At 51.1% G+C, this 57671-nt stretch carries 42 protein-coding genes, 7 tRNA genes and 1 pseudogene (2 of these 50 only partly in view); 36 read left to right on the forward strand and 14 right to left on the reverse strand.

The annotated features are described in order from the left end of the window. The 3 genes from C8275_RS06140 to C8275_RS06150 all read left to right on the forward strand — a co-directional run. Nucleotides 1-267, forward strand: the 3' portion of a protein-coding gene (locus C8275_RS06140) for a Fur family transcriptional regulator (RefSeq protein ID WP_022385134.1). Its footprint begins 210 nt before the window's first position; 267 of the gene's 477 nt are visible here — the last part of the coding sequence; its start codon lies off the left edge, out of view; the stop codon is at nt 265-267. Nucleotides 268-296: 29 nt separating this feature from the next. Further along, a complete protein-coding gene (locus C8275_RS06145) occupies nt 297-1571 on the forward strand; it encodes an adenylosuccinate synthase (RefSeq protein ID WP_106484497.1) in 1275 nt (424 codons plus the stop codon). Nucleotides 1572-1820: 249 nt separating this feature from the next. Then, the gene (locus C8275_RS06150) at nt 1821-2504 is read left to right on the forward strand and encodes a zinc metallopeptidase (RefSeq protein WP_106484498.1); all 684 of its coding nucleotides are present in this window, start codon (nt 1821-1823) and stop codon (nt 2502-2504) included. Between the two features lie 88 nt (nt 2505-2592). Here C8275_RS06150 and C8275_RS06155 read toward each other — a convergent pair whose 3' ends face one another. Next, on the reverse strand, nt 2593-4566 hold the full coding sequence (locus C8275_RS06155) for a biosynthetic peptidoglycan transglycosylase (RefSeq protein WP_106484499.1): 1974 nt from the start codon (nt 4564-4566) through the stop codon (nt 2593-2595). Between the two features lie 113 nt (nt 4567-4679). Here C8275_RS06155 and C8275_RS06160 point away from each other — a divergent pair, with 113 nt between their 5' ends. Beyond that, entirely contained in the window at nt 4680-5216 is a 537-nt protein-coding gene (locus C8275_RS06160; RefSeq protein ID WP_106484500.1) for an HD domain-containing protein, read from the forward strand. An 89-nt stretch (nt 5217-5305) separates the two neighbouring features. Continuing rightward, nucleotides 5306-8065, forward strand: coding sequence for a putative LPS assembly protein LptD (locus C8275_RS06165; protein WP_106484501.1), 2760 nt, complete (start codon nt 5306-5308; stop codon nt 8063-8065). 127 nt (nt 8066-8192) lie between these two features. Here the strand turns inward: C8275_RS06165 and ung are convergent, their stop codons facing one another. Together ung and asnA are read right to left on the reverse strand one after the other, a co-directional pair. Then, nucleotides 8193-8855, reverse strand: a complete 663-nt coding sequence (gene ung, locus C8275_RS06170; RefSeq protein WP_106484502.1) for a uracil-DNA glycosylase — start codon at nt 8853-8855, stop codon at nt 8193-8195. Between the two features lie 115 nt (nt 8856-8970). Continuing rightward, nucleotides 8971-10008: an aspartate--ammonia ligase gene (asnA, locus tag C8275_RS06175; protein ID WP_106484503.1), complete on the reverse strand. Its 1038-nt coding sequence runs from the start codon at nt 10006-10008 to the stop codon at nt 8971-8973. A gap of 220 nt (nt 10009-10228) precedes the next feature. On the opposite strand from asnA, the gene C8275_RS06180 reads away from it, so the two are divergent. After that, nucleotides 10229-10300: transfer RNA gene (locus C8275_RS06180), tRNA-Arg, on the forward strand. Between the two features lie 848 nt (nt 10301-11148). Here the strand turns inward: C8275_RS06180 and dinB are convergent. Then, the gene (gene dinB, locus C8275_RS06185; protein ID WP_106484504.1) at nt 11149-12225 is read right to left on the reverse strand and encodes a DNA polymerase IV; all 1077 of its coding nucleotides are present in this window, start codon (nt 12223-12225) and stop codon (nt 11149-11151) included. 210 nt (nt 12226-12435) lie between these two features. Here dinB and C8275_RS06190 point away from each other — a divergent pair, with 210 nt between their 5' ends. Continuing rightward, nucleotides 12436-18069, forward strand: a complete 5634-nt coding sequence (locus C8275_RS06190; protein WP_106484505.1) for an alpha-2-macroglobulin family protein — start codon at nt 12436-12438, stop codon at nt 18067-18069. Nucleotides 18070-18156: 87 nt separating this feature from the next. On the opposite strand, the gene C8275_RS06195 is transcribed toward C8275_RS06190, so the two are convergent. Further along, a complete protein-coding gene (locus tag C8275_RS06195; RefSeq protein ID WP_022383343.1) occupies nt 18157-18756 on the reverse strand; it encodes a MarC family protein in 600 nt (199 codons plus the stop codon). 161 nt (nt 18757-18917) lie between these two features. On the opposite strand from C8275_RS06195, the gene C8275_RS06200 reads away from it, so the two are divergent. The 6 genes from C8275_RS06200 to C8275_RS06225 are packed head-to-tail and all read left to right on the forward strand — an operon-like array spanning nt 18918 to nt 24877. After that, on the forward strand, nt 18918-19610 hold the full coding sequence (locus tag C8275_RS06200) for a Crp/Fnr family transcriptional regulator (RefSeq protein WP_106484506.1): 693 nt from the start codon (nt 18918-18920) through the stop codon (nt 19608-19610). A gap of 36 nt (nt 19611-19646) precedes the next feature. Continuing rightward, the gene (locus C8275_RS06205; RefSeq protein WP_106484507.1) at nt 19647-21710 is read left to right on the forward strand and encodes a M3 family metallopeptidase; all 2064 of its coding nucleotides are present in this window, start codon (nt 19647-19649) and stop codon (nt 21708-21710) included. A gap of 41 nt (nt 21711-21751) precedes the next feature. Then, on the forward strand, nt 21752-22204 hold the full coding sequence (locus C8275_RS06210; RefSeq protein ID WP_106484508.1) for a DUF4847 family protein: 453 nt from the start codon (nt 21752-21754) through the stop codon (nt 22202-22204). A 30-nt stretch (nt 22205-22234) separates the two neighbouring features. Further along, nucleotides 22235-22669 carry a dCMP deaminase family protein gene (locus tag C8275_RS06215; protein WP_022383347.1) on the forward strand — a complete coding sequence of 145 codons (435 nt, stop codon included), beginning with the start codon at nt 22235-22237 and terminating at the stop codon, nt 22667-22669. Nucleotides 22670-22679: 10 nt separating this feature from the next. After that, nucleotides 22680-24329 carry a S41 family peptidase gene (locus tag C8275_RS06220; RefSeq protein WP_106484509.1) on the forward strand — a complete coding sequence of 550 codons (1650 nt, stop codon included), beginning with the start codon at nt 22680-22682 and terminating at the stop codon, nt 24327-24329. Beyond that, nucleotides 24326-24877 (forward strand): 5-formyltetrahydrofolate cyclo-ligase, encoded by a 552-nt coding sequence (locus tag C8275_RS06225; RefSeq protein WP_106484510.1) that lies wholly within the window; start codon nt 24326-24328, stop codon nt 24875-24877. Before C8275_RS06220 ends, C8275_RS06225 begins: the two co-directional genes overlap by 4 nt. Nucleotides 24878-24897: 20 nt before the next feature. Here C8275_RS06225 and C8275_RS06230 read toward each other — a convergent pair whose 3' ends face one another. Beyond that, nucleotides 24898-25188, reverse strand: coding sequence for a DUF721 domain-containing protein (locus tag C8275_RS06230; protein ID WP_106484511.1), 291 nt, complete (start codon nt 25186-25188; stop codon nt 24898-24900). Then, a complete protein-coding gene (locus C8275_RS06235) occupies nt 25185-26306 on the reverse strand; it encodes a DNA replication/repair protein RecF (protein WP_106484512.1) in 1122 nt (373 codons plus the stop codon). Before C8275_RS06235 ends, C8275_RS06230 begins: the two co-directional genes overlap by 4 nt. An 820-nt stretch (nt 26307-27126) precedes the next feature. Between C8275_RS06235 and C8275_RS06240 the strand changes: the two genes are divergently transcribed. From C8275_RS06240 to C8275_RS06320, 17 genes and pseudogenes are all read left to right on the forward strand, one after another. Beyond that, nucleotides 27127-27801 (forward strand): tol-pal system YbgF family protein, encoded by a 675-nt coding sequence (locus C8275_RS06240; protein ID WP_022383352.1) that lies wholly within the window; start codon nt 27127-27129, stop codon nt 27799-27801. Nucleotides 27802-28019: 218 nt separating this feature from the next. Beyond that, nucleotides 28020-28514, forward strand: coding sequence for a 6,7-dimethyl-8-ribityllumazine synthase (gene ribH, locus C8275_RS06245; RefSeq protein ID WP_022383354.1), 495 nt, complete (start codon nt 28020-28022; stop codon nt 28512-28514). A 51-nt stretch (nt 28515-28565) separates the two neighbouring features. Continuing rightward, nucleotides 28566-28648, forward strand: a tRNA-Tyr gene (locus C8275_RS06250). A gap of 8 nt (nt 28649-28656) precedes the next feature. Beyond that, nucleotides 28657-28729 (forward strand) — tRNA-Gly (locus tag C8275_RS06255). Nucleotides 28730-28913: 184 nt separating this feature from the next. Beyond that, entirely contained in the window at nt 28914-29657 is a 744-nt protein-coding gene (locus tag C8275_RS06260) for a hypothetical protein (protein WP_106484513.1), read from the forward strand. A 163-nt stretch (nt 29658-29820) separates the two neighbouring features. Continuing rightward, the gene (locus tag C8275_RS06265; protein ID WP_106484514.1) at nt 29821-30900 is read left to right on the forward strand and encodes a DNA methyltransferase; all 1080 of its coding nucleotides are present in this window, start codon (nt 29821-29823) and stop codon (nt 30898-30900) included. A 465-nt stretch (nt 30901-31365) separates the two neighbouring features. Continuing rightward, nucleotides 31366-32001, forward strand: a complete 636-nt coding sequence (locus tag C8275_RS06270; RefSeq protein WP_022383303.1) for a hypothetical protein — start codon at nt 31366-31368, stop codon at nt 31999-32001. A 67-nt stretch (nt 32002-32068) separates the two neighbouring features. Further along, nucleotides 32069-32566, forward strand: coding sequence for a sigma-70 family RNA polymerase sigma factor (locus C8275_RS06275; RefSeq protein WP_022383304.1), 498 nt, complete (start codon nt 32069-32071; stop codon nt 32564-32566). A gap of 74 nt (nt 32567-32640) precedes the next feature. Beyond that, nucleotides 32641-33801: a FecR family protein gene (locus C8275_RS06280; RefSeq protein WP_106484516.1), complete on the forward strand. Its 1161-nt coding sequence runs from the start codon at nt 32641-32643 to the stop codon at nt 33799-33801. A gap of 46 nt (nt 33802-33847) precedes the next feature. Beyond that, entirely contained in the window at nt 33848-34171 is a 324-nt protein-coding gene (locus tag C8275_RS06285; RefSeq protein ID WP_022383306.1) for a YbjQ family protein, read from the forward strand. A 199-nt stretch (nt 34172-34370) separates the two neighbouring features. After that, complete coding sequence (locus C8275_RS06290) at nt 34371-34691, forward strand: hypothetical protein (protein ID WP_106484517.1); 321 nt, start codon at nt 34371-34373, stop codon at nt 34689-34691. A 151-nt stretch (nt 34692-34842) separates the two neighbouring features. Next, nucleotides 34843-38169 (forward strand): annotated as a pseudogene (locus C8275_RS06295) (SusC/RagA family TonB-linked outer membrane protein). Between the two features lie 29 nt (nt 38170-38198). Beyond that, the gene (locus tag C8275_RS06300) at nt 38199-39761 is read left to right on the forward strand and encodes a RagB/SusD family nutrient uptake outer membrane protein (RefSeq protein WP_234395716.1); all 1563 of its coding nucleotides are present in this window, start codon (nt 38199-38201) and stop codon (nt 39759-39761) included. A gap of 29 nt (nt 39762-39790) precedes the next feature. Beyond that, on the forward strand, nt 39791-40762 hold the full coding sequence (locus C8275_RS06305; protein WP_106484518.1) for a putative zinc-binding metallopeptidase: 972 nt from the start codon (nt 39791-39793) through the stop codon (nt 40760-40762). A 2-nt stretch (nt 40763-40764) separates the two neighbouring features. Further along, nucleotides 40765-42201: a DUF4302 domain-containing protein gene (locus C8275_RS06310; RefSeq protein WP_106484519.1), complete on the forward strand. Its 1437-nt coding sequence runs from the start codon at nt 40765-40767 to the stop codon at nt 42199-42201. Nucleotides 42202-42230: 29 nt separating this feature from the next. Beyond that, entirely contained in the window at nt 42231-43265 is a 1035-nt protein-coding gene (locus tag C8275_RS06315) for a BACON domain-containing protein (protein ID WP_106484520.1), read from the forward strand. 309 nt (nt 43266-43574) lie between these two features. Next, complete coding sequence (locus C8275_RS06320) at nt 43575-45224, forward strand: rhamnogalacturonan acetylesterase (RefSeq protein WP_199881877.1); 1650 nt, start codon at nt 43575-43577, stop codon at nt 45222-45224. 23 nt (nt 45225-45247) lie between these two features. On the opposite strand, the gene C8275_RS06325 is transcribed toward C8275_RS06320, so the two are convergent. Then, nucleotides 45248-46111 (reverse strand): AraC family transcriptional regulator, encoded by an 864-nt coding sequence (locus C8275_RS06325; protein ID WP_106484521.1) that lies wholly within the window; start codon nt 46109-46111, stop codon nt 45248-45250. A 273-nt stretch (nt 46112-46384) separates the two neighbouring features. Between C8275_RS06325 and C8275_RS06330 the strand changes: the two genes are divergently transcribed. From C8275_RS06330 to C8275_RS06345, 4 genes are all read left to right on the forward strand, one after another. Continuing rightward, nucleotides 46385-48034 (forward strand): alpha-L-fucosidase, encoded by a 1650-nt coding sequence (locus tag C8275_RS06330; protein ID WP_106484522.1) that lies wholly within the window; start codon nt 46385-46387, stop codon nt 48032-48034. 145 nt (nt 48035-48179) lie between these two features. Next, a complete protein-coding gene (locus tag C8275_RS06335; RefSeq protein ID WP_234395717.1) occupies nt 48180-51224 on the forward strand; it encodes a TonB-dependent receptor in 3045 nt (1014 codons plus the stop codon). A gap of 17 nt (nt 51225-51241) precedes the next feature. Then, nucleotides 51242-52933, forward strand: a complete 1692-nt coding sequence (locus C8275_RS06340; protein WP_106484524.1) for a RagB/SusD family nutrient uptake outer membrane protein — start codon at nt 51242-51244, stop codon at nt 52931-52933. A 95-nt stretch (nt 52934-53028) separates the two neighbouring features. Further along, a complete protein-coding gene (locus C8275_RS06345; protein WP_106484525.1) occupies nt 53029-53415 on the forward strand; it encodes an L-rhamnose mutarotase in 387 nt (128 codons plus the stop codon). Nucleotides 53416-53534: 119 nt separating this feature from the next. Here the strand turns inward: C8275_RS06345 and C8275_RS06350 are convergent, their stop codons facing one another. Beyond that, on the reverse strand, nt 53535-54206 hold the full coding sequence (locus C8275_RS06350) for a MarC family protein (RefSeq protein ID WP_106484526.1): 672 nt from the start codon (nt 54204-54206) through the stop codon (nt 53535-53537). Nucleotides 54207-54440: 234 nt separating this feature from the next. Here C8275_RS06350 and C8275_RS06355 point away from each other — a divergent pair. Continuing rightward, nucleotides 54441-54516, forward strand: a tRNA-Lys gene (locus tag C8275_RS06355). 206 nt (nt 54517-54722) lie between these two features. After that, nucleotides 54723-55940, forward strand: a complete 1218-nt coding sequence (locus C8275_RS06360; RefSeq protein ID WP_106484527.1) for an ATP-binding protein — start codon at nt 54723-54725, stop codon at nt 55938-55940. Nucleotides 55941-55968: 28 nt separating this feature from the next. Here C8275_RS06360 and C8275_RS06365 read toward each other — a convergent pair whose 3' ends face one another. The 5 genes from C8275_RS06365 to C8275_RS06385 all read right to left on the reverse strand — a co-directional run. Beyond that, on the reverse strand, nt 55969-56961 hold the full coding sequence (locus C8275_RS06365; protein ID WP_199881879.1) for a transposase: 993 nt from the start codon (nt 56959-56961) through the stop codon (nt 55969-55971). Continuing rightward, entirely contained in the window at nt 56927-57313 is a 387-nt protein-coding gene (locus C8275_RS06370; RefSeq protein ID WP_106484096.1) for a hypothetical protein, read from the reverse strand. Before C8275_RS06370 ends, C8275_RS06365 begins: the two co-directional genes overlap by 35 nt. A 145-nt stretch (nt 57314-57458) precedes the next feature. Next, a tRNA-Trp gene (locus C8275_RS06375) sits at nt 57459-57531 on the reverse strand. Between the two features lie 31 nt (nt 57532-57562). Next, nucleotides 57563-57634 (reverse strand) — tRNA-Thr (locus C8275_RS06380). Nucleotides 57635-57643: 9 nt separating this feature from the next. After that, nucleotides 57644-57671: transfer RNA gene (locus tag C8275_RS06385), tRNA-Gly, on the reverse strand (it continues 45 nt past the right edge of the window).

Here is a 57671-nt window from a genome sequence, read left to right on the forward strand (position 1 = left end):
CTCGACGCCAAGCTGCTCATCAAACATGCTTTCGGCAACACCGCCCAATACGAGAAGTCGTTCAATATCGAGACCCACCACCACCTTATTTGTACCACTTGCGGACGAGTGTCTGAATTCCAGGACGAGGACCTGCAGACCCACATTGCACAGATGGACCTGAAGAAGTTCCAGATGTCGCACTATTCGCTCTATATTTACGGGACATGCGGACGGTGTGCGGCTGCGGCGCGACGGAGGAAAAAACAAACCCCGGACAAGAAATGACACAACATACTATAAAAAACAAAAAGATCATGAAAGTAGACGTCTTGCTAGGACTCCAATGGGGAGACGAAGGCAAAGGTAAAGTTGTCGACGTGCTGACCCCGAACTATGACGTAGTAGCTCGTTTCCAAGGCGGACCGAATGCCGGTCATACGCTTGAGTTTGAAGGACAGAAATATGTGCTCCGCTCCATTCCCTCCGGAATCTTCCAGGGTGACAAGGTGAACATCATCGGCAACGGTGTAGTGCTCGACCCGGCCCTCTTCAAGGCGGAAGCCGAGGCGCTCGAAGCGTCGGGACACGACCTGAAGGAACGCCTTCACATTTCAAAGAAAGCCCATCTCATATTGCCTACCCACCGCATTCTCGATGCTGCCTATGAGGCTGCCAAGGGAGCTGCCAAGGTGGGAACCACCGGAAAGGGTATCGGACCGACCTACACCGACAAGGTGAGCCGGAACGGATTGCGCGTGGGGGACATCCTGCATGATTTCGAGAAGAAGTATGCAGCAGCCAAGGCACGTCACGAACAGATTCTCAAGAGCCTGAACTATGAGTACGACATCACCCAGCTGGAAAAGGAATGGATGGAAGGTATCGAATACCTGAAGCGTTTCCACCTGGTGGACAGCGAGCATGAAATCAACAACCTCTTGAAAGACGGGAAGTCAGTGCTTTGTGAAGGAGCACAGGGAACGATGCTCGATGTGGACTTCGGTTCCTATCCTTTCGTGACTTCCTCCAATACGGTGTGTGCAGGCGCCTGCACGGGTCTCGGTGTGGCTCCGAACAAAATCGGCGAAGTCTTCGGCATCATGAAGGCCTATTGTACCCGTGTGGGTAGCGGTCCGTTCCCTACGGAGCTGTTTGACGAGACGGGAAAGACCATCCGTGCCATCGGCCACGAATATGGCGCCGTGACCGGACGTGAACGTCGTTGCGGCTGGATTGACCTGGTTGCCCTGAAGTATGCCATTATGGTCAACGGGGTGACCCAGCTCATCATGATGAAGAGCGATGTGCTCGACGGATTCGACACCGTGAAGGCATGCGTGTCCTACAAGGTGAACGGCGAAGAAATCGATTACTTCCCCTATGACATCAACGAGGGTATCGAGCCGGTTTATGTGGAGATGCCGGGATGGAAGACCGACATGACGAAGATGACCAGTGAAGACGAGTTCCCCGAGGAATTCAATGCCTACATGTCGTTCCTGGAGTCGGAACTGGAGACACCCATCAAGATTGTCTCCGTGGGTCCTGACCGCGAACAGACCATCGTACGTTATACGGAAAAAGACTGAACCGCCCACGATGGAGGGTAGCAACCGGGTGCTTGCTGACACCGGCTGTGCCCCGTCGGTGCGGATACCAAGAAACGAAGACACGGAGGAAACAGGGGAAGCCCGGGTTTCATCCGTGTCTTTTACTTTTTTTACTAAAACATTCCCAAAAAGCCTCTGTATAAATGGCAGTTCCTGCCTGAATTCCTATCTTTGGCACATCGTTTGCTTTTCCTTAAACAGATTAATCATTAAACACATAGAAACATTATGATTGGATATTGGATATTGTTTGGTGCCATTGCCGTCATCAGCTACCTGGTGCAGGCAAATTTGAAGAACAAGTTTGAACGCTACTCGAAGATTCCCACCGAGAACGGAATGACCGGGCGCGAGATTGCCCTGAAGATGCTTCACGACAACGGCATCTATGACGTGCAGGTGACTCATACGCCAGGCATGTTGACCGACCACTACAATCCGATGAACAAGACGGTCAACCTCAGTGAAGGCGTCTATGCCAGCAACAGTGTGGCTGCCGCTGCGGTGGCTGCCCATGAATGCGGACACGCCGTGCAGCATGCCCGTGCCTATGCTCCGTTGCGGCTGCGTTCGGCATTGGTACCCATCGTGCAGTTTTCGTCAGGCATCGTACCTTGGATTCTGCTCATCGGCATGCTCACCCTTCAGGTGTTTAAGGGACTGATGTTGTTGGGCATCATCCTGTTTGCCATGACGACGCTGTTCAGCTTTGTTACCCTTCCGGTGGAGATTGACGCCAGCCGACGTGCCTTGGCATGGCTCAACAGTGCCGGCATCACGACTGTCCGCACCCACGACAAGGCTACGGATGCATTGCGGTCTGCCGCTTATACCTACGTCATTGCCGCACTCAGCTCGCTTGCCACATTACTTTATTACGTGATGATTTACCTGGGCGGACGTCGCGAATAAGTCCTCCCTGATACAGACTTTGATACAGGAAGCTGTTTTGAATCCTTGCCTGTTTGCGTCCCGGAGTCGGATGCAGGAGGAAGGGGATTCAAAACGGCTTTTTTATTTCCGGTTCCGTCAGAGAGACCGAATCGCGTGCAATGATGTCCTTGGCAGGACCGGTCACCTGGATGACGGGACGGATCTGTTCGGCTTCAGCTTCCGTGATAAGTCCCTTTTTGGCCAATCGGTCGGCAATGAGGTGGTAGTAGCCGGAGAGACTCTCACGCAGGTTGCCTTCCGCATCAAACGAACTGCGGAAGTGCTTGGGCTTGGGGACGATGGATGCCAGGAAGATGGCTTCTTCCGTACTGAGTTCGGAGGGACGCTTGTTGAAGTAGAAGTGTGAAGCCTCGGCGGCTCCGTAGACCAGCGGTCCCCATTCGATGATGTTCATGTAGACTTCATACATACGCTCCTTCGAGGTCAGTCCCTGGTTTTCGATGAGCCACACGATGAGTGCTTCCTCCAGCTTGCGGGTGATGTTCTTCTGACGGTTGAGAAACACATTCTTCACCAGTTGCATGCTGATGGTGCTGCCTCCTCGGGCGAACTTCCGCTTCTTCAAGTCCTCGATGAGCGCCTCGCGCAGGGCATCGATCAGGAAGCCGCGGTGGTAGAAGAAGGCCCCGTCTTCACTCTGCATCACTGCCATTTGCAGCAAGGGGGAGATTTGGCTGAGGGGTATGAAGTGCTCCCACGACGGACCGATGGGGAAGGTGCGGACGGGACGCCCGTTCTCGTAAGCCGTGTATTCGAACTCGCCGTTCATCTTGCTCAGGTTGGCGTTGCCGTAACGGACGATGCGGAAATTCTTCTTTTGCAGCTCCGACTCCAGCTTCAGGCTGTCAAGGCAGGCAAAGTCGACGTCGAGCAATCCGTGGTACGCCAGTTCGCCTTCCGTCTGGATGCCGTCGAGGGTGTCAAAGAGTCCTTTGGGCAGGGAGCCGAAGAGGTCCTGCGAGGGGAACCACGGACGGTTGACCGATGCCCGGACATGCCACCGTTCCAGGGGCGAGAGCCGTGTGTCGGACCGATGGGTGAGGCAGAGGTAGGGATGGAACGTCAGCCGGTTGAAACGCACGGTGCTGGTGCTGTCCAGCTCGATGTCCTGCGGACGGAAGTTCAGGCGGCAGTCCAGTGTGCCGCGGTCGAGGCGAACGGTATCAGGCGACAGTGCCGGATGGAACACCTGCAGTCCGGCGACGTGTGTCCGTCCGTTGAGTTGCGTGAGGCTGCTTCCGCCACTTGTCTCCGTCAGTCGGCAGGTCAGGGTGTCGAGCCGGATGTCTGCCCCAATGCGGCGTTGCAGGTAGGGCAGTCGCAGAGGCTGGCGTCCGTCAGCTGACAGACAGACGTCGATGTTGCGTTCCGAGGGGGACAGCTGTCCGCTCAAGGTCCATTGCTGGGTGGGGAGGGAGTCTTCCGTGATGGAGAGGTGAGTCCGGAAGCGGTTGTTCTCGATGAGCAGTTCGGGCAGACGGAGGGTGACACCGTGGGTGTTGTGCCGTTCGCGGATGCAGACGTTGCTGATGCGTCCGTTGTCGGGCACCCGTCCGTAGAGCCAGCTCAGGAGTGTGTGCATGCGGGTGGCATAGTTGGCTGTCCGGTCGGACGATTCCTGTGTGCCGCTGTCGGTTCCACGGAAGAGGAAGTCATAGTTGGCGGTGGAGTCGTTCTTCAACAGGTTGGCGGACAGTCCGTCCAGGGTGACTGTCTTGACCCATATCTCTCCTTGGATGAGTTTCCACAAGCTGAGTTTCAGGTCGAGCTGTTGCAGGGTGAGCAGGGTGTCTCGTCCGTCAGGGACGACCGTCAAGCCACGGAGACAGACCGTGTTGAGCCCTTCGAGACCCAGCGATTGGTAGCCGACGTGCAGACCGTAGTGCTGTTCCAGAGCAGAGATGTGCTGTCCTGCCATACGTCGGAGGAAGGAATCCTTGGCGGCAAAGAGCACACCGACGCCAATCACGATTGCCGCTCCGGCTATCCCGGCAGCAATCTTCCAATGTCGTTGAAGCATGTTTGTTTCTATACGTTTTGCGGCTGCAAAAGTAGTCTAAAGCAAGGACTTGGACGAATGATTGGGAGGGAAATCGAATATTTTGCCTACCTTTGCGCAAACAACGAACATCTATGAATGCATTAGCCCTCATCGACAAATACTATCCCGTTGAAAACGAGTTGAAACACATCCTGTTGGTGCATAGCCGTTCGGTGGCAGACAAGGCGTTGCAGGTGGCGGACCGCCATCCCGAGCTTCTGTTGGACCGCCAATTCCTGGAAGAAGCCTCCCTGCTTCATGACATCGGTATTTTCCTGACGCATGCCCCCGGTATCTGTTGCCTGGGTGACAAGCCCTACATCTGCCACGGTTCGTTGGGAGCGGACCTGGTGCGTGCCGAGGGGTTCCCCCGCCATGCTTTGGTATGCGAACGCCATACCGGAACCGGACTCTCGCTGGAGCAGATTGTGCGCGAACAGTTGCCCGTTCCCCATCGCGACATGCTCCCCGTCAGTCTGGAGGAGCAGGTCATCTGCTTTGCCGATAAATTCTTCTCAAAGACCCATTTGGACCGGGAGAAAAGCGTAGAAAAAGTCTTACGTAGCCTGGCTCCTTTCGGGGAGGAAGGAGTGGAGCGTTTCAAGGAGTGGTGCGAGCGCTTTCTTTAACACCTAAAAATCAATAAAATTAGAAGCTCTCATTTCTTACCATTGGTGGATAATATGTAATTTTGCCGACCAACTGTAATAAGGGATTGATGAAATCGTTAAGAAACTGTTTATATATACCTCTTCTGTTTATCATGATGCTGTCGCTCATTCCGCAGAGTACGGATGCGCAGCGTCGGCGTTCCAAGGGAAATCCGACTTTCGACTCGCTGGTCACAGACTCCCTGTCGCTGCCGAAAGATTCGCTGTTGCTCGACTCGCTGGCTGTTGATACACTGAAGACAGATACCACTGCCAAGAAGAAGGATGCCCTCGAAGCGCCTGTCACTTTCTCTTCGACAGACTCCACGGTCATGACAGCCGTCGACGGCTTTGCCCGCATGTATGGCAATGCGAAAATCAATTACCAGACCATCGAGCTGACTGCCGCCGTCGTGGCGATGAACATGGACAGCAGCATTGTCCACGCCAACGGAGTGAAGGACACCACGGGAACCATCCAGGGCAAACCGGTGTTCAAGGACGGCGAGACTCCTTATGAGTCGGAGAAGATGAGCTACAACTTCAAGTCGAAGCGCGGTTTCATCAACAACATCACCACCGAACAGGGGGAAGGATACATCACCAGCGAGAGTGCCAAGAAGGGCAACGACGAGGAGTACTACATGGAGCACGGACGCTACACCACGTGCGACGACCACGAGCATCCGCACTTCTACCTGGCATTGAGCCGTGCGAAAGTCCGTCCGAAGAAGAATGTCGTGTTCGGACCAGCTTGGCTGGTGCTGGCGGACGTTCCCCTTCCGCTTGCCATCCCCTTCGGTTTCTTCCCGTTCAGCAGCAGCTATTCGTCAGGCTTCCTCATGCCGAGTTACGGTGACGAGTCTACCCGTGGTTTCTACCTGCGTGACGGTGGTTACTATTTTGCCATCAACGACAACATTGACCTGCGTCTCACCGGAGGTATCTATACCAAAGGTTCCTGGGAGGCGAATGCAGCGTCAACCTATAACAAGCGCTATCGCTATTCCGGTAACTTCAGCTTCAACTATCAGGACATCAAGACGGGTGACAAGGGAATGCCCGACTACACGGAGACACGGAGCTTCCGCCTGCAATGGACGCACCGCCAGGATGCGAAGGCAAACCCGAACTCCAACTTCTCGGCGAGCATCAACTATTCGTCGACCAGCTATGACCGGAACAACCTCAACAGCCTCTATGACCCCAGCCTGTATGCACAGAGCACCAAGACTTCGAGTGTGAGCTATTCGCGCACGTTCCCCGACATTGGTCTGACGCTGTCGAGCACCTTCAACGTTTCGCAGAGTACGCGAGACTCCACCGTGTCGCTGACCTTGCCCGACCTGAACATCAACCTCAACCGTATCTTCCCCTTCAAGCGGAAGAAGGCGGCAGGCTCGGAACGTTGGTATGAGAAAATCTCCATCCAGTATACAGGACAGATCAGCAACACCATCACGGCGAAGGAAGACTACATCCTGAAGTCAAACCTCGCACGTGACTGGCGCAACGGATGGCAGCACCGCATCCCCATCCAGGCGACTTTCTCCCTGTTCAACTACATCAACATCACTCCGTCGTTCAACTATACCGAGCGGTGGTACCTGTCGAAAATCAAGCGTTCGTGGGACCCGCAGACGCAGACGGTGGTGCGCGACACCATCAACGGCTTCAACCGTGTCTACAACTACGACTTCAGTATCTCGGCAAACACGAAGCTCTACGGTTTCTACAAGCCGTCGCCTAAAATCTTCGGAGACAAGATTGAGATGATCCGCCACGTCTTCACGCCGAGTGTCAGCTACAGCATGTCGCCGGACTTCAGTAAGTCGCGCTACGGCTTCTATGATACCTATACTTATACGGACGAGAACGGTGAGGTTTACACCCAGAAATACTCCTATTATGAAGGTATGCTCTACGGAACGGCTCCGCAAGGCAAGACGGGCAACATCAACTTCTCGTTGTCAAACAACCTGGAGATGAAGGTAAAGTCGGACAAGGACTCTACGGGTGTGAAGAAAATCAGCCTGATTGATGAGTTTCGCGTCGGCATGTCCTACAACCTCGCCGCTAAGGAAAAGCCATGGAGCGACATGGACATCAGCCTGCGTCTGAAGCTGTCGAAGAGCAAGACCTTCAACCTCTCTGCCAGCTTTGCTACTTATGCCTACGAGTTCAACGACCGCGGCCAGGTGGTGGAGGGCAACCGTACGGAGTGGTCCTACGGACGTTTCGGACGCTTCTCGGGCATGAGCCAGAACTTCTCATATACTTTTGACAACAACACGTGGAAGAAGTGGTTCGGTAAGGACGATGAGGACACGAAGACCAATGAAGATACGGAGAATGAGGACGATGAAGAGTTCACCGACCTGGAGGAACGCGAGGAACAGCGCAACAAGAAGAAGACGAAAGTGAGTGCCGAGGTGGACGATGACGGCTACCTGAAGTTCAGCATGCCCTGGTCGCTCACGGTCTCCTATGGTATCACGATGAGTGAGGACCGCTCAAAGCCCATCAATGTGAAGACGATGCGCTATCCCTACCGTTTCACGCAGAACCTGAACTTCTCGGGTAACCTCAAGCTGTCCGAAGGATGGAACGTGAACTTCTCCAGCGGTTACGACTTTGAGGCGAAAGAAATATCCATGTCGACCGTCAACATCACCCGCGACCTTCACTGCTTCAGCATGAGCTGTGGTCTGGTGTTCGGACGTTACCAGTCCTACAACTTCACCATCAGTGCCAATGCCAGCATGCTGAAGGATGCCCTGAAGTGGGACAAGCGAAGCAGCTACAGCAGCAACGTCGAGTGGTACTAGACCTGTTGACGGATTCCTGGAAAAAAACGAGTTGACAAGGATTGGAAAGGCATGACATCCGTTCAGGTGCCTTCCTCCTTGTCAACTCGTTTTTTTTGTCTGTTTTTCTCGTCCGCTGTCAGAACCGCTACCAGTCGATAGGGGTTTGTCCGTGTGCCCGGAGGTAGTCGTTGGTCAGGCTGAAGTGATGGTTGCCGAAGAAACCGTTGTGTGCCGACAGGGGAGAGGGATGTGCCGAGGTCAGTACCAGGTGACGGGAGCGGTCAATGAAAGCTCCCTTTTTCTGAGCGTATGCACCCCAGAGGATGAACACAAGGTGTTCCCGTTCGTTGTTGAGGGCACGGATTGCTGCGTCGGTAAATTCTTCCCAGCCACGGCGTTGGTGGGAGCCGGCTGCATGGGCGCGTACAGTCAGGGTGGCATTGAGCATCAGTACACCCTGTTCCGCCCAACGTGTCAGGTTGCCGCTGGTCGGTATGGGCTTGCCCAAGTCAGCTTGTATTTCCTTGAAAATGTTTTGCAGGGAGGGCGGGAAGGCAATCCCGTCGTTTACCGAGAAGCACAGTCCGTGAGCCTGTCCCGGACCGTGATAGGGGTCTTGTCCGATGATGACCACTTTCACCCGGTCAAAAGGACAGAGGTTGAAAGCATTGAAGATTAGCCGTCCCGGAGGATAGACCGTGGTGTGTGCATATTCGTTGCGTACGAAGTCGGTCAGCTGCACAAAATAATCCTTCTCAAATTCAGGAGCCAGGTGTTTTTTCCAGCTCTCTTCTATCTGTACATTCATGAGTCTGCTTGTTGGTTGGCTGCAAACTTACGAATAAATGCTGAGATACGGAAGTGGAACCGGGTATCCCACTTCCGTTATCTTTGTACGTCTGCCTGTGGAGTCCGGTACGGATTCAAATCAGGGGAATGTGGAGTTTGGCACACGCTTCGCGCATCTCTTCGGGCCAGATGCTTGCCTGGATTTCGCCGATGTGTGCCTTGCGGAGGTATATCATGCAGAGTCTGGACTGTCCGATACCGCCTCCGATGCTGAGTGGCAGTGAACCTTCGAGCAGCCGGCGGTGAAAATAGAGCTCCTTGCGTTCCTCTTTCCCCGACAGGGTCAGCTGACGGAGCAAGGTCTCCCGGTCCACACGGATACCCATGGAGGAAACCTCAATGGGGCAGTCCAGGATGTCATGCCACACGAGGAGGTCACCGTTCAGTCCCAGGAACCCGTCGCTGTTGGGAGTCGTGTAGTCATCGTAGTCGGGAGCACGCAGGTCATGAGGCTTTCCGTCACCCAGATTGCCACCGATGCCCATGATGAAGACCGTCCGGTGCTGGCGGGTGATGAGGCTTTCGCGCTCTTTCGGTGTCTTGTCCGGATAGAGGCGGCGCAGTTCCTCGGAATGGATGAAGAAGATGTCCGGAGCCAGGAACGGTTCGATTTGCGGATACTGTTCACACACCATGTATTCCGTGCGTAGCATGGCAGCATAGATGTGGCGTACGATGTTTTTCAGGAAGTCCAGGTTGCGGTCGTCTGCCGTGATGACCCGTTCCCAGTCCCATTGGTCAACATAGAGCGAATGCAGGTTGCCCAGTGATTCGTCGGCACGGATGGCATTCATGTCCGTATAGATGCCATATCCCGGAGCTATCCGGTAGTCTGCCAGCGTTACCCGTTTCCATTTCGCCAACGAGTGGACCACCTCGGCACGTGCGTCGCCCAAGTCCTTGATGGGAAAGCTCACGGCACGCTCGATGCCGCTCAGGTCGTCATTCAATCCCGTACCTTGGAGGACAAAGAGAGGAGCGGTGACCCTTCGCAAGCGGAGTTCCGAGGACAGGTTCTGCTGGAAGAACTCCTTCACTTTTTTGATTCCCAGTTCGGTTTGTTTCAAGTCGAGCAGCGGCTTGTAGCTTTTCGGTTCAATCAAATAACTCATCTGTTGTTTTTGGTTTCTCTTTACTTGGTAATTGTATTTTTACTTATCTCGTTTCTTTTTGATGGGCAAATATAGATAATAGTTTTTATTTTGATAGTATATTCCCGATATAAATGACGTTTAGAAAATGAAAAAGAAGAACGTCCGGCATAAAAAAGTCAGCCAGAGTTAGGAAGATTCTGCATTATTTGTTACTTTTGCACCGATTTGAAAAGAATCTGTCTCCGTAGTTCAATGGATAGAATATTGGATTCCGGTTCCAACGATTGGGGTTCGACTCCCCACGGGGATACACAGAAGGACTTGTTGTCACAGACAGCAGGTCCTTTTTTTGGTTGGTGTCAATTGTTCCAATTGACAATGTCTATCGGGCAGATGTCCAACAAACAAAAATGTAGGGGCGACCGGACCGGTCGCCCGGTCCAATCATTATTGGACCCATCATTGTTGGGACCAATGCAATTGTCAATCGAATGTTGGTGGACCGGGTGTTATTGGACCGGGCGACCAGACCGGTCGCCCCTACGTTGGGGATGGTGGACGTTTCTGAATTACGTTTTGACAAAATGTCAAACGAAGGTTCTGAGAGTGCCAATCCTCGCACCAAAATACGATTTGGTGGATTTCGTGGCATTCTCAGGCGATTCGCAAAATACAGATTGTTGCATACAGGGGCGTTGGAACGACATTACGGAGGGTGTTGAGGTTGAAGGAGTATCATTGTTCTGTTTCCCGTTCCTTACATCCCTCTTTTTATTACCTTCCGATTTGTTGACAGCACCCTTCTTCTAGAGAGTGAAACTCGCTTCTTTTTACTTCCATTTTCCAAAGACTTGACTTCCGGGCATGAAACAATAGTGTTTGGGAGGTGAAACTATATTGTTTGACGCGTCAAACTATATTGTTTGGCTCGCGAAACAATATTGTTCCGGGCACGTTTTGTCTGTTTTTCGAAAACGAAATGTATAGTTTTCTAAAATCAAGGGCTTTTTTCGGGCATTCCGTTTGCAATCATTCACGTTTCGTCTCCAGATTATCGGATTTTCGAAAAGGACGAGTTAGCTGAAAAGGGCGTATCGGGTGATTCTGTCAAGCAGATGAGGGAAAATCGTGTCTTTCTGCTTTCGGGGTCGCTGCCTGCTACCTTTTGAACGGCAGTTCCAGTTGCCGCCAGACTCCCTTTCTGTCTTCCTGCGGGTTGGAGACAGAGAGACCGATGAGGCGGACGGCATGATGTTCGCAGTCGACCTCCTTCAGGAGCTGTTTGGCGAGGGGGAGGATGTCTTGCAGGGTGACGAGAGGTTGCACCGTGCTTTGGCTGCGGGTGATTTGTGTGAAGTCGTGGAACTTGATTTTCAGCGTCAGGGTGTTGCCGCGGAAGTTGTGGCGTTTCAGTCGCTCCACCAGTTCGGTGGTCACGTGATACAGTTCGATGATGAGCGAGGTCCGCGAGGTGAGGTCGCGCTCCAACGTATGTTCGCAGCCCAGGGATTTGCGGATGCGTATGACCTCCACCGGACGTTCGTCGATGCCTCGGGCAAAGTCATGATAGAGTTGTCCTGCCTTGCCGAAATAGTGTGTGAGCATCTCCAGCGAACAGGCACGCAGGTCCTTCCCCGTATGGATGAACAGCTCGTGCATCTTTTTTGCCGTCACCTTGCCCACGCCCCAGAAAGCCTCTACCGGAAGGTGGTCGATGAAGTCCTGCGCCTGGTCGGGGTGGATGGTGCACAGTCCGTCCGGCTTACGATAGTCCGAGGCAACCTTGGCGAGGAACTTGTTGTACGATACACCGGCGGATGCCACCAGGTGCAGCTCCTCCCGGATGCGCCGTTTGATTTCCTTGGCAATGTCCACTGCCAGTTCCATTCCCTTCTTGTTCTCCGTCACATCCAGGAACGCCTCGTCGATGGACAGCGGTTCGATGAGGTCCGTGTATTCCGCAAAGATGTCGCGTATCTGCTCCGACACCTTCTTGTAGACCTCCATCCGTCCCGGTACGAAAATCAGTTCCGGGCACAGCTTGCGTGCACGGGTCGATGCCATGGCAGAGCGGACGCCGAACTTGCGTGCCTCATAGCTTGCCGCCGCCACAACACCCCGTTCCTCCTCGCGTCCTACGGCAATCGGTTTGCCGCGCAGCTCCGGGTTGTCGCGCTGTTCAATGGAGGCATAGAAGGCGTCCATGTCGATGTGGATGATTTTGCGTAAGGTCATGGGGTTGTCCGGTAAATCGTGAGCGAAAATAGTGAAAAAAGCTTGGCACGTTCTTTCCTTTTAATTATCTTTTGCACGTCTTTATGCAGTAAGTGTCCTTCCGGTACGTTTACTGGTAAAAACCAAGTCTCTATGTCTGTGGAGTAAAATGATTCGGAGAGTGTCGTGCCTCTTTGTCACTGACACTTGAGTAAACTTAAACAAAAGAATATGGAAAGAATGTTGTTGAAAAGCATGCTGCTGCTCGCAGCCTTCTGCTGGATGGTTCCGCTGATGGCACAAGATTACGCCCGTCAGTGGAAAGAAGTGGAAGCCATGCAGAAAGCAGAGTTGCCCGCATCCGTCATCCGGCTTGCGGACGAAATCTATCGCCGTGCCGAGCGCGACGGCAATTTCCCCCACATGGTTAAAGCCTTCCTCACGGCAGCACAGGAACGCCGTGCCATCAGTCCCGACAGTGCCTATACGGACGTGCTTCGGCTGACGGAATGGATTGCAGTCGAGAAAGATCCTGCCCACCGTGCCGTGCTGAACATGGTGCTGGGCAATGCCTACCATGAACTCGGCATGCAGAAGAGGGCGGACAGCCGTCAGGTGACGGAAGCCTTGTCGGACGACCCTGCCAAGTGGAGCCGCATCGACTTCCTGCGTGCCCGATTGACTGCCTACACCGAGGCACTGACGGACATGCCGTTGCTGGCACGCACGACGACCGGCGACTATGCCTTGCTGGTGGAGAAGGGGGAGGAGAGTGCCTTCTTCGGGCACGACCTGCTGTCGCTGATGATCCGGGAGATGCAGGACCGGTGTACGGATGCCGACGGCGTCGCTTTCATCCTTCAGACCTACAGCCGTGCCGTTGACTGCTACCGGACGTCCGGTAATCGGGAAGCGCTCGGATTGATGGAACTATGGCAGGCGGAAGCCTTGTCCGATCTGGGTAGTGGCGGCAATAGTCCGCTTTGGAAACAACGGGAGACGTTTATTGCCACGCTGAAACAGGCACTCAATACCTACCGCGACACCTCTCTTCCGCCTTACATCTACCAGATGTGGGTGGAGCATGAGCAGGAAGACTCCGTCCGCTACAGCCTGTGCCGGGAAGCCCTGGAACGGTACCCCCGTTACAAGTTTGCCGATTCCTTCCGCGAACGGCTGGACGCCATGACCTCCCCCGTGCTGAGTCTGCTTATGGATGCGACTCCGTTGAAAGGACGACCCTGGAAGTTGTGGGCCCATCATCGTTCCGTGCCGGAGATGCGTCTGACTGTGAGAGACCGCCTCACCGGTAAGGTGGTGGAACGCCGTACGGTGCGGCTGACTCATCCGTTGCCGTATGAAGCGGAAGATACCCTGCTGACCCTGCAACCCTTGCCTTATCCCTCGGAGTACGTGGTGGAGGCACAGGCAGGCAAGTCGGTTGAGAAGCTGAAGTTCAACCATTGCTACCTGCGTCCCGTGGTACTCTACTTGCCCGATGACAGTCGTCAGGTCGTGGTGCTCGACAACCTGACGGGACATCCCGTGGAAGGTGCCGAGGTGGAATGGCTGAAGCGCGACATCAGTGGACGCAAGGAGGTCTATCACTCCCTGGGCAAAGCTACGACCGGACGTGATGGCGAAGTCCTCATCAAGAGCGAGGTCAAGGACCTGTATGTGAGCGCCTACAAGTCGGATGCAGGACGTACCGATACGCTGAGCGTGCGCAATTGGGACTGGCTGCGTTTCGATGAGGATGCCACAGAGACTACCCTCTATACCTATATATATACGGACCGAGCCGTTTATCGTCCCGGACAAACCATCCAGCTCAGCGGACTGGCATTTACGGATAAGGACAGACGTCAGCATGTGGCGGTCAATCAGGAAGTGGGGTTGGAAGTGCGCGACACGAACGGTCAGATGCTGGCGAGGCTGAATGTGCGTACCAACGATATGGGTTCCTTCAGTACCCGAGTAACCTTGCCGGAGAACTGCATGCCGGGACAGGTCACTATCGAATGCGACAATGACGGAGGAAGGACGACCTGTCGGGTGGAAGAATACAAGCGACCGGTGTTTGAAGTTGCGCTTCGTCCGCTGACGGAAGCCTATGCCGTGAATGACAGTGTGACCCTGACCGGCACGGCAATGAACTACAACGGAACCCCTGTGGCAGGAGGCAAAGTGACCTATAAGGTAATCCGTGAAAGGTTCTGGACACGTGATGGCATGTCTGACGAGCAGGTGCTGACTACCGGAGAAACCACAGTTGGCGACGACGGATTGTTCCACATCCCCTTCCGCCTGCAGTGCGAAGCAGACCCGATGAGCTATGACAACTTTGCTTTCCGGGTAGAAGCCTCGGTGACCAGCCTTGCCGGAGAGACTCAGGAGGCTGAATGGGCAGGAAATGCCGGAAAGAACTCGTTGAAGCTCCTCCTCAAGGGTGAATATGTGCAGGTGAAGGAACACCTCGATTCCCTCCTCGTCCGTGTGACCAACGGAAGTGGTGTCTCTATGAACGTGACCGGCGAATGGACGGTAGCTCCGTATCGCTACAAGGAAGATGGAGAGAGGGAGGCAGGCGAACCCGTCTATCGCGGACAGTTTGAGGCGAACCGTCCCTTCGAACCGGAAATCTTCAAACGGTTGCCTTCCGGTGAGTATGAGTTGCTCTTCACGGCTGCCGATGTCCGGGGGCGTCGTTCGGAGGAGAAAGCCTCTCTGACGCTCTTCAGCTTGGACGACCGACACATCCCGACGAAAGACGTCTTGTGGGTTTATCAGGACCAGAGTGAGTTGAAGCCCGAAGGCACAGTCACCATCCAGGTGGGCACGGCTGCCAAGGACGCCTGTATCTTCTACGATGTCTTTGCCGGTAACCGTCGGTTGGAGAAGAAGCGGTTCCTGCTCACGGACTCCGTGTTGACCTTCCGCTACGCGAACAAGCCCGAATATGCTGAAGGGGCTCTCATCCAATTTATGGTGTTGAAGGATGGTGTCGTTTATCAGCAAAGCAAGCAGTTGACACCCCCGACTCCGAAACAGGAGCTGCAACTCCGTTGGGAAACCTTCCGTGACCGTCTCCGTCCGGGTGATACCGAGGAATGGCGGTTGAAAATCACTCTTCCCGATGGGACTCCTGCCGATGCCGAGCTGCTTGCTACCCTCTATGACCACTCGCTTGACCAATATGGACGCTTGGAATGGTTGCTTCGTCTGCCTTCCCACCTGCGCTATCCTTCCGTGCAGTGGAGAGCACCAGAAACCTTCTTGCCTTCTGCCTATTTCGGCTTTACGAGCAACAAGCGGTACAGCTATTTCTTCTGGTCCTTCGACCACTGGACGGAACTGATGGCTTTCCGCGAACAGTGGAGGGGATTTGCCGGACGGCAATACATGACCAAGGCAGTAGCTTCGGTGGCGAGCAGTGTTGTGGTGGAGAATGCTGCGTTGATGGAACCCGCCGTGGCGGACATGCAGGAGGTGGTGGTGACAGATGTTGTTCCACTTTCACAGCTGGAGAAATCAGGTACGAAGACGGGTGCAACGTCCGAGACTCCGCGCTCCAACTTTGCCGAGACCGCATTCTTCTATCCACACATCCGTACGGACAAGGACGGCGTGGCAACCCTTGCCTTCACCTTGCCCGAGAGCCTGACGACATGGCGCTTCCTTGCCTTGGCCCATACGAGGGACATGCAGTACGGTCAGCTGGAAGACGAGGTGGTGGCAAGCAAGGAGTTCATGCTTCAGGCGCAACTGCCGCGCTTCGTCCGTGTGGGCGATGAGGCGACCCTCTCGGCAACCATCCAGAACCGTTCGGCACGGATGGTCAAGGGCGTGGTGCGCATGGAGCTGTTTGACCCGCAGACCGAGAAAGTCCATGACTCCCAAAAGCTGACGTTCGAGGTGGGTGCCGGCAAGCAGACCGTCGCCTCCTTCCGTGTGACACCGACGGAAACGACCCTCCTTGCCTGCCGGTTCGTAGCAGAGGGAGATGCTTTCTCTGACGGCGAGCAACGCTACCTGCCCGTGTTGAGCAACAAGGAGTGGATTACCGAGAGCAAGACCATCTCCGTGAACGGAGCGGGACGTCATGAAATCAGCCTGAAAGACCTGTTCAACCACAACAGCCGCACGGCTACGGAACGCCGGCTGACGGTGGAATATACCAATCACCCGGCTTGGCTTGCCGTGATGGCTCTGCCGTCAATGGGCCAACCCGACGCAGACGATGCTATCTCGCTGGTTTCCTCCTACTATGCCCTGACGCTGGGCAGTCACGTGGCAAATGCCCATCCGCGTATCCGCGAAGTGGCAGCTGCCTGGGCGGCACAAGGAGGAACCGGAGAGACCTTGTGGAGCCAGTTGCAGAAAGACCGTGAGCTGAAGAACATCCTGCTCGAAGAGACTCCGTGGCTTTCGGAAGCTGCCAATGAAGCCGAGCAACGCCGCCGCCTCTCCACCCTCTTCGACCTGAATACGTTGGAAGCACGCACATCGGACTATGTGAAGAAGCTGTCTGCCCTCCAGCGTGCTGACGGTGCCTGGTCCTGGTATCCCGGAATGCCGGGCAGCCGATATGTGACGACTCAGGTTGTGGAGACGCTGCTCCGTCTGCGTCAGCTGGCAGGAGAAGAGGCGACCGATGACGTGCAGACGAACATCCGCTCGGGCATGCACTACCTGACGGAAGACATGGTGGAGGAATACAAGCGGATGCGTGAGGCGGAAGAAAAGCACGGGGGAGACCTGATGCCTTCCGAACCGATGCTGCACTATCTCTACCTGCAGACGCTCTACGGTGGCAGTCTGACCGACGAGGAACAGACGGCGTGGAACTATTTCATGGGGAAACTGGAGCGGATGTCGTCAGCCCTGACCATCTTCGGGAAAGCGGCTTCGGCTTATGTGCTGACGAAGAACGGCAAGCAGGATGCCGGACAGACCTTCTTGCAATCGTGCCTGGAATACTCCGTGCAGACTTCCGAGCTGGGACGTTACTATGACACGAACATTGCCCGGTACAGTTGGGCGGACTATCGCATCCCGACCCAGGTCATGGTCATCGAGGTATGCCGTGAGATGGGTGTGGCGGACAGTACCGTACAGGAGTTCCAGCACTGGCTGCTGAAACAGAAACAGGTGCAGGCATGGGATACGCCGATGAACAGTGTGAATGCGGTCTATGCCCTGTTGGACGGACGGGACGAATGGCTGGATGCCGCTGAACCTGCTGTGCTGACGCTCGACAAACAGCGTCTGGCAGACAAGGAGCCGTCATCGGCTTTGGGTTATGTGAAGCAGACCGTTCCGCTCGGAGATAAGGCGAAAACTCCGAAGACACTGCTTGTGGAACAGAAAGCCGACCATCTGTCGTGGGGTGCTGTCTATGCCCAATACCTGGAACAGCTTGACCGGGTCAGCGCTGCTGCCACGGGGCTGAGCATTGAACGCCATCTGCTCGTGCGTCGCCGGAACGGTGACCGGGAAGAGTGGCAGGAGGTGAAGTCCGGAGACGTCCTGAACGTAGGCGACCGGGTGCTCTCCCGTCTGCTGGTCACGGCTGACCGCGACCTGGACTTCGTACAGATAGAAGACAAGCAGGCTGCCTGCATGGAACCGGGTGTGGTGCTTTCCGGCTATCGCTGGGACAACGGCATGGGTTACTACCGGGTGGTGAAGGATGCTTCCGTCCGCTATTTTGCCGATACCTTCCGTAAGGGCGTGCATACCTTCGACATGGAATATACGCTGACGGCTCCGGGTACTTACAGCCTGGGCATCGCGACCATCCAGTCAGCCTATGCGCCGGAGCTGAATGCCCATTCCGCTGCCGGAACGATACAGGTGAAGTAGCCGTCACGTTACGGCTGAATACGGGTGTGTCCCGTGAGACGCGTCAGATGGATGCGTTTCACGGGACACACTGTTTTGTGGGGTACGTCAGGAATTCTGCAGTTCGGTAATCAATGCCGAGATGTTGGCGGTGAAGAGGCGGGCGGCAATGGCAATCAGGATGATGCCAAAGAACTTACGCATGATGTAAATACCGCCTTTGCCCAGGAAACGTTCGATGCGGTCGGTCATCTTCAGGACGAAGTAGACCCACACCATGTTGAGCACAAGGGCAATGAGGATGTTGATGGTGGCATATTCGGCACGCAGGGTCACCAGCGTGGTGAAGGTACCTGCACCGGCAAGCAACGGGAAGACAAGAGGCACGAGGGTCGCTTCCTGAATGGGACCCTGATTCTTGAAAATCTCAATGTCGAGAATCATTTCCAGTGCCATCAGGAAGATGATGAGCGCACCGGCAATGGCAAACGAAGCAATGTCCACCTGAAAAATCTTCAGGACGGCATCACCGCCGAAGAAGAACAGAATCAGCAAGGCAAATGAGATGAGCGTAGCCTTCGGCGCATTGACTGGGCGACCTTTCTGTTTCAGGTTCAAAATGATAGGTATGGCACCGATGATGTCGATCACGGCGAATAGCACAATGAATGCGCTCACTAATTGCTGAAAGTTGAATTCTGCAAACATATCTTCCTCCTTTTTTCTGCAAATATATCTATTTTTTATGCACCGCTCTTCATTTTAATAAAAGAAAAAAAACATAAAACATCGGGCGAAATGGTCTGCTGTAAAGGTTTCGTCCTTATATTTGTATAATTTAGCAAGGAATGATATAAACACGAAGAACGATGGAGATGACAATGTATGACACTTTGCTACAGCTCCCTTTGTTTCAGGGACTCGCAAAGAATGACTTCACCAGCATACTCGATAAAGTAAAGATACATTTTCTGAAACGCAAAGCCGGAGATACTGTGGCGCTTGGAGGAGAGGACTGCCGTGAGTTGGTTTTCCTGCTGAATGGCAGCCTGGTATCGAAGACTTCCGACAGGGATGAGCTCTATACGTTCTACGAGGCAATCAATGCCCCTTTTCTGATAGAACCCTATTCGCTTTTCGGGTGGTCTACCAAGTATGTGTCGACTTATACGGCACTGACGGCTTGCAACCTGGTCACCATCGAAAAGGCCTACCTGCTCTCCGAGTTGAACAACTATGAAATCATCCGTCTGAACTACCTGAACATCCTGAGCAACCGCGCTCAGAACCTGCACGACCGTCTGTGGACCAATCTGCCCGAGAGCCTGCATGACCGCATCGTGGAGTTCATCCTGCTGCACAGCTACGTGCCGGGTGGAGAGAAACGGCTGAAGATCAAGATGGACGACCTGGCGAAGCTCTTGTCAAGCACACGCATCCGGGTGTCGAAGGCGCTCAATGAGATGCAGGACAAGCACTGGCTGACCCTGCATCGGGGAGAAATCCGCATCCCCGACATTTCCTTGCTGAAGGAACATCGCGACATGCGACTGAGTGAATGAACCGAAAGTATCAACCGATTAAAATCTCAACATGATATGACAGAACCTATTTCTTCATCCAATCCCTTTTTGGAATCTTACCATACGCCCCATCATACCCATCCGTTTGACCGTATCCGTACGGAGCATTACGAGCCTGCTTTCCGGGAGGGTATGGAACGGCAGAACCGGGAGGTCGCAGCCATTATCGGGAATCACGAGGCACCGACCTTCCGCAATACCATCGTGGCACTGGAGCGTTCCGGTGAACTGCTGGACCGTGTCTGCCAGGTGTTCTTCAACCTGATGGAGGCGGAGAGCAACGACGACATGCAACAGCTGGCGCAGGAGATTTCGCCGGTCTTGGCGGAGCACAGCAACAACATCAGCCTGAACAAGCAACTGTTTGCCCGTGTGAAGGCCGTCTATGAACAGGAGGCGGACACCCTGAAGGGGGAGGACCGCGAACTGTTGCAGAAGACCTATGACAGCTTCGTGCGCAGCGGTGCCAACCTGGAAGGAGAGGCAAAAGAGGAATACCGTCGGCTGAGCATGGAGCTGAGCCGGCTCACGGTGCAGTTTGCCCAGAATACGCTGAAGGAGATGAGCAATTTCCGCCTGGTGGTGACCGATGAGGCACAGTTGGCAGGACTGCCCGAGTCTGCGGTGGAAGCGGCTGCACAGACGGCACGTGAGAAAGGTCTGGCAGGGTGGGTCTTCACGTTGCAGGCCCCGAGCTATCGTCCGTTCATGACCTATTGCGCCGACCAGGAACTGCGCCGGCAGATGTACATGGCCTACATGACCCAGTGTACGCACGGCGATGCGTATGACAACCGGGAAATCGTCCCTGCCATCGTCAATACGCGCATGAAGCTGGCACAGCTGCTGGGCTATGAGACCTATGCCGACTATGTCCTGAAGAAACGCATGGCGGAGAACAGTGCCAATGTCTACAAGCTGCTCAACGAGCTGATTGAGGCATACCGTCCCACGGCGGAGGCGGAATGTGCAGAGATTCGTGCGCTTGCCGAACGGATGGAAGGCAAGGACTTCGAAGTCATGCCCTGGGACTGGGGCTACTATTCGGAGAAGCTGAAGAATGAGAAGTACAGCATCGACCAGGAGTTGCTTCGTCCCTATTTCGAGCTGGACAATGTCATCGCCGGGGTATTTGGGCTTGCCACACGGCTCTACGGCATCACCTTCCGTGAGAACAAGGACATCCCGGTGTTCCATCCGGACGTGAAGGCGTACGAGGTCTACGACAACGACGGCAGCTACCTGGCTGTGCTTTATGCGGACTTCCATCCGCGTGAAAGCAAGCAGTCGGGAGCCTGGATGACCTCGTTCAAGGACCAGTGGATGGAGGACGACGGCACGAACAGCCGTCCGCATATCTCCATCACGACGAATTTTACCAAGCCTACCCCCAACAAGCCTGCCCTGCTGACGCTGGAGGAGGTAGAGACCTTCCTCCACGAGTTCGGACACGCCCTGCACGGGATGTTTGCCAACACACGCTATGCCTCGATGAGCGGGACGAGCGTCTACCGCGATTTTGTGGAACTCCCGTCCCAGATTATGGAGAACTTCGCTATCGAAAAGGAATTCCTGCACACCTTTGCCCGGCATTACCAGACGGGCGAACTGCTGCCTGACGAATATGTGGAACGCATCATCCGGGCATCGAACTTCAACGTGGCTTATGCCTGCCTGCGTCAGGTGAGTTTCGGGCTGCTCGACATGGCATGGTATACCCGTCACGAGGACTTTGACGGCGATGTGCGTGCCTACGAACAGGAGGCCTGGGCAAAGGCACAGCTGCTCCCGGTCGTACCCGGTACCTGCATGAGCGTGCAGTTCTCGCACATCATGGATGGTGGCTATTCGGCAGGCTATTACAGCTACAAGTGGGCGGAGGTGCTCGATGCCGATGCCTTCTCGGTGTTCAAGCAGAAAGGCATTTTCAACCGCGAGGTGGCTGCGTCCTTCCGCGAACAGATTCTGTCGAAGGGAGGGACGGAACATCCGATGGTGCTCTACCGACGCTTCCGCGGACAGGAACCGACCATTGAGGCCCTCCTGCGCCGGAATGGCATTATTACAGGTGACAAGTGAGCAACCCATCTTTCCCCGTCAACACTAAAAAACAAGAACCGATGAAACATTGGACAACCCTTTTCAGACTTTCGCTGGTGTGCCTGCTGTTGCCGTTGCTGGCAGGCTGCAACGACGAAGACGACATCTCAGGCATCTTTGTCGAACGCACCTGGTATGTGACCGAACTGTATAACGCCGACGGACGGACCTCCAGCCTGGACGAGGCACAGCACCAGCAGTTGGGCAATCGCCGCGATGCTTACCGCATCTCTTTCACGCCGGAGACATTCAATGCCCAGGCAGGAAGTACTACCCTCACCGGAACATGGACGGTCGACGGTTCCAACCAGACCATCCGCTTCCATTTCGACAGACCGGTGACAGGCGAGGATGCCATCAGTCGGATTATGATAAAATATTTGGAAGAAGCTGTACGTTATGAAGGAAGTTATATCTATCTTCGCATCTATACGGAAGCAGGGACTTCCATCCTCTTCAGCCCGGACAAATAGAAAGGGAGTGAAACAAAAAGAATGAACAGTATGACATACGACGAAACCAAGCAATACGAACTGGACCGGCGCTACATCCGCATGGCAGCCATCTGGGCGGAGAACTCCTATTGCAAGCGCAGGCAGGTGGGTGCCCTGATTGTGAAGGACAAGATGATTATCTCCGACGGCTACAACGGGACACCGTCGGGATTTGAGAATATCTGCGAGGACGAGAACAATGTGACGAAGCCCTACGTGCTCCATGCCGAGGCGAATGCCATCACCAAGATAGCCCGTTCGAACAACAGCAGCGACGGTGCCACGCTCTACGTCACGGCTTCGCCCTGCATCGAGTGTGCCAAGCTCATCATTCAGGCGGGGATACGCCGTGTGGTCTACTCGGAGAAGTATCGCCTGGAGGACGGCATCGAGCTGTTGCGGAAAGCCGGTATCGAAGTGGTATATGTGAATCCTAAAGAATAATATAGAATGTATGAGTGACAACAACAAGACCTCTCGTTTCATTCCTGTCATCATTGCCGTCAGCATTGTCGTCGGCATCCTGATAGGGACCTTCTATGCCAACCATTTCTCGGGAAACCGGTTGAGCATCATCAATACGTCATCCAATAAGCTGAACGACCTGCTGCGCATCATCGACGACAAGTATGTCGACTCGGTGAGCATGGGAGACCTCGTGGAGAAAGCCATGCCGCAAATTCTGGCAGAGCTGGACCCGCACTCCATGTATATCTCCGCCAAGGATGTGGAGGCGAGCAATGCCGACCTGAAGGGACACTTCAGCGGCATCGGCGTGTCGTTCACCATCCAAAAGGATACCATCTGCATCAACAGCGTCATCCAAGGCGGACCCTCCGAGAAGGTGGGACTGATGCCGGGCGACCGCATCATTGCCGTCGACGACTCGGCGTTCGTGGGCAAGGTGGTGACCAACGAGAATGCCATGAAGAAGCTGAAGGGTGAAAAGGGCAGCGTGGTGAAGCTGGGCATTTACCGTCCCGGTGTGAAAGAGACGCTCGACTTCACCGTGGTGCGTGGCGACATCCCCGTGGAGAGTGTGGACACCTACTACATGCTGACCGACAAGATAGGCTACATCAAAATCAACAAGTTCGCCGAGACGACCTATGCCGAGGTGATGATTGGCATTGCCACCCTCCAGCAGCAGGGCAGCGAAGGACTGGTCATCGACCTGCGGGGCAACACCGGAGGTTACCTGGGTTCGGCGGTCAACATCATCAACGAGTTCCTTCCGCGCAACAGCCTCATTGTCTATACCGAGGGACGCAAGTCGCCGCGTGAGGAGTTCCGTTCCGACGGACGGGGCACCAACCAGAAGACGCCCATCGTCCTGCTGACCGATGAAATTTCGGCTTCCGCAAGTGAGATTTTCTCCGGAGCCATCCAGGACAACGACCGTGGACTGATTATTGGACGCCGTACCTTTGGCAAGGGACTGGTGCAGCAACCGATTGACTTCCGCGACGGTTCGTCGATGCGCCTGACCGTGGCACGCTATTACACTCCCTCGGGACGTTGCATCCAGAAACCCTACGTGCGTGGCGAAGGGGCGGAGTATGAATACGACATCGTCAACCGTTTCAACCACGGAGAGTTCTTCTCGGAGGACAGCATCAAGCAGAACACCGAGGAGGTCTACCACACTTCCCTGGGACGCACGGTCTATGGCGGCGGAGGCATCATGCCCGACATCTTTGTGCCGCAGGACACCACAGGATACACCTCTTACTACATGACGTGTGTGAACCGCGGCGTGTACATCGAGTTCGGTTTCCAATACACCGACAAGAACCGTCAGAAGCTGGAAGAGTTCAAGGACCAGGCTTCGCTCGTGGCCTACCTGAAACGTCAGAACCTCGTGGACAAGTTTGCACGCTTTGCCGAGACACGGGGCATCAAGCGCCGCAACCTGATGATACGCAAGTCCTATCCGTTGCTGGAGAAGCTGGTCATCGGCAGTGTGGTCAACTATGCACTCGACTTTGGCGACTACGTGCAGTATATCAATGAGAGCGACCCCACGGTAGCAAAGGCCGTCGAAGTGTTGGAGAAGGGGGAATCGTTCCCGAAAGCTCCGCAAACTGAAGAGAAATCCGAATGAACGAAGAGAAGAAAGTCATGCGCAGGCACATTGCGCAGTTGAAACGTTCGATGGCTGTCGCCGATGCTGCGGCAGCCTCCGAACGGCTGTTTGCCATGCTGGAGCAGTCGCCCCGTTTTCAGGAGGCACACACGGTGCTGTGCTACTACTCCATGCCCGATGAAGTCGGGACTCATGACTTTGTGGAACGTTGGCGCACGAAGAAGTGCATCCTGCTTCCGGTGGTGAAGGGAGACGAACTGGAACTTCGCCGATACACGGGACCTCAGGACCTGCAACCGGGCGAACGTTACCACATCGGTGAGCCGACGGGTGAGCCGTTCACCGACTATGCGTCGATTGACCTGACGCTTGTCCCCGGTGTGGCGTTTGATACCGAAGGCAACCGGCTCGGACGGGGCAAGGGATACTATGACCGTCTGCTGCCGAAGCTCAACTCCTATAATATAGGTATAGCCTTCGACCTGCAACTGGTCCCCCGTGTTCCCTGCGAACCGTTTGACCGTCCGCTGGATGCCGTGCTGACGGACAAGGGATGGGCGAAATAGTCCGTTCCTGTTTTATAACTTCAGTAGATAACGATATTTGTGATAACCTGGGCCCCCACGTGGTGGTTTAGGTTTTTCACTATCCGGTCGCGTCCCATCGAGAGCTCCTGGCGGAGGACCGGCGACGTGATGTGCACGTAGAGCGTCTGGTTCTTGATGTGCAGGCCGTCGGTGTAGGAAGAGATGCCCGGACCCAGGACCTCCTTCCATGCCTGGATGAGCCGGTACTCGTTGAGTGGAGACTCCAGTCCTTCCCGGCGCATGAACTGCCGGATGAGCAGTCCGATTTGTTCCGCATCGTTGCGTTTCATGCCTTGCCGCCCTCCTCGATGCGGTCGCTCACGGCACCCTTGTCGACGGTGAACAGGCGGTAGTTCTGTTCCGTCTTCCGTAATATCTTGTCCAGGTGGTCCCGGTTGGTGTCTGTGATGAAAATCTGTCCGAAGCTGTCGCCTGCCACGAGTTTCACAATCTGTTCCACCCGCGAAGCATCCAGCTTGTCGAAAATGTCGTCCAGCAGCAGGATGGGTTGCGTGCGGCTGCCCGTCCGCTTCAGGAAGTTGAACTGTGCCAGCTTCAGGGCGATGAGGTACGTCTTGTTCTGTCCCTGTGACCCCTCGCGTTTGATGGGGAAGTCGCTCAGCTCCATCTCCAGCTCATCCTTGTGAATGCCGTGGAGCGAATATCCCATGATGCGGTCCTTCGGTCGGCTCTCCCGTATGACGTCAATGAGAGCACCCCGTTGGGCATGCGAGCGGTAGGTCAGTCCCACCCGTTCGCGGTCCTGCGAGATGTAGGAGTAGAACGACTGGAAAATGGGGATGAACTCGCGGATGAACTCCTCCCGTTTGCGATAGACCGTCGTGCCCGTCTCCGCCATCATCTCTTCCCACACTGCCATCAGTTCCCCGTCGGGTTCCTCCTCCTGCTTCAGCAGGGTGTTCCGCTGTTGCAACGCCTTGTTGTAGCGCATCAGCGCCTCCAGGTATTCGCGGTCATACTGCGAGATGACCACATCCATGAAGCGACGTCGCTCCTCACTGCCCCCTGCAATCAGTTCCGCGTCAGCCGGTGACACCATGATGAGCGGGATGAAGCCGATGTGCTCCGCCAGCCGTCCGTATTCCTTCTTGTTGCGTTTGAACTGCTTCTTCTGCCGGCGTTTCAGTCCGCAGTAGATTTCTTCCGGTGTCCCGTCCTCCAGCTCATAGAAGCCTTGGATGACGAAAAACTCCTCGTCGTGCCGGATGTTCTGCGAGTCCACCGGGTTGGAGGCGCTCTTGCAGAAGGACAGGTAATAGACCGCATCGAGCAGGTTCGTCTTTCCCATGCCGTTCTGCCCGATGAAACAGTTGATTTTCGGCGAGAAGTCCAGCTCCACTTCCGCCAGGTTCTTATAGTTGAGTATCGAAATTCGTTTCAGTATCATGCCGCAAAGTTACGTCTTAAATGTCGATTCGGAAAGAGCCGGAACCCTCTTTCTTTGCGGAAAACGGAGACGGTCCGGCGGCGTCCCCTCTTGTCAGAAAGACACGGATTTAAGTTAATTGCTTGACAGAATCGCGGAATATGCCTTTCCCAGCTAACTCACACTTTTGCGAAAATCGGAAAAGCAGGTTTTTTTAAGAATAGATATGCGACGGAATTTGCATAAAGATTCCATTCCTGACCCGAAATGAATAATTATACCCTTCAAACACTATTGTTTGAGCCGTCAAACACTTGTGTTTGCCACGTGAAACAATATTGTTTGGCGAGTGAAACAATATTGTTTCGTCCGTCGAGTACAAATGTTTCCGTTACGGAACGTTGTAGTTTGCTTACGATAACACTTGTTGTGCTTTGTTTGCTTCTGGTTTGAACGGACGGACGTCTTTTTCGGATGTGTGATTTTGCACGGAAGATGTGCGTTCCCGCTTTCCATTCTTTTTATCCGACGTTTGACCGGAAGACGGATGGACGGTGTTTCGTCCGTAGTTGTGACACGGTGAATTTTGCAAACCGCCTGAAACGACAAAAAAATCCACCGACTCCTGTTCCGGCTGCGAAAAGGGCCTTTGTGGAGCGATTCGTTTGACAAAGTGACAAACTGACGATTTGTCAAACCGTCCGTTCGTCCCCCGGTTCACCCCTCAACGGATTACTAATCCTAAAAAAGATGCGTTGAAATTTTCTTTATATACGGAAATAAACTACTTTTGCCCTCCGAAAATACGGTAAATAAGTAAATATTAAAAGTTTCTATAAATATGGCAGAACAAAAACACACTCCCAATGCAATGGATGTGGAAGAGGCACTGAGCTCTTCGGAAGCATACATTATTAAGAATAAGAAGACAATCATCGGCATCGTTGTCGCAGTGGTAGTCATCGTAGGTGGCTGGTTGCTTTACAACCACTTCGTTGCCATGCCGAAAGAGCAGAAAGCTTCGACCATGCTGGCGAAAGGACAGGAATATTTCGCAATGAGCCAGTATGAGCTGGCACTCAATGGCGATTCGCTGAGCTACAAGGGCTTTGCAAAGATTGCTGAAGAGGAGAGTGGAACGGCTGCCGGAAATCTTGCCAACGCATACGCAGGCCTCTGTCTGGCTCAGACCGGAAAATATGAAGAGGCTATCCCTTACCTGGAGAAGTTCAGTGGAGACGACCAGATGGTGGCTCCTGCCGTGAAGGGTGCGTTGGGCAACTGCTATGCCAACAAGGGTGACCTGGAGAAAGCCGTCGCCCTCCTGGTCGATGCAGCCAACAGCAGCGACAGCCAGTCGTTGAGTCCCATCTTCCTGCTTCAGGCAGGTGAGCTGTATGAGAAGCTGGGCAAGAACGACGAGGCCTTGAAGCTCTACCAGACCATCAAGGAGAAATACTTCAACTCATACAACGGAGCGAATATCGACAAGTACATCGAGCGCGTTTCGAAATAATCCGGGGCAGGTCCTCCGGGAAGTCCGGAACACGTTTCGTCACGGACGCGGCAAATAACCTTTTACATACACAAAACTTGTTGAACGACGGATGATGCGGATAAGGACGGGAACGGACCGTCAGTCTATCCGTGTCATCCGTTTTCCTTGTTTGGCGGACGACCCGTCCGTCTGTCAGCTGAATACCTTCATAAACCAACAAAAACCAAATAGAGACTATGGCAACAAAGTATCACAACCTTTCAGAGTATAATGTAGACACGGTGCCCGATGCGGGTGCCATGCGTTTTGGCATTGTCGTTTCCGAATGGAATGACAACATCACCGGTGCGCTGCTGGACGGTGCGCTGAAGACGTTGAAGAAGCATGGTGCGAAAGACGAGAACATCTGCGTCATGACTGTTCCCGGCAGTTTTGAGCTGACGTTCGGTTCGGCACAGATGATCAAGAGCGGCAAGGTGGATGCCGTTATTGCCTTGGGCTGTGTGGTCCGCGGTGATACCCCTCACTTTGATTACGTTTGCGCCGGAGCCACGCAAGGCATCACCCAACTCAACGCAACCGGCGATGTACCTGTGATTTACGGTCTGATAACCACCAACAACATGGAGCAGGCAGAAGACCGTTCCGGCGGCAAGCTGGGCAATAAAGGCGACGAATGTGCAATTACTGCAATAAAAATGGTCGATTTTGTTTGCAGATTAAAAAAATAGTCGTACCTTTGCATCGCAATTGAGAGATAAAGCCTCTCAGTGATGCAAAACGGGCAAATACCAGAGTGGCCAAATGGGGCAGACTGTAAATCTGCTGGCTTACGCCTTCGGTGGTTCGAATCCATCTTTGCCCACTGAATTTGCGGAAGTAGCTCAGTCGATAGAGCATTAGCCTTCCAAGCTGAGGGTCGCGGGTTTGAGTCCCGTCTTCCGCTCTTACGAAGAGGAATTCCATGTTGGAGTTCCTCTTTTTGCTGTTATGGCGGCGGTGGTCTCGGCATGTGCTAAATTTTGTGGCTCAGTTTGTTTTACTATCTTTGTGCTACCAAAGTATTTTGTGAGGTGATTTGAAACTCTCCATCACGGAAAAGATGTAAAACGTGTGATTATCTAGTAGTCATGAAACAATATGAAGCTGTTATTGAGGCCTTGAAGCAATTGGGAGGAGTTGCAACACTAGGACAATTATATCAAGTGGTATTTAAAATAGGCGATTGCCAATGGAATACAAAAACGCCTTTTGCCAGTGTGCGCAGAATCGTGCAAGAGCGCAAGGAAATTTATAAGATCAAGCCGGGATTATGGGCTTTAGATTCATGCCGAAAACAACTTGAAGCAAATGGATTCATCGTGGAGACGGCTCATAACTCGGATTCCATACAGCTGAAAGATTTCAATCACTCTTACTATCAAGGCCTTTTGTTGGAAATAGGTAACTGTCGGGATTTACTGACCTATGTGCCGGAACAAGATAAGAATAAAAAATATGCTGGAACAACATTGAAAGAAATACGCACATTAAACCAGATTCCACCATTTTCTTTTCCTGAATTGGTGCATAGAAGTTCTACAATCGATGTAATATGGTTTAATGAGAGAAGAATGCCCCATGCATTCTTTGAAGTGGAGCATTCAACAGACATACAAAACTCACTTCTGAAATTCTTCGATTTACAAGATTTTTACTGTAAAATGTTTATTGTGGCAGACAACAGGCGTAGGGATGAGTTTGAGAAGAAGTTGCATTATAGTGCATTTAACGATTTGGTCAATCATAAGCGAGTTCAGTTTCTAGGTTATAATACGTTGAACAAACTGTATACTCTTGCGATTGAAAGCATACGGAATCCTCTATTCCTGTGATCGTATTTTAACTCTGGTTGTGTGAACTGATTTGTATAATTGGTTGATATACATCTACTACAAGTGCAAGACAAATGTTCTTTTCTGATCAGGAACGTTATATAAGGATCTTTTGTCATTGGTGATTTATTTTTGATATTCTTTTGTATTCCTAATATGAATTATGATGGAATACAGATTTGAAATCACAGAAACGCTCTCAAGGCAAATAGCGGTTCAATCCGCATCAGAGGAAGAGGCGTATCGAAGGATAAAGGCATTGTATCGAAAAGAATTGGTTGTTCTTGATTCTTCTGACTTCATAGATGTAGAATTTACTTGTCTAAAAGATAGTGTTCCTGAGGAGCTTCCTCGGGTCAGTTTTGATAAAATTACTCCTTTCTTCCGTTCTTCCGACCATGCTTTCACCCTTCTTCACGGCGACTGTATCGAACTGTTGAAACAATTTGATTTCAAGTTCGACATGATATTTGCCGACCCTCCTTATTTCCTGAGCAATGGAGGAATAAGCGTGCAAAGTGGGAAAGTCGTGTGCGTGGATAAGGGGGAATGGGACAAAGGGGGGACTCCGGAATACATGGATTCCTTCAATAGGGCATGGATAAGTGAATGCCGTGAAAAACTGAAAAACAATGGGACAATATGGGTGAGCGGAACTTATCATAACATCTTTTCTATTGCCCATATTTTAACGGAGTTTGGTTTTAAGATTCTGAATGTCGTAACATGGGCTAAGACCAATCCGCCACCTAACATTACCTGTCGGTATTTAACGCATTCCACGGAGTTCATCATTTGGGCACGAAAGTTGCCTAAAGTTCCTCATTGTTATAATTATGAGGTGATGAAGTTGGTCAATGGTGGTAAACAGATGACAGACGTGTGGCAACTTCCGGCTATCGCCCGTTGGGAGAAGGCATGCGGAAAACATCCTACGCAGAAACCATTGTCCGTATTGTCACGCATTGTCTTGGCGTCAACCCACAGCGGTGCGTGGATTCTTGACCCATTCACCGGAAGCAGTACTACGGGAATTGCGGCCAATTTGCTTGGCAGGCGTTTTTTGGGAATTGACAAAGAGGAGGAATATCTCATACTGAGTCGGAACCGTAAGAAGGAGATTGAAGCCAGAGACAGCTTTGCCCAGTTTCGCAAAAAGATTAAAGACATTGCTCTTTTGGAGGAAAAGACCTTGTTATCTGTCAAAGAGGATGATATTCCCCACTATGATTTGCCCTTCTGACATCTTCCCGTTGTTCGAATCCCCTTCAGTCCTACCGCGGAACGGATAATTTGATAAAATCCAAATCGCTTTTATATCTACTTAGTCAATTACCTGAAATTTAGAACAATTCTATTTGCATAAACAGGAGATTTGAGTAAATTTGCAAGCAGATTTGAGTAAAATCCGTAATAGATTTGAGTAAAATCCTCATCACAATTGAGTAAAATCTTCATTAGAATTGAGCATGGACTATATTCGTAAACAATATCAGGGCCTGTGCTGACGGTATCGATGATTTCCCCTCCTGACATCTTCCCGTTGTTCGAATCCCCTTCCGTCTTACCACGGAACGGATAATTTGATAAAATCCAAACCACTTTTATATCCATTTATAATTTATTCGCTATATTTGCCCTACAGAGGAGAACCCGTCAACCTTCGCTTGCGAAAGTTGGTTCATGTTACTTATAAACTAGGAAGAATATGGCAGACTTGACAATTCTAATTGCAGTAATCGCGCTTTCGGTATGGCCGATCGTGTGCTTCTTCTATTTCAGAAGAAAGCACAAGGAGATTGCCGACCGGCTGGCTGAAAGAGACTTGGACGACATCAGTACACAGGACCTTGTGGTAACCGTCCTCCAGGCCATTGGCTGCCAACCGCAACTGAACGAGGAAAAACATATCTGTTTTAAATACCAGGGGGATGACTTCTACATCGCTACGCAGGAAGACAGCCGCTTCATCGTCATCTGGAATCCCTGGTGGGGAACCAGTGAACTGACCAACAAGGCATTGCCCTACCTGAAGGAAATTGTCAACCTGGTCAATGTGGACTCCATCGTGACAACCGTCTATACGACCGACGAGGAACAGAAGAACCTGGGATTCCACTCCAAGTGCCACATCCTCTTCACGCCGAAAGAAGCCCCGCTCGACGAATACCTGAAAGCGGTGCTCGACCAGTTCTTTGCCACGCATGATGTCATTAAGGACAATTTCAAGCAGCTCAATGCTGCCCCGACAGAGACTGAGAAGGAGAAACGGGTGCGCGTGAAAGGTTTTGCTTCCTACAAGGACAGCGGAAGCACCGTGCCACTCGACAATGTGGAGGCATAATGCCTCGTTGTGATGTCAAACACCCTGACGCAAGAAAGAGAGACTTGCGCCTTTTTTGCTGTTTGTGATGGAAGAAAAAACTGAATTCGACGATATATTCCGCTTATACTATACCCGGCTTTTTATCTATGCTTTCCAGATGATCGGTACCAAGGAGGAGTGCCGGGACATTGTCAACAGTGCGTATGAACATGTCTGGATGAACTTTCAGCTGATGGACCGTTCGACGGTGCGCTCCTTCCTGTATTCGTTCGTGAGGAGCCGTTGCCTGGATTACCTGCGCCACCTCGATGTGCACAACCAGTATGTGGAGTATTGCAAGTCGTGCGACGAAGGTTATGAGCCGGAACCGGCACTCATGGATATGGACTATCGGATTGTGATTATCCGGGAACTGATGTCAAACCTCAAGCCTTCGACCCGTCAGATTCTGGAAGCCTGCTACATTGACAAAAAGAAATACAGGGAGGTGGCGGAAGAGATGAACATGAGCACCAGTGCCGTGAAGAAGAATCTGACGAAGGCACTGAACTTACTTCGTGAAAAAATTGCAAAAAAACAATAAAGCCGTACCCGATTGACCGGGCTGATACGTTATATATATAGGATATTCCCTGAAACCTTGTCAACTGTTATTGTATGGATACGAAAGATAGACCTGTCACAGACGAAGAACTGTTGGACCTCCTGGAGGGGATGTCCGAGCGGGACGGAGAGCTGTGGCAGCAAGTGAAAGAGAAAGGATTGACCGACGACTGTCTCCACCTGAGACTGCTCGCCGCTGCTTCACGCATCGGGCAGGAAGAGCCGGATGTGGAGGTACTGTTGGCTGCCTTCCATGCCGGGCAGTCCCGCAAACGGCGTCTGCGTCTGAGACGCTGGGGACTGTCCCTGGTCGGAGTGGCGGCGGCTGTGCTGCTTCTGTTCCTGTGGATGTTGCCCGGCGGAAACGGGGCAGGGACCGGCAAGGAACCGTTGCTGGTGTTTGCCTCCGACTCGGCAGCTTTGCGCAGTCCGGTGTTGCAGACAGAGAAGGCACCGGGTGTACAGGCTTCGGCGGATGACGGGACAGACCGTCCGGCAGTGTGGGTCGCCAAGGGACCTCATGAGCTGGATTATCACACTCCCGCCAACCTGTCAGCCTATGCCAAGGACCTGCCCGAACGTCACAGCCTGACTGTCCCTCGCGGTCAGACCTTCAAGCTCATCTTGTCTGACGGAACGGAAGTCTATCTGAATGCCGACAGCCGCCTGGTGTATCCCAGCCGGTTCACGGGGAAGGAGCGGAGTGTATTCCTGGACGGGGAAGCCTACTTCCGTGTGGCAAAAGATGCCGGACACCCCTTCATCGTGCGTACGCAGACCTTGCAGACCCGGGTGCTGGGGACGGAATTCAATGTCTCCGGCTATGAAGGTTCTGACACGGAAGTGACGCTGGTGGAAGGCAGTGTGGAGGTGAGTGACGCCGACCGGCAACGGACGGTACGCATCAAGCCCGGCGAACAGGCGAGCCTGCAGACTGACGGTGGCTTTGCCGTACAGAAGGTCGATGTGTCACAATACATACATTGGCGGGAAGGTTATTTCTATTACGACAATGTCACCCTGCTGGACATCATGAAGGAGTTGGGACGCTGGTACAACGTGTCCGTGGTCTTCTGCAATGCCGAAGCCATGGAGAGCCGCCTGCACTTTGTGGCAGATCGCCGGCAGGATTTGCAGCATGCCCTCACGCTGCTCAACCGCATGAACAAGTTCACCATCACTCAGAAGGCGGACGGACGCGTGTACGTGGAGTAGGGGGTATGCGATGGATGCTGAACTTAACTTAGTTAGATAGAAGAATATGTTATTGACGACAACGCCTTCGGTAGAGGGCAAACACATCACGGCTTACTATGGCGTGGTGTCGGGAGAGACAATCATCGGTGCCAATTTCCTTCGCGACTTCATGGCGAGTGTCCGCGATTTCCTTGGCGGACGTTCCAAAGCGTATGAAGAAGTGCTTCGCGAGGCCAAACAGACCGCCTTGCGGGAGATGGAGGAGGAAGCCCAGCGTTTGGGTGCCAACGCCGTCGTTGGCATTGACATCGATTACGAGACGGTGGGACAGTCCGGCAGCATGCTGATGGTGACTTGCAGCGGCACGGCTGTCCGTCTGGAAGACTGAACGAACAGAGTATCCGGTGGACGGACCGGTCGGGGAGAAGACTTCGTGTGCGAAGTCTTCTCCCCGGCAGGTTCGTCCACCGGCTTTTTTTTCCTTTGAAGAGTACGAAATCTTAAAGAAATGTTTGCGTAGGTAAATAAAAATGCTACATTTGCGAAGTGAGAGTTAATTAATAGTAATAATTGAAAACAAAAGAGCCATGAGAAGAATGAGACAGTTTGACGATTTGTCAGCCAATGCCTTGTTTTTGTCCTGGGGGGGGGTAAATCCCCGTGACGGAATGTCACCGAAACTACCACTGGTGAGTGGTTCCCTCTTGGGAGAAGTTGAGAGAGGCAGTTGTGTGGATGAGAGAAAAGAGAAGAGAGAAGTTTCCGCAACTTTGAGAGAAAGAGTTTCAACCGTGTGTGTGGATAAGGAGAAGAGAAAAGACGCATCAGAGCGCGTGACCCTTCACTTGTCAGAACCCCAAAATCTTTTTGCTTCGTCCTCCTGTGGGACGGGTACCCGGGTCGGCTGACCCCTTGTGTACCCATGCTGTGTGTGCATCTCCGTTGCCGCAAGGTGGCGGGGAAGGGAATGACTTTTTCCATTCCCGTGCAGATAAATCTATTCAATCGGAAGGTGTGTTGGATGTGTATACACCTGATAACCTTAACAACAAGAACTTTATGAAACGAATCTTAGCACTGTTCTGTGCGTATTTATTGATCGGTGTTCACCTGGCAATTGCCCAAACCTTGCAGGTGACAGGTACGGTGATATCCGGCGAAGACGGTCAGCCTATTATCGGTGCCTCGGTTGTGGTCGAGGGAACGAAGACGGGCGTAACAACGAATGTGGAAGGTAAGTTTACCTTGCGTGTCGACAAGAATGCGAAACTGAAAATCAGCTACATCGGCATGCAGACCCAAGTGCTGAAAGCGCAAGCAACCATGAAGATTACCCTCTATCCCGATGCCATGCTGATTGATTAGGTGGTGGTGACGGGTATGCAGAAAATGGATAAGCGTATGTTTACCGGTGCCACGGCAAAGGTGGATGCCGACAAGGTGAAACTCGACGGTATGGCGGACATCAGCCGCTCGCTGGAAGGACGCATTGCCGGTGTGTCGGTGCAGAATGTGTCGGGAACCTTCGGTACGGCTCCGAAAATCCGTGTCCGGGGTGCTACCTCCATCTATGGCAGCTCCAAGCCGCTGTGGGTGGTCGACGGTGTCATCATTGAAGATGCGGTCGATGTGGGTGCCGACGACCTTTCGTCGGGTGATGCCGAGACGCTGATCAGCTCTGCCATTGCGGGATTGAATGCCGACGACATCGAGAGCTTCCAGATCCTGAAGGACGGTTCAGCCACCTCCATCTACGGCGCACGCGCCATGGCGGGTGTGATTGTCGTCACCACGAAGAAGGGACGTGCCGGACACAGCAGCATCAACTACACCGGTGAATTCACCATGCGCATGAAGCCCAGCTACAACGAGTTCAACATCATGAATTCACAGGACCAGATGGGCGTGTATGACGAAATGGAGAAGAAAGGCTGGCTCAATGCCGCCGACCTCCACCGCGCCTCTGACAGCGGTGTCTATGGCTACATGTACAAGCTCATGAATACGTATGACCCGGCTACCGGACAGTATGCCCTGCCCAATACGCCCGATGCCATCAACGCCTATAAGAAGGCTGCCGAGATGCGCAACACGGACTGGTTTGACCTGCTGTTCTCCAACGCCGTTTCGCAGAACCACTCCGTGAGCATCTCCACGGGTACGGAGAAGGCATCGTTCTATGCCTCCCTGAGTGCGTTGACAGACCCGGGATGGTACAAACAGAGCGAGGTGAAACGCTACACCGCCAACCTGAACACTACCTATAACATCAGCGAGAAACTTTCCGTGGGCTTGATTGCCAATGCCTCTTACCGTAAGCAGAAGGCTCCGGGCACCCTGAGTGCCACGGTCGATGCCGCCAATGGAGAGGTGACACGTGACTTTGACCTGAACCCCTACTCCTATGCACTCAACTCCTCGCGTGCCTTGGAGCCCCATACGTTCTACACCGCCAACTATGCTCCGTTCAACATCCTGCATGAGCTGGACCACAACAACATGGAGCTGAACATCGTCGACTTGCGTTTCCAGAGTGAGTTGAAGTACAAACCCATCCGCGGTCTGGAACTGTCGGCACTGGCAGCCATCAAATACCAGACCACCTCGCAGGAGCACAACATCCTCGACGATGCCAACCAGGCCATCGCCTACCGCACCGGCATGGACGACGCGACCATCCGCGATGCCAACGACCTGCTCTACAAAGACCCCGACTACCCCTATGCACTGCCCATCAGCATCCTTCCCGACGGAGGTATCTACCAGCGTCGCGACTACAAGATGGCAGGTTGGGACTTCCGTGCCACCGCCAACTGGAACAAGGCATGGGGTGCCGATGAACGTCACCTGACCAACCTCTTTGCCGGTATGGAAGTGAACAGCCTGAAGCGCTCCAACTCCATGTTCCGCGGCTGGGGCATGCAGTACTCGCTGGGTGAGCTGCCCTCCTATGTGTACCAGTTCTTCAAGAAGGGCATTGAGGCGGACGACAAGTACTATTCGCTGAACCATACCATGGGACGTGCGGTGGCTGCCTTCATGAATGCCACTTACTCCTATGACGGACGCTATACCCTCAACGGTACGTTCCGTTACGAAGGTACCAACCGCATGGGTAGCAGCCGTTCGGCACGCTGGTTGCCGACCTGGAATATCTCGGCAGCCTGGAATGCCCATGAAGAGAAGTTCTTCAAGGACCTGTTCGAGCCGGCGCTGTCGCACTTCACGCTGAAAGCCTCTTACTCCCTGACAGCCGACCGCGGTCCTGCCAGTGTGACAAACTCCCACGCCATTTTCCTCGGCACGACGCCTTATCGTCCGTTTGCCAGCATTCAGGAGATGGGTCTTTATCTGGACGAACCCGAGAATAGCGAATTGACCTACGAGAAGAAGCACGAGCTGAACATCGGAGCCGAAATGGGCTTCCTCAACAACCGCATCAACTTTGCCATCGACTGGTATCGCCGTAACAACTACGACCTGATTGGTCTGATCAATACCAGCGGTGTTGGCGGGTTCCCGTACAAATATGCCAATGTCGCCTCCATGCGCAGCCACGGTGTGGAGTTCACCCTCTCGACCGTGAACATCCGGAACCGCGCCTTCTCATGGACTTCCGACCTGATTTTCTCGAATTCGAAAACGAAAGTGACCGAGTTGGATACACGTTCCAACTTGATGAACTTCATTTCCGGTACAGGTTTCACCCGTCCGGGTTATCCCGTGCGTAGCCTTTTCTCCATTCCGTTTGTCGGACTGGACGAAGACGGTATCCCGCAGTTTGAGGTAAATGGAGAAGTGACCAGCACTGATATCAGCTTCCAGCAACGCGACAATCTGGACTTCCTGAAGTATGAAGGACCGACCGATCCGACCATTACCGGTAGTCTGGGCAATGTATTCACCTACAAAGGATTCAAACTGAATGTTTTCCTGACTTACGCCTTCGGCAATGTCGTGCGTCTAGACCCTAGGTTCAGTGCCACGTATACCGACCTGGATGCCATGCCGCGTGAGTTCAAGAACCGTTGGGAACTGTCGGGCGAAGAGCTGTCGACCACTATTCCTGTTATTTTGGACAGACGTCAGTACTATGAGAACTATGACTTGTCTTATGCTTACAATGCCTACAACTATTCGACAGAGCGTGTGGCAAAGGGTGACTTTATCCGTCTGAAAGAGATTTCCTTGGGTTATGACTTCCCCAAGAAGTGGATATCCTACCTTAAGATGCAGACCCTCTCGCTGAAGCTGCAAGCCACCAACCTGATGCTGCTTTATGCAGACAAGAAGTTGAACGGACAAGATCCCGAGTTCTTCAACACCGGTGGTGTGGCTTCTCCCGTACCTCGTCAGTTTACGTTGACCGTACGCCTGGGACTTTAATCTGACTACTCATCTATAAACTCACGATTATGAATAAAATACTATATTGGGCTTCATGCCTGGCTGTCTGTACGGCATGCAATGATTTTCTTGATGAGATGCCTGATAACCGTACCAATCTCGATTCAGCAAAGAACATCGCCAGTCTGTTGGTGACAGCTTATCCCGACCAGACCAGTTGTCTGATTGGAGAGTTCCTCAGTGACAACATCGACGAGAACCGCCATTCGTTTACCTATTGGCATCGACTAGACCAGGAACTTTATTTGTTGCATGACCCTACTGAAGAACGTCAGGACAGTCCTCACGGATTGTGGCAATCCTGTTATCAGGCTATTGCACAAGCGAACGATGCCTTGAAGGCTATTGAGGAGAAGGGGAACCCCGCTTCTCTGGATGCCTGTCGTGGTGAGGCGTTGCTTTGCCGTGCCTATAGTGCTTTCACTTTGGCGACAATCTTCTGCGAAGTGTATAATCATGAAACGGCTGAGAAGCAGCTGGGTATTCCTTACCCCACAGAACCAGAAACGACGGTTAATCCGACGTATGAGCGTGGAACACTGGCGGAAGTTTACCGGAGAATTGAGGCTGATTTGGAGACTGGTCTTCCTCTGATTAGTGACGATGCCTATAAAGTGCCTAAGTATCACTTTAACCGTCGTGCGGCGTATGCATTTGCTGCCCGTTTCTATTTGTACTACATGCAACCGGATCTCTCGAATCTGAAGAAAACCATTGAGTATGCGACTCGGGTGTTAGGTCCGGAACCTTCTGCGTTGTTGCGGAATTGGCAGGCGCTGGGTGTGTTGACTCCTAATGGAACTGTGCAATCCGATGCTTATGCCAATGCCAACGAACCGGCAAACTTGTTACTTGTCAGCTCAAGTTCAACCTTGGGAGGCGTAGTGGATGCTGGTTGGAGTTTTTCACGTCGTTATTCGCACAATAACCTTACGGCTTTAGAAGATTGTGACTCAAAAGGGCTTTGGGGGTCGGCTGTCCGTTTCTATCAGCAGTCCTTCCAGCCGGGTAGCGGAAGTCCGAAGAAGTCGTTCCGTCGTGTGACACTTTATCGTAAAATGAGTATTGACGGCAGTTCTTATCTCCCGTATGTTCTTGTTCCACTGTTTACGACTGACGAAACATTAATCACGCGTGCTGAGGCTTATGCTTTGCTCGGGCAATATAATGAGGCTGCTGCCGACATTTCTGCTTGGCAGAAGAATTTTACGACGAATAAGACTGATATAACCCCTGATGACATAGTGTCGTTCTATAGTCAGATTCCGTACTACGAACCGGGTAAACCGACCGTGAAGAAACACCTTTCACCTGACTTTATCCAGTTGGACGCCACCAAAGAGGCTTTCATCGACTGCGTATTGCATATTCGCCGTATTCTGACGTTGGGCGAGGGCGTACGTTGGCAGGACGTCCGTCGGTATGGCATTACTGTTCATCGTCGTTACGTGGAAGATGGCGTATTTGTAGAAGTGACCGATTCGATGCCGAAGGGTGATTTGCGTCGGGTCGTACAGATACCCCGTTCGGTCATTTCAGCTGGCATGGAACCCAACCCGAGGGCTAAATGAATGTTGAATCCCATAAAACAATAGGAACAATGAAAAAGATATATACTGCACTTCTGTTTTCTGTGGCTTTAGGTTTGGGGCTGAGCAGCTGCAATGAGGACAAAGTGGACTTTGACCACAGTATCTTCGAGAACAAAGAGGCACAGGCGAATGCCGAGGCTGCCAAGAATGATTTCGACCGTTGGCTGGATGCCAATTACCTGGCACCCTACAATGTATCGTTCAAATATCGTTTCGAAGATTTTGAAAGCGACATAACCTATAACTTGGTTCCTGCCGATTTTGACAAGTCGGTAGCTCTTGCCAAAATTGTAAAGCATGTCTGGATTGATGCATACAATGAGGTAGCCGGACCTGATTTCCTGCGTACATATATTCCCCGGACGATTCATCTGGTAGGTTCTCCGGCATACGATGGGGCAGGAACAATGGTTTTGGGTACTGCGGAAGGGGGCATGAAAATCACACTTTACAATGTGAATGATCTCTCGCTGGACCATATTGACATCAATATGCTGAATACTTATTATTTCAAGACGATGCACCATGAGTTTGCCCATATTCTTCATCAACGGCGGAACTTTGATCAAGCTTTTACCCGTATTACCGAAAACGGATATGTAGGGAGTAACTGGTATATTTACACCGATCCCGAAACCGGAGAGGTTTATGGACGTAGTGACAAACAGGCTTGGCAGGCTGGTTTTGTTACTCCTTATGCCATGAGTGAAGCACATGAAGATTTTGTGGAGAACATTGCAAACTATGTAACCCATACCCAATCTTATTGGGATAATATGCTAGAGCAGGCAGGTGCCGAGGGTGCAGCCTTGATCCAGCAAAAGTTTACCATTGTTTATAATTACATGAAAGAAACATGGGGAATCGATTTGGATAAGTTGCGTGAAGCTGTTCTCCGTCGTCAGACTGAAGTGGAAAGACTTGATCTGACTTTGCCAGAAGATGCCTCGAATGAAACTACTAACTCCAATGCCGAATAACTATGAAGACGTTTAAAAGATATATTATGCTGGGTCTGATGTTTGCGATAGCAGGCATCGGTCTTCAATCATGCCTCTTCGAGGAAGATGACAACTTCGAACAGTCGGCAGCTACTCGTTTGACTGAGGATGTAAACAACTACATGGAACTGTTGCAGAGTGCTCCGAATGGGTGGTTGATGGAATATTATATCGGGCCGGATTATGCGCTGGGTGGTATTCCTGTACTTTGCCGCTTCACCAAGGATAAGGTGGAAATGGCTACTACGCTGCCTTTTGGCGGCTCTGTTCCCGGACAGAAATATTCATCACTTTACACTGTGAAGAGTGAGAAATCTACCTCGCTCTCGTTTGATACCTATAATCCGATCATTCACTATTTGGCTTCTCCGGGTATTGCGGACGAATACAACCCCAATGCAACGTATGGAGGGGATTATGAGTTCGTATTGCGTAGCGGAGACAAGGATAAGATTGTGCTGGAAGGTAAGAAATATGCGAATACCATGGTCCTTACCCGGTTGGGAGATGATGTGAACTGGGCTGAGTATATCAAGAAAGCCAATGTGGTTTCCGAACAGGCTTTCCGGGATGTTTACAACCTAGTGGTAGATGGCAAGGTTGTCGGGCAGTTCAAGCGTTTCAATTGGGTTCTTACTTATACTCCAAGTACGGGAGGAGAGTCGGTTGAAATGCCTTTCTTCTATACGGATGAAGGGTTGAAATTGCGTATTCCAATCCAAGTGGATGGCATGGAGGCCGTCAATTTCCGTTGGAATGTACGTACCATGACTTTTAACTGTTCAGACGCCGGAGCTGAAAAAGTCAGCATTGTTAGCTCCTTCCCGGAAGATGCACACTTGTATTACGATTTTGAAGGAACATACAAGTTGACAGCTACTAAGCCCTATTTCAATTGGGATACCTACGAGACGGAAAGATGGGATGACCCCGTGTCATTGACGGTTCGGATAGAAGCTGACTCTATCAATTACTCTTATAACATGGTTGAAGTAAATCCTGCTGAAAGCCCTGATGATGCAAATTTCCTGCATAAGCCGATTCCGGTATTTTACGGACAGGAGGACGGGCAGCTTTACATCATGCCGACACCGTTGGCGTATGACTATGATTGGGATTATTATCCAATGGCATTGTGTCTGGTTTATCCCGGAACATGGGACGGTGAGTACGTGGAATTTTCTGCTGCAGATATCAGAGCCGAAGCTTTCCTAAAAGGGAATATTACGAGTGAATCTCCTTTTACCTTGACTTTTAAGGGAATGGCTAAGGTGGTTGATGAATATACCGGAGAAGAGCATATCGTACCCAGCTATGGTTTTGCCTTGATGTCTTATGAGGATGACTCTTATGAATCTACCATGGGACATCGCCGTTGGTTCAATCATGTCAAGTTGGAACGCATCGATAAAGAATAACAGTGTATGAATAAAAACAATCGAATATTATGATACGAAGACTGATAAATATAACTTTCATGGTGGGTGCGCTTCTGGCAATGGCTGGATGTAGCGATGAAGGAAAAGAACTTTCCTATACACCCACGGTGACGTTGACGGCCAGTGAGCTGAAGTTTGATGCATTGGGAGGAACCAAGGAGGTGACTGTAAATGCTGCTACTGCCATCACGGCAAAAGCCGATGTGGACTGGTGTCGTGTCACAGATGTGAAAGGCAATCGCATCACAGTGGCTGTAGACAAAAATGAAACGATGGAATCACGCAATGCACGGATTCTTATTTCAGACGGTACAGATGAAATTTATGCCGTAGTAATGCAAGATGGATTTCACATGTCTTATGACGTGACAGGCATGTCCGTATCTATCTCACGTAAAGGTGGCTCAGTCGAACGTAAGATTGAGAGCATCAGTCCGATTAAAGTGCTTGTACCTGATAGTGTGAAGAGCTGGCTGACTGTGGACAAGACTGCAACAGGGTATGTCTTTACGGCAAAACCCAATGAAGGCAAACCTCGTGGTACCAATGTATCCTTTGTTTCGGAATCGGATACGCTCAAATATACAGTCATGCAATATGATATGGAAGAACTAGTTGGGAATGTTGTCATGCGTGTCTCTTTCTATTGGATGAATCAACCGGTCGGACTGTTTGAACGGACTACCATTACCAAAAATGAGGATGGTACCTGGATATTTGACATGTCATATATTTTAAGGTCCTTCGGACGAGGTGGCGAACTGAAAATGCCGGCTACGTATGATGCCAAGAAGGGAGTATTCCGTATACGGGCCGGTCAGGCATTTAGTAAGATCGGTAGTTATTATGCAGTTACAGCCATCTTGGATGACTCGGGATATTATACATTTAGTGGAGATGTGAGCATTGATTTGGCACCGACCTTCACGCCTTATGGAGAAGTGGCTCTGTTTATGAAGGACAACGGCTCTTCCCAGACGAAGTTGCGTGCATTGGGTGTTCTGTTTTTCACATCACCTACTGAGTGGAACGGAACGACTTAGGAACGCAGATTAAATATGCAAATCTATGATCTGGAGTTCTATCCGGAAGTCTTTTTCCCAAAGGAAGATTAACTCTCATATAAACTCACATTGACCTAAACCGGAACAAGGGCTGTCTCAACCAAAATAGAGTTGGGGCGGCCCTTTTTAGATTGTCGGCGTTTTCTCCGGTCAATCACGGTTGGAGCTTGTGGAGGGCGGATGAACAGGCTTCCTATTGTACAAATGGACATGAAAACGGCCGATATTCCATGTGTCGCAGGAAAGGAATCTGCTAATTTTGTGCATCGATCATAAAATCAGTTTCAGATGAATACACAGAAGCTTTTTACCTCGCTTTGCCTGTTGCTGGCGACTTCCGCCGGACAAGAGGTGTATGCCCAACATAAAGTAGCAGCACCGATGGAAGACGTGAACCATGTCGTTGACAATACGCTTGACAGCCTGAACCTGGCACGTACCGTTCGTCCGATACCCGGCTCCAGCCGTCGGGGAGACAACCCCGTGTTGTTCCTGATAGGCAACTCGACGATGCGTACCGGGACGTTGGGCAACGGCAACAACGGACAGTGGGGATGGGGATATTTCGAACACGAATATTTCGACGAGAACAAGATAACGGTGGAAAACCATGCCTTGGGCGGTACCAGCAGCCGGACATTCTACAATCGGCTGTGGCCGGATGTGCTGAAAGGCATCCGTCGGGGAGACTGGGTCATCATCGAACTGGGGCATAATGATAACGGCCCTTATGACAGTGGACGTGCCCGGGCATCCATCCCCGGTATCGGACGCGACAGCCTCAACGTAACCATCAAGGAAACCGGTGTGAAGGAAACGGTCTATACGTATGGGGAATACATGCGCCGCTTCATCCGTGATGTGAAACGGCGAGGCGCACACCCCATCCTGATGTCACTCACGCCGCGCAATGCCTGGGAGGATGCCGACAGCACCATCATCACCCGTGTCAACCATACGTTCGGCTTGTGGGCAAAGCAGGTTGCCCGGAAAGAGCGTGTCCCGTTCATTGACCTGAATGAAATCAGCGCCCGTAAGTTTGAGAAGTTCGGCAAAGAGAAGGTCAAGTATATGTTCTACATCGACCGTATCCATACCAGTGAGTTTGGAGCACGTGTCAATGCCGAGTCGGCCGCTGAGGGAATCCGGGCCTGCAAGGGGTTGGAGCTGGCACGTTATCTGAAGCCGGTGGAGAAGGATACCATTACCGGTGCTACCCATCGCAAGGGTTGTCCGGTGCTTTTCACGGTGGGCGACAGTACGGTGAAGAATGCCGATGACGACCCCAACGGCATGTGGGGGTGGGGAAGTGTCATCCATGAACTGTTTGACACGGACCGCATTTCGGTCGAGAACCATGCCAAGGCAGGCCGCAGTGCCCGCACGTATCTGGACGAAGGTCGTTGGGACAAAGTGTACAAGGCGCTGCGTCCGGGTGACTTTGTGCTGATACAGTTCGGTCATAACGATGCAGGTCCGATCAATACCGGGAAGGCACGTGCCGAGCTGCCGGGAGCAGGTGATGAGAGCAAGGTGTTCAAGATGGAGTCCACTGGAAGGTATCAGGTGGTCTATACCTTCGGCTGGTATCTGCGTAAGTTCATCATGGATGTGAAGGAGAAAGGGGCTATTCCCATCGTGTTGAGTCACACGCCCCGGAACAAGTGGGACAACGGTGAGATAGAACGGAACACGAATTCTTTCGGAAAGTGGACGCGCGAGGCTGCCGAGCGTGCCGGTGCCTATTACATTGACCTGAACAAGTTGTCTGCCGACAAACTCCAGCAGATGGGCTACGAGAAAGGCTTGCGTCTCGTCGGTGAGTATTTCAATCACGACCATACGCACACCTCCTTGAAGGGGGCACGCATGAACGCAAAGAGCATCGCCGAAGGCTTACAGGCTGTAGGGTGTCCGCTGAAGGATTACCTGAAATAGTTTCTGGTTGCTGAAGTCTGGGATTAGATTTTGTGATTGGAATGCCGGTATTCCTGTGGGGTGGTACCGACAAGTTTCTTGAACAGGCGGTTGAAATAAGAGTAGTCCTCAAAGCCCAGATTGAGTGCCACATCTTTTACCTGTGTGTCGCTTGTTACCAGGGTCAGTTGCGCATGTTCGATTTTTTTCCGGTTGATATATTGCAGAGGGGTTGCCTTTACCTCGTTCCTGAACAGACGTATGAAGTGGTCCTTGGACAGACACGCCTGCTCCGCCAGTTCGGTGATGGTCAGATTCCGGTTGATGTGCTTGTGGATGTATGACAATACTTTCACCAGACGTTCGTCTCTGTCCAGTGATTTTTCCCTTGCCAATCTCATGAAGCGGGCGAGCAGCTGGTATACGATGCCCCTCGCTTCCACCTTGTCATAGAAGGCCCGTTGTTTGCTTAGCAGCAGACTGTGTATGAGTGTTACATCGTTATCATAGGTGGTAGGGTCGGATTCTTGCAGGTTCATGTGGGGATAAATACGGCAGAACCGTTTGATAAGGACCAGGTCCAGTTCACTTCCGGGTACCTCTATCGGGAAGTCCCATTCGTCCAATATGCTTTTTCCTTCCTGATTCTCTTCATAGATGTGCATGTAGTAGTGACAGAAATGAGAGTCACAGATATTGCTGTGCCTGGTAAAGGCAGGTATGAAATACATGTGGTTGGGCTTGAGTGTATGGATACCGGACGGTAACTTGATTTGTGCAGTTCCTTCCACGACATAATACAGACGGCTGAAAGGACTGACCACATCTTTCCAGTTCCAGTCAGCGTCGTGGACAGCTAATCCGGCATTTAGGACATACGGGTGCAGTTGGTCGATTGAGAGGCTCATATTAAGAAACGGAATTCAGGTTAAAGCGCCCGAAGTTATACAGGATCTGTCAGGTCTCAAAATATTGGAGCCGGAAATAACAGTGACAGGCATAGAATACAGGGCGATATCGAAATCTTTCTATGAATACGACTGTCATAGAGTCGCTAATTAACAATTAAGTCGATAATATCCTATCAGAACACGCTTATATCCTATCGTCCTTGTGAGTTTGATTATACTTTTACAAAACAATTCAATGACCTGAAATCAGTCATAAAATAATACCTTATCATGAAAAGCAAAACTTTATTTTTCTCGTTGCTATGTCCGGCTATCCTGTCGTGCAGTACAGCCCATCAGCCTTCCTGTCAGGTGCCGGTCTCTGAAGCCGATGAGCCCATGATGAAGGGCAAGTTCGAACCCACCTGGGAGTCGTTGAAGCATTACAAGGTCCCGGAATGGTATCGGAATGCAAAATTCGGTATCTGGGCACACTGGGGACCACAATGTGTAGAGGGTACGGGCGACTGGATGGCCCGGTCCATGTATATGGAAGGGTCTCCGGTGTATAACTATCATGTGGAACACTATGGACATCCCTCGGAGGTGGGTTTCAAGGATGTCATTCCCTCTTTTAAGGCGGAGCACTGGAACCCGGATTCACTGGTGGCCTTTTATAAAAAGATAGGTGCGCAATATTTCTTTGCCTTGGGGAATCATCATGACAACTTTGACCTTTGGGACAGCAAGTACCATCCTTGGAATTCCGTGAATATGGGACCGAAACGTGATGTGCTGGCAGAATGGGAGAAGGCAGCCCGCAAACAGGGACTTCCCTTCGGCATCAGCCTGCATGCCGATCACGCATGGACCTGGTATGAGCCTGCCCAACGCCACGACACGATTGGTCCGAAGAAAGGCATCCCTTATGATGGCAAGCTGACCAAAGCGGACGGAAAAGGCAAGTGGTGGGAAGGATACGACCCGCAGGACTTGTATGCACAGAACCATCCATTGAGTGAAAACAGTTGGGATGACGGCATGATCCATCGGCAATGGGCGTGGGGAGATGGCGCCTGTCTGCCTACCCGGGAGTATGTGACCAACTTTTACAATCGCACCTTGGAGGTGATAAACAGGTACAATCCCGATATCCTGTATTTTGATGTGACGGTTCTTCCGTTCTATCCGATTAGTGACGCCGGGCTGAAAATAGCTGCCCACTTTTACAATCACAACATGGCTACACATGACGGGAAGCTGGAGGCTGTGCTGAATGGCAAGATTCTGGACGACGAACAGCGCAAGGCCCTGGTGTGGGATGTCGAACGTGGTGCACCCAATCAAATCATAGCTGACAAATGGCAGACCTGCACCTGCCTGGGAGGATGGCATTATGACCGCTCCTACTATGATAACGACAGGTATAAGTCGGCTGCTGACGTGGTGAAGTTATTGATAGACGTGGTCAGCAAGAACGGGAATCTGTTGCTGAGTGTGCCTTTGCGTGCCGACGGTACGTTTGATGATAAGGAAGAGAAGATCCTGATGGAGTTCGGCGATTGGATGAATACCAACAAAGAGGCGATTTATGATACGCAGCCTTGGAAAGTGTTCGGTGAAGGTCCGATAGCCAATTCGGACATTGCAATCAATGCCCAGGGTTTCAATGAGGGGTCTTATACGAATGCGACAGCCCAAGAGATTCGTTTTACACAAAAGGGTGAAGCCCTGTATGTGACAGCTCTGGCATGGCCGAAGGACAAGCAGGTGGTCGTCAAATCACTGTCGCAAGGGAATGACCTTTATCCCGGGAAGATAAGTCAGGTAGAATTGCTTGGTTACGGAACGGTGGATTTCAACCGCACAGCCGAAGGACTGGTCATCAATCTTCCGGATAAACCGCTGAACAGAATCGCTCCGGTATTCAAGGTGGAATAAGTGGAGATAGAACCTTTTTAACCCATAAGGAATGAATAGCGATTGGAGACTGGTTGCCTGGTATCCAGTCTGCTACCGTATTGTATCAGTTGAATAATATAAATCTTTGTATATGAGGAATCATGTTTGTATGAAGAGTGTATGGATGGCACGAATTGTCTTCCTGCTCATGGTCTGCTTTGTTGGCGTGGTTGAGTCACAGGGACAAAGTTATGTGAAAGGTACTGTTTCAGACAGTAACGGTGAACCGTTAATCGGGGTAAGTATTTTGGTGAAAGGTGAACTGAAGGGTGTAATCAGTGACATCAATGGAGGCTATTCCATCCCGGCGGATGTCAGTGATGTCCTTCAATTCAGTTATGTAGGATATGTCACTCAGGAAATTAAAGTCGGCAATGATCGAATCATAAATGTGACATTGGAGGAAGACACCAGACAGTTGGAAGAAGTGGTTGTTGTGGGTTATGGAACCCAGAAGAAGGTCAATTTGACGGGTGCCGTATCGTCTGTCAGTGCCGACGAGTTGGCTAATAAGCCTGTCATGAGCACAGCCCAGGCAATCGCCGGTCTGGCTCCCGGGTTGAGTGTTGTTTCAAATTCCGGACGTCCCGGTGCAGGCGCTCGTGTGAAGATTCGTGGTACCGGGACTTTTTCCAATGCAGGTACAGATCCGTTGGTATTGATTGATGGCCTGTCCGGGAGTATGGATGATGTAGACCCCAATGATATTGAAAGCATTTCGTTTTTGAAAGATGCGGCTTCGGCTTCTATCTACGGTAACCGCGCTGCAAATGGGGTTATCCTGATTGAAACAAAGAAGGGTAAGAAAGGTAAGACATCCATCTCCTACAATGCTATTTTCGGTTGGCAGACACCGACAGAACTGCCGGAGTTCCTCGATTCATGGGAATATGCGGAGTATTATAATATGGCAATGCGCAATATGGGGTTGGTTGAGGCTTATTCGGATGAGGATATTCAAAAATATCGGAATGGGTCTGACCCTGATAACTATCCCAATGTGAACCATCTGAAAGAACTGTTGGACACCGGTTCGGGTTTTCAGCATCAACATAACATCAGTTTAAGAGGAGGAAATGACCGGACCAGCTACAACCTGGCTGTCGGTTATCGTAAGCAGAACGGTTTGACGGAAAAGACTTCCAATGAGCGCATGACTGCCATTCTTTCTTTACAGACTCTGTTGACCGACCGGTTGTCGCTGAATCTGAACGTCAATGCATTTAATAACAATTATGATGCACCTAACGGTGAGCCACAGAGCATCGATGGTATCATCGGTTATGCGGTGCGTGAACCGGTCGTTATTGCAGGTAAGAAGTCGGACGGCACCTTTGGCTATCAGGACAATTACAGTCCGGAAGCATGGTTGGCGGGTGAATCATTTGTGCATAATATTAACCGGAATATCAGTGCATCAGCCCAACTGAAATGGAATACCCCGGTTGAAGGTCTGTCATTCTCAGGAAAAGCGGGTGTAAATTATTGGACCAAGTATGATAAAGCCTATCGTGCAGAAACGTATTTTGATAATTCGAAGACTGTCGGCCCCTCTACATTGAACATTTGGTCGGGAAACAACACGTATACCACTTTGGAAGCCTTGGTGAACTATGAGAGAACTTTCAGGGATATCCATGCGTTGAAGGTTTTGGCTGGTACCTCAGTGGAACAATCTGCAAATCGTGAATTGTCAGGGTATCGTAATACATTTCCTAATAATTTCTTGTATGAGCTAGGTTCCGGAGATGCGTCTACTGCAACGAATGGTAGCGTCTTGGATGAATATGCGTTAGTCTCTTTTTTCGGACGGTTTAACTACTCGTTCAAGGACCGTTATCTGCTGGAAGGAAACTTGCGTTGTGACGCTTCTTCCCGTTTTGCCAAGGATAACCGTTGGGGTATTTTCCCTTCCGTGTCAGTAGGTTGGAGAGTGTCTGAAGAAGATTTCTGGAAAAACAGCAAGGTGGCTGACATTTTTGACAATTTGAAAATACGTTTGTCTTACGGTGTCCTGGGTAACCAGAATATTGGAACCTATCCCTACCAGCAGGTGTATGATTTGGGACATAACTATCCGTTGGGCAATCCTGCGACATTGGTATCCGGTACCTATGTCTCAACTTACAAGAATCAGGATATTACATGGGAGAAAACAGCCATCACGAATGTGGGTCTGGATTTCAGTATGTTCAAGGGGGTCATAAATGGTACTGTGGAATATTTCTATAAGTATACTTCGGATATTCTGGCACCGCTGGAGGTGACTGGGATTATGGGACGTGGCGTCGGTGAATCCAATGTCGGAGCTGTATCTAATAGAGGTATTGAAATGAATCTTTCATTCAATGGACATATTGGCAACGGATTCCGATTCAGTATTGCTCCGAACTTTACATGGGTGAAGAATGCGGTGGAAGAATTGGCCAATGGAGCCAGGAAAGAGATAAACAACAATCGTATTGTGGGGCAGCCGCTTGGCATTATTTATGGTTATCAGACAGATGGTTTGTTTGTCGACCAAGCTGAAATTGATGCAGCTCCCGAGCAGCTTGTCGGAAAGGGAAGCCTGAAGCCCGGTTATGTGAAATACAAAGATATCAGCGGTCCGGACGGTGTACCCGACGGGAAGGTCGATGCGGAATATGATCGAACTGTCCTGGGAAGCACATTGCCTAAGTTCTATTATGGTCTGAATCTGTCAGCCTCTTATAAAGGAGTGGATTTCTCTGCTTTGCTTCAAGGTTTGGGTGGCTACCAGCGTCTGATTGGTTCCTATATGGCATACGCCTTTTATAATAATGGTAATATCCAGCGTTGGCAGGCCGATCACTGTTGGACAGTGGATAATCCGGATAAATGGGCAGAATATCCGCGCATTGAGACCTTGAACATGAATAATCCCAATCTCCAGACCTCGGATTATTGGATGCGTAATGCCAGCTTCTTGCGTGTCAAGAATATACAATTGGGATATACACTGCCCGGAGCAATGACCAGGAAATTCGGTATTGAGAAATTACGTTTGTACGTGAGCGGGCAGAACCTGTATAGCTTCAACGGTTTCTATAAGGGATGGGATCCGGAAAATGAAATCGGTACAGGCGATCAACCGTCGTACTATCCGACAACAGCAGTTTATTCCTTTGGTATTAATTTAAACTTCTAAGCTAAATGAAAAGAGATATGAATGCACTCTATACACGTGTGACTCACACGATCAAATTAGGCTTATCCTTTCTGCTCTTGTTGGGAGGGGCCTGTGGATGTTCCGACTTATTGGATAAAAGCCCGAATTCGTCGATCGCAGACGGGAACTTCTGGAATAATGAGAAAGATGCCTATATGGCACTGGTGGGTTGTTATGTTTTTCCAAGTGGATGGACGAATGATGATTTTGCTACACCGTGTGGACAAATATACCTGGACTGCTGTGGTGGAAACGGTGTGGAGAAGGAGAACTTCACCAGCATGATGGCAGGAGTCAATTGCTTGCCTACAAATAGTAACATAGAGCGTTTTTGGGACAATGCCTATTGGATGATAGCCAAACAAAACAATTTCTTGGTTAATGTGGTGAACTGTCCGATGAAAGATGAACAGCTACGGGCACAGTTCATCTCAGAAGCAAAATGCTTGCGTGCTTACTACCTGTTCTATCTGGCATTCCATTTTAAGAATGTACCGATGCCGTTGACTAATTTGACATTGGGAGAAGCCAACACTATCAGCCAGACATCTCAGTCGGAGGTGTACAATCAGCTGGAGTCTGACCTTCGGGAGGCTATAGATGTGCTGCCGGACCGTTATGATGCGTCCAACTATGGACGTTTTACCAGGAATGCGGCACGTGTGTTGCTTAGTCGTATTTATCTGGCACAGGACAGATGGGCTGACGCTGCCGGTGTTCTGAAGGCAGTCATTGATTCCGGTCTGTATCAGCTGGATCGCAGAAACGGAGATGATAGCTACGAGAAACTCTTCTGGGTCGGTGGGGAATACAGTCCGGAAACCATCTTCTGCATGATGGCTCTGGCAGATAAATATACGACCGTACGTTATCAATATCAGTATCCGGAGTGTGCTTATGGAGGCTGGCATCAGTTTACCGCTTACAATGAGTTGGTCAAGGATTATTTTTGTACAGATGGAAAAGACATTGAAACTTCTGCTGTGTATGACGACAATGATCCTTATGCCAACCGTGATCTCCGTTTGTATGCCACGGTATTTCTGCCTCCGTTGGGTTCCTATCCGGGGACAAAATATAATGACCTGACTTATGATTGTTTTAAAGGACCTAATACGGCTGACAGTTACAACCGTTATCCGTTGTCCAATGGATATTGCATTAAGAAGGGATGCGATCCTTCCGTGACGAGCAACATTGCTTCGACGCCGACTTATACACCTCTGATGCGCTATGCAGAGGTCTTGTTGAGTTACTTGGAAGCCCTGAATGAATCGGCTCCCGGTGAGGTGACTCAGGATGTGTTGAATCTGACCATTAACGATATTCGTGATCGTGTGAAGTTGCCCGGTTATACCAAAGCCGAGCTTAATTCGCAAGAGGCAGTCCGTAAGGCCGTCCGCAAGGAGAGGAGAGTGGAGCTGGCTTTTGAGGGCTTCCGCTATTTTGATGTATTGCGTTGGGGAATTGCCGAACAGGTCCTGAACCATACCTTTACCGGGGTGAAACTGTCTGATAACCCGAATGACAGGAATTACCGTGGTAAGGGATCGACAGCTTCTTCGGTAGATAAGAACATGTATTACCAATTTGAAACCCGCTCATGGGCCGCTCATAACCGTTACTTCCCTATTCCGCAATCAGAGATGAATGTGGATGGGAATCTTATACAAAACGATGGCTACTGATTGAGAATCTGTTTGGAAAAGCCTGCTCTAACTGGGTTGGGGCAGGCTTTTTCTCAGGTGTATTGAATGAATTAATTAATGCTTTGTGATTGACCATGAATCAACAACAAGGATATTTGGAACGGGGGTACGCTTTCCCCACCAAGCGTTATTGTCAAGTGTTGAGCTTGAAGGATAATCCGGCCTTGATAGCTGAGTACCGTAGAATACATGGTGCAGCTGAATCGTGGGCGGAAATACGAGAAGGAATCCGTTCGGTTGGAATTTTAGAGATGGAGATATACATATCCGGTTCTCAAGCTTTTATGATTGTGGAAACACCTTTGGAGTTTGAGTGGGATAAAGCGATGGAGCAATTAGCTCATTTGCCTCGTCAACAGGAATGGGAGGACTACGTGTCTCGTTTCCAACAATGTGCTCCGGGGAGCACATCTGGTCAAAAGTGGAAACTGATGGAACGGATATTTTACTTGTATGAGTAGTTGGATGGAGGACTTTTTATCTCTTTAAGTTACTTGTCTCCTCCCTCCATACGCATCTCCTTCCTGCCTTTTCGAGTAAGGTATTACGCGGGAGATACGTAGGGGGAGTCTGCTCCGGTTTAGTGTGCTGCTCCTGCCGGAAGCATGTCGGGCAGGCTGGACTGGATGATGTCGATCAGGATGGGGCGTGCTCCACTGACGAAACATTCCACGGCAATGACCATCAGGATGAGTCCCATCAGTCGCATCATGACGTTGTTGCCGGTTTCTCCGATCAGGTCTACCAGGCGGGTCGATTCTTTCAGGATAAAATAAGTCAGCAGATAGACAAGGGCTATGATGCCGACCAGTATGGCAACCATGCTCCACGATGTAGACTCGTCCATCAGCATGATGCCATTGGCTATTGCACCCGGACCACACAACATGGGGATGGAAAGTGGGGTGATGGAGATGTCATTGGCATACGTACGGATTTCCTCGTTCTTCAGTTTGACATTCGTGTAACGTGCCTGCAGCATGTCATAGCCAATCTTGATGATGATGAATCCGGCAGCTATACGGAAGCCGTTGGTGGAGATACCGAAGAACTTGAACAGGAACTGTCCGGAAAAAGTGAATACGATCAGGATAAGAAATGAGATAATGGTCGCTCTTTTCACAATGCGCTGTCGTTCGTCTTTGCTCATTCCCTGTGTCATGGTAAGGAACACAGGCATGGTGCCCAGCGGGTTGGTCAACGTGAAGAATGAAGTGAAACACAATAAGGCAAATGGAAGTAGTGAGTCCATACGTTTTCTTGTTTTATTGATTGGTACCTGGTTGAGAGCCGTTTTGAGTCCTCCCATACGGTGGATGAATCCGGCTCTGATTGACGCGCCAAAAATAACAATTCTTCATTCGAGTCAACACTCATAAAGAGAGAAAGTGCATAAATCCTGCTAAAAAACATATAATTCGCTTGTATATTCCAAAAAAGTCTCTACCTTTGCACCGCAATTCAGAAATGAATGCATCAAAGGTTTGATTCGCTAGCTCAGCTGGTAGAGCACAACACTTTTAATGTTGGGGTCCTGGGTTCGAGCCCCAGGCGGATCACCAAAAGAATGAAAGCCGCTGATAATTAACCGTTATCAGCGGCTTTTCTTATTACGTCCAGTACGAACATTCTCACCATCAGTTAGGACTCTGAAATCATTCTGTATGCCGTACAAGTCGCATTGAAAACAATGTTTTTATGGGTATAACCATAAACAATAGATAGATATGCGCTATATTTGCAGGTGTAATCATAAATACAAGTGGGCATGATAGAAAGAGAACTGTATATGAATCAAATCCACCCCTTCATGAACCGTCCGTTTGTCAAGGTGATAGCCGGTATCCGTCGGTGTGGAAAGTCGGTTGTGTTGCAACTGATTGCAGAAGAATTGAAGCATCAGGGAGTTACAGAAGAGCGTATTGTCTATATGAACTTTGAGAGTTTTGAATGGATGGATATCGCTGATGCAAAAGCCTTGTATCTGTATATCAAGGCTAAAGTGGAAAAGACCAGTGGAAGAGTATACATCTTGTTGGATGAAATACAGGAAGTGAAAGATTGGGAGAAGGCTGTCAATTCTTTCATGGTGGATTGGGATGTGGATGTGTATGTAACCGGCTCCAACTCCCGGTTGCTTTCCTCCGAGTTGTCCACCTATCTGGCAGGCAGATACGTCAGTTTTCATGTCATGCCGTTGTCCTTTAATGAATATCTGTTGTTTCACGGTATAAATTCGGATAGCAAGGACGTATTGAGGGAAGAGTTTCAGAAATACCTTCGTATGGGAGGTTTCCCGGCCGTTCATACGGGCGATTACAGCCTCGAATCTATTTATAAGCTGGTATATGACATCTATTCTTCCGTCATCCTGCGCGACACGGTACAGCGGCACGGTATCCGCAACGTGGAATTGCTGGAACGGGTGGTACGCTTCGTGTTTGATAATATCGGCAGCCGGCTCAACGCAAAGAATATTGCCGACTACTTCAAGAGTCAGCAACGTCGGGTGGATATCAACACTGTTTATAATTACCTGAATGCCTTGCAGGGCGCGTTCATCATCCAGCGTGTGCCTCGTTACGACATCAAGGGGAAAGAACAGTTGCAGACCAATGAGAAGTATTTTGTCAGCGACTTGTCGCTGGTTTATGCCGTGATGGGTTATAAAGACCGGATGATTTCGGGTGCGTTGGAAAACATAGTCTATTGGGAGATGAAGCGTCGCGGATATGATACATTTATCGGAAAGCAGGACAGTCGTGAAGTCGATTTCGTAGGCATCCGCAGGGACGAAAAGATTTATGTCCAGGTAACCTATCGGATGGAATCGGACACAACGGTGGAGCGTGAATTTGCCCCTTTGCTTGACATTAGCGATCATTATCCCAAATTTGTTGTGAGTATGGATGATGTTTGGCAGGACAACATAGAGGGGGTAAGACATCGGCACATTGCTGATTTCCTGACGGATGAGAATTGGTAGCATCCGGAAATCAAGGAGCAGTAGAAAATCAGTGGGGATAACCATACAGCTTTGCGATTCTGAAGAGGAAGAATTTTTTGTCTACGACTCCATGCAGATTCGCCCTGAAAAGTTTGATTTTGGCGTTGAATGATTCGGCTGCCGCATTTGATGAGCGTTTGTTGTAGAAGTTCAGGATTTCGTCATAATGCTCATAGAATGTCGAGGCAATGACATTGAACTGCTTCATTCTTGAATCATCGACTTTGTTGTACCATTTGGCCATGCTCAACCGCGCTGCATCTTTGATGGTGTTCTTTGAGAATATCATTCTTAATGAGTGGGACAGACCATAAGCCATTTTGATGTCAGGATACTCCTCGAAGAGGATTTTAGCCCTTTCCTTTTGTCTTTCCGTCCATTTGTCTGCTGATTTGAACAGAAGGTAACGGCTTCTGATGAGCAATTCCGGACGCGTGTCTCCATTGGAAAAGCGGAACGGCACATAGGGCTTGCCGGTTTGTTTGCACTCTTCCATTTCTTCATTGCTTTGCTGCAAGGCGTCCCAACGGTGCGCCACACGGATTTCCTGCACGGCATCACAAGCCAGTTTCTGGATGTGGAAACGGTCAATCACTCTTTGAGCCTTCGGAAATGCGACAGAAACAATCTTGCGCATTGAATCGGAAAGGTCAAGGGTCACTTCCTCCACTTTCATGCGTTCTTCCTCGTCTATCAACTTCAGCACCTGTATCACGTCTTCCGATTTCGTGCCGGAAACGACCGCCACCAGACTTCCTTCACCTGTATGCCGGTCACGGTTGGTGACAAACGTATACAGCTCCCCATTGGACAGGGAAGACTCGTCTATGGCAAGATGCCGGCCTATGTTTTCGGGAAACAACAGCCATGAATCGGCATGGTCTAGCTGGTCCCAGTCGTGGAAGCCGCTTAGCGTTTCCTTGTACTGTTTCTCAAAGGTATGTGCATTTATGTGGTAGAATGTTTCAAGCGTACGGCAGGTCACAGGGGATGTCTCCATACGTTTCTTTTAAAAAAGCCCCGAACTCCTTGGAGTAACGGGTTCCTTTGCAGGCTATGTCAAGGCTGATTGGAAGGCTGAAACTCTTGCCTGTACGCAGGTCGGTCCACCTGCGACGGCGTATGACCAGTATGACCTTATGGTCGCGTATCGGGAAATCGGTTACATTCACAGCCTCCATGAAGCCTTTGGATGCAAAATTGGCATCTGATGACAATCCCGCATTCATTAACTCGTCGAGATAAATATGAATCTCTGTCCGACTCTGTTGCACACCTGCTATCTCAAAATGATCCAGTATTTCTGAAGGCAGCACGATACGCGCAAGCACTTCCAATTGATTCTTTTCCATAAGGCAAAGGTCGGAATTCCTCTGGATATTGGAAAACTAATCCCCACTGATTTTCTACTGCTCCGAAATCAATCTTGCGCGCTATTTGCAGGGACTGGAAAATAAAAAGAGGATGCGTCCGAATGACACATCCTCATCACGTCTGCACGGGAAGAGAGGCTCGAACTCCCGACACTCGGTTTTGGAGACCGATGCTCTACCAACTGAGCTATTCCCGTGTGGAGAAGGAAAAACAGTGATTATGTGTTGAGCTGTTAACGAGACTTGAACTCGTGACCTCTTCCTTACCAAGGAAGTGCTCTACCACTGAGCTATAACAGCAGGATGATGAGCGGAAAACGAGACTCGAACTCGCGAC

It is taken from the genome of Bacteroides sp. Marseille-P3684 (assembly GCF_900291465.1).
In the GTDB taxonomy this organism is placed as follows: domain Bacteria; phylum Bacteroidota; class Bacteroidia; order Bacteroidales; family Bacteroidaceae; genus Phocaeicola_A.

What these genes read in the sequence shown, in the direction of transcription:
- C8275_RS06145 (WP_106484497.1), top strand. Translation starts at nt 297, where the DNA reads ATGAAAGTAGACGTCTTGCTAGGACTCCAATGGGGAGACGAAGGCAAA.
- C8275_RS06150 (WP_106484498.1), top strand. Translation starts at nt 1,821, where the DNA reads ATGATTGGATATTGGATATTGTTTGGTGCCATTGCCGTCATCAGCTAC.
- C8275_RS06155 (WP_106484499.1), bottom strand. Translation starts at nt 4,566, where the DNA reads ATGCTTCAACGACATTGGAAGATTGCTGCCGGGATAGCCGGAGCGGCA.
- C8275_RS06160 (WP_106484500.1), top strand. Translation starts at nt 4,680, where the DNA reads ATGAATGCATTAGCCCTCATCGACAAATACTATCCCGTTGAAAACGAG.
- C8275_RS06165 (WP_106484501.1), top strand. Translation starts at nt 5,306, where the DNA reads ATGAAATCGTTAAGAAACTGTTTATATATACCTCTTCTGTTTATCATG.
- ung (WP_106484502.1), bottom strand. Translation starts at nt 8,855, where the DNA reads ATGAATGTACAGATAGAAGAGAGCTGGAAAAAACACCTGGCTCCTGAA.
- asnA (WP_106484503.1), bottom strand. Translation starts at nt 10,008, where the DNA reads ATGAGTTATTTGATTGAACCGAAAAGCTACAAGCCGCTGCTCGACTTG.
- dinB (WP_106484504.1), bottom strand. Translation starts at nt 12,225, where the DNA reads ATGACCTTACGCAAAATCATCCACATCGACATGGACGCCTTCTATGCC.
- C8275_RS06190 (WP_106484505.1), top strand. Translation starts at nt 12,436, where the DNA reads ATGGAAAGAATGTTGTTGAAAAGCATGCTGCTGCTCGCAGCCTTCTGC.
- C8275_RS06195 (WP_022383343.1), bottom strand. Translation starts at nt 18,756, where the DNA reads ATGTTTGCAGAATTCAACTTTCAGCAATTAGTGAGCGCATTCATTGTG.
- C8275_RS06200 (WP_106484506.1), top strand. Translation starts at nt 18,918, where the DNA reads ATGGAGATGACAATGTATGACACTTTGCTACAGCTCCCTTTGTTTCAG.
- C8275_RS06205 (WP_106484507.1), top strand. Translation starts at nt 19,647, where the DNA reads ATGACAGAACCTATTTCTTCATCCAATCCCTTTTTGGAATCTTACCAT.
- C8275_RS06210 (WP_106484508.1), top strand. Translation starts at nt 21,752, where the DNA reads ATGAAACATTGGACAACCCTTTTCAGACTTTCGCTGGTGTGCCTGCTG.
- C8275_RS06215 (WP_022383347.1), top strand. Translation starts at nt 22,235, where the DNA reads ATGACATACGACGAAACCAAGCAATACGAACTGGACCGGCGCTACATC.
- C8275_RS06220 (WP_106484509.1), top strand. Translation starts at nt 22,680, where the DNA reads ATGAGTGACAACAACAAGACCTCTCGTTTCATTCCTGTCATCATTGCC.
- C8275_RS06225 (WP_106484510.1), top strand. Translation starts at nt 24,326, where the DNA reads ATGAACGAAGAGAAGAAAGTCATGCGCAGGCACATTGCGCAGTTGAAA.
- C8275_RS06230 (WP_106484511.1), bottom strand. Translation starts at nt 25,188, where the DNA reads ATGAAACGCAACGATGCGGAACAAATCGGACTGCTCATCCGGCAGTTC.
- C8275_RS06235 (WP_106484512.1), bottom strand. Translation starts at nt 26,306, where the DNA reads ATGATACTGAAACGAATTTCGATACTCAACTATAAGAACCTGGCGGAA.
- C8275_RS06240 (WP_022383352.1), top strand. Translation starts at nt 27,127, where the DNA reads ATGGCAGAACAAAAACACACTCCCAATGCAATGGATGTGGAAGAGGCA.
- ribH (WP_022383354.1), top strand. Translation starts at nt 28,020, where the DNA reads ATGGCAACAAAGTATCACAACCTTTCAGAGTATAATGTAGACACGGTG.
- C8275_RS06260 (WP_106484513.1), top strand. Translation starts at nt 28,914, where the DNA reads ATGAAACAATATGAAGCTGTTATTGAGGCCTTGAAGCAATTGGGAGGA.
- C8275_RS06265 (WP_106484514.1), top strand. Translation starts at nt 29,821, where the DNA reads ATGATGGAATACAGATTTGAAATCACAGAAACGCTCTCAAGGCAAATA.
- C8275_RS06270 (WP_022383303.1), top strand. Translation starts at nt 31,366, where the DNA reads ATGGCAGACTTGACAATTCTAATTGCAGTAATCGCGCTTTCGGTATGG.
- C8275_RS06275 (WP_022383304.1), top strand. Translation starts at nt 32,069, where the DNA reads ATGGAAGAAAAAACTGAATTCGACGATATATTCCGCTTATACTATACC.
- C8275_RS06280 (WP_106484516.1), top strand. Translation starts at nt 32,641, where the DNA reads ATGGATACGAAAGATAGACCTGTCACAGACGAAGAACTGTTGGACCTC.
- C8275_RS06285 (WP_022383306.1), top strand. Translation starts at nt 33,848, where the DNA reads ATGTTATTGACGACAACGCCTTCGGTAGAGGGCAAACACATCACGGCT.
- C8275_RS06290 (WP_106484517.1), top strand. Translation starts at nt 34,371, where the DNA reads ATGAGAAGAATGAGACAGTTTGACGATTTGTCAGCCAATGCCTTGTTT.
- C8275_RS06300 (WP_234395716.1), top strand. Translation starts at nt 38,199, where the DNA reads ATGAATAAAATACTATATTGGGCTTCATGCCTGGCTGTCTGTACGGCA.
- C8275_RS06305 (WP_106484518.1), top strand. Translation starts at nt 39,791, where the DNA reads ATGAAAAAGATATATACTGCACTTCTGTTTTCTGTGGCTTTAGGTTTG.
- C8275_RS06310 (WP_106484519.1), top strand. Translation starts at nt 40,765, where the DNA reads ATGAAGACGTTTAAAAGATATATTATGCTGGGTCTGATGTTTGCGATA.
- C8275_RS06315 (WP_106484520.1), top strand. Translation starts at nt 42,231, where the DNA reads ATGATACGAAGACTGATAAATATAACTTTCATGGTGGGTGCGCTTCTG.
- C8275_RS06320 (WP_199881877.1), top strand. Translation starts at nt 43,575, where the DNA reads ATGAATACACAGAAGCTTTTTACCTCGCTTTGCCTGTTGCTGGCGACT.
- C8275_RS06325 (WP_106484521.1), bottom strand. Translation starts at nt 46,111, where the DNA reads ATGAGCCTCTCAATCGACCAACTGCACCCGTATGTCCTAAATGCCGGA.
- C8275_RS06330 (WP_106484522.1), top strand. Translation starts at nt 46,385, where the DNA reads ATGAAAAGCAAAACTTTATTTTTCTCGTTGCTATGTCCGGCTATCCTG.
- C8275_RS06335 (WP_234395717.1), top strand. Translation starts at nt 48,180, where the DNA reads ATGGCACGAATTGTCTTCCTGCTCATGGTCTGCTTTGTTGGCGTGGTT.
- C8275_RS06340 (WP_106484524.1), top strand. Translation starts at nt 51,242, where the DNA reads ATGAATGCACTCTATACACGTGTGACTCACACGATCAAATTAGGCTTA.
- C8275_RS06345 (WP_106484525.1), top strand. Translation starts at nt 53,029, where the DNA reads ATGAATCAACAACAAGGATATTTGGAACGGGGGTACGCTTTCCCCACC.
- C8275_RS06350 (WP_106484526.1), bottom strand. Translation starts at nt 54,206, where the DNA reads ATGGACTCACTACTTCCATTTGCCTTATTGTGTTTCACTTCATTCTTC.
- C8275_RS06360 (WP_106484527.1), top strand. Translation starts at nt 54,723, where the DNA reads ATGATAGAAAGAGAACTGTATATGAATCAAATCCACCCCTTCATGAAC.
- C8275_RS06365 (WP_199881879.1), bottom strand. Translation starts at nt 56,961, where the DNA reads ATGGAGACATCCCCTGTGACCTGCCGTACGCTTGAAACATTCTACCAC.
- C8275_RS06370 (WP_106484096.1), bottom strand. Translation starts at nt 57,313, where the DNA reads ATGGAAAAGAATCAATTGGAAGTGCTTGCGCGTATCGTGCTGCCTTCA.